Origin of the sequence: Burkholderia sp. BCC1985, from assembly GCF_905339915.1 — a bacterium.
Classification (GTDB): domain Bacteria; phylum Pseudomonadota; class Gammaproteobacteria; order Burkholderiales; family Burkholderiaceae; genus Burkholderia.
In genome coordinates, this window is the sequence record NZ_CAJPGY010000056.1 from 1 (window position 1) to 43,485 (window position 43,485).

The following is a 43,485-nucleotide window of genomic DNA, read 5'->3' on the forward strand; positions in this document are numbered from 1 at the left end:
GCCGAAGTGCGCTGATCGCGCCTGTTGCGCACGTTGCGCGCACGGGCCCCTGCGCGGCAATCCCGATTGCCCGCGCAGGGGCTTTTTGCTAAATAACGGCATGACCGTTCCGCACCGTCCGGCGCCGGCTGCGCCGCCGCCCGTTCCCGAGCCGCTTGCGCGTGCCCATGCGCGCTATTGGCGCTTCAACGTCGCATTGATCCTGGTGCTGATGGCGATCGGCTTCACGGTGTCGTTCGTCGTGCCGTTCTTCGCGCCCGCGCTCGCGGGCATTCGCTTCGCCGGTTTCAGCCTGCCGTTCTATGTCGGCGCGCAGGGCGCGATTCTCGTGTATCTCGTGCTGATCGTCGTCTACATCGGCTTGATGCAACGCGCGGACCGCATGCTGCGGCGCGCGTACGACGAACATGCCGCGCACGCGGGCAATGTGCACCATGCGCGCTGATCCATGCTGACGCATCGACTGATTCGCGCGTACGCGCTTTACACACTCGGCTTTCTCGGGTTCGTGCTGCTGCTGTGGCGGATCGAGCGCGCGGCCGGCTCCGGCGTGTGGATCGGCTATGTGTTCCTGTTCGTGCCGATCGCCGTGTATGCGGTGATCGGGCTGCTGTCGCGCACGTCCGACCTCGTCGAATACTACGTGGCCGGGCGGCGCGTGCCATCCGCGTTCAACGGGATGGCGACGGCGGCCGACTGGCTGTCGGCGGCGTCGTTCATCGGCCTTGCCGGCTCGCTCTACGCAACCGGCTACGATGCGCTCGCGTACGTGATGGGGTGGACCGGCGGGTTCTGCCTCGTTGCGTTCCTGCTTGCGCCGTACGTGCGCAAGCTCGCGCGCTACACGATTCCAGATTTCCTCGGCACGCGTTTTTCGAGCACCGCCGTGCGCGCGCTCGCGGCCGGCGCGGCGATCCTGTGCTCGTTCGTCTATCTGGTCGCGCAGATCCAGGGGATCGGGCTGATTGCGACGCGCTTCATCGGCGTCGATTTCGCGATCGGGATCTTCTGCGGGCTCGCGGGCATTCTCGTGTGTTCGTTTCTCGGCGGCATGCGCGCGGTCACGTGGACGCAGGTCGCGCAGTACATCATCCTGATCAGCGCGATCCTGATCCCCGTGTCGCTGATCGCGATGAAGAACGGGCTCGGGCCGGTGCCGCAGTTCAATTACGGCAAGCTGATGGAACGCGTGGCGGCGCGCGAGGCGCAGTTGCGCGACGCGGCCGAGGAGCAGCAGGTGCGCGATGCGTATCGCCGGCAGGCGGCGGCCGTGCAGGCGCAGCTCGATCGCTTGCCTGCATCGTATGCGGATGCACGCCGACAACTCGTCGACCAGCTCGCGGACCTGCGGCGCCACAACGGGCCGCTGCGCGAGATCAACCAGCGCGAGCGCGAGCTGGCGGACTTTCCGCGCGACCCGACGGCGGCGCGCGTGACCTGGACCCAGGCGCGCGACGACCTGCTGGCACGCGCCGAGCCGCCCGTGCCGATGCACGAGCCGTTTCCCGCGGCGAACGACGACGACCGCAAGCCGCGCGAGCGGAATTTCCTTGCGCTGTTGCTGTGCCTGTCGCTCGGCACCGCGAGCCTGCCGCACATCCTCACGCGCTACAACACGACGACGTCGGTCGCATCCGCGCGGCGTTCGGTCGGCTGGACGCTGTTCTTCATCGCGCTGTTCTACCTGAGCGTGCCGGTGCTCGCGGTGATGATCAAGTACGAGATTCTGACCAACCTCGTCGGGCGACCGACCGCTGAATTGCCCGCGTGGGTCACGCAGTGGCATCACTTCGAGCCGGACCTGATCAGCGTCGTCGAGGTGGTTCGCGACGGCATCGTGCACTGGTCCGAGATCCAGATGCAGCCGGACATGGTCGTGCTCGCCGCGCCGGAGATCGCGGGGCTGCCGTATGTCGTGTCGGGGTTGATTGCGGCCGGTGCGCTGGCTGCTGCGCTGTCGACCGCGGACGGGTTGCTGCTGACGATCGCGAATGCGCTGTCGCACGACGTCTATTACTGCATGGTCGCGCCGGATGCATCGAGCCAGCGGCGCGTGACGATCTCGAAGGTCTTGCTGCTCGGTGTCGCGCTGTTCGCGTCGTATGTCGCGTCGCTCAATACAGGGAAGATCCTGTTTCTGGTCGGGGCGGCGTTTTCGCTCGCGGCGTCGAGTTTCTTTCCGGTGCTCGTGCTTGGGGTGTTCTGGAAGCGGACGACGACGCGCGGTGCGATCGCCGGGATGGTGACGGGGCTCGCGGTCTGTGTGTACTACATCGTGTCGACTTATCCGTATTTCACGCAGCTGACGGGGTTTGCGGGGCAGACGTGGTTCGGGATCGAGCCGATCAGTTCAGGCGTGTTCGGCGTGCCGGCGGGGTTCGCGGTGGCGATCGCAGTCAGCCTGTTCGATCGGCAGCCGGATGAGTATACGCGGGCGTTGGTGGATTACATTCGGCATCCGTGAGGGGCGGGGGGCGGCGCGCCTGCGGAGAAGCCGCTTGATTCGCTCCGGATTCAACCGGTTTCATGTTCTCGTCTGCGACGGCGAACAAGAGCGACGCGGAAATTCGGAGATGATCGCTTCACATGGCGGGAGCAACACCTGGCTAAACGATCAGGTGAGACTCGAAATCAGGTGACAGCCACACGTCGCGCGGTGTCCATGACGTGCGATCGGGATCCCGTCGTCCGTCATCGATGAGTCGCCTTCTTCGATGATATTGGGCGAGACGTCGGGATGCTGTGGGCACGACACGCGATCACCTTTGCGCGCGACGTAGCGGCCGTCAAAGCGCATTTTCGTGGAACCTGTTTCGACTTTGCCACCGTGGTCCGTCCCGTCTCCGACGCGGATTAAATCGATCATGCTGAAATCTCAAGGGTCGGGTAATTCAATTATTGCAGCGTGCAGTATTTTTTGATGTTGGCGAGATTTTTCCTGAATTGTTGAGTTCAAATTCTTTCTGTTTGCATTCTTCGCTGCGTCCGGGGGAGGCGGAAATGTGATATTTTGCAATGAGCAGTCGACTGCTCGCCATGCTTATCAATTCAGTAAAATAGCGCCTCCCATCTCGCGTCCGGGTTGGTGTGTCTCCCCCCGATGAAAACATGTCCAGGTAGTTGTAGTCTTTTCCAGTGGTCAGGTCGGATAGAGAGTAGTAAATGCACTCCGTTCCGCAACTATGCCTTCCTATGAAATACTTCCCTGCAAAATTGATGTTGGGGGTGTCGACCAATTTTCCCTCGTCATCGCGCCAGCCATCGTCAGTTTTCTTGTAATAATCTGGTATTTTTAGTTTCCCCGTGTATATTGGGGTGCTGTAATTGGAAAATTTGCTGGAAAGAGTCTCGGGCTGCGCGGTGGTCGCCATCCCCAGGAGGATGGCTGTCATAACTATAGAGATCTTGTGTTTCATTGTCTTCACTTGATCAAGTCGTCTAGTCCGCCAATTGGAACGGCTAATTCTGTTTGCCCCGCGAGCTCTTCATCAACGAACTTCTGGAAGTGTGCTCGCACAGATTGCATTGTAACTCCCCCTTGATCATATTTGTCGCCGGGGAGACTCGCCCATTCTAGATTGCATTGATATTTGTATATTGCGCTGTCTAGATCTCCGTTCTTTACGACATCAAGCGCATGTCGTTTAAACTTGAGCAGGGCGACACAGTACCTGTCTTGAGAGACAGGAGAGAAATCTGTGATGCGCGCCATTTTTCGGTACGCCTTGCTGTCGTTACCATCCCAGTTATATCCCATAACTTGATATGCTCCTGCGGCAGAGGAGGTAACGCTTCGCCCACGGATCAATCTGGTTATCATTATGTGAGGGTGATCGTCAAAGGTGCGCCCGTAATCCTTGATAAAGGATTGCCCCCCAAATAGCCGTTCATAACTATCCAGTCCACGAGTACCTTCTCCAACGCGGATCATCCGAAGGAACGCTCTGACTCGTGCTTCTTCCAAAGTGATAGTCCCTCCAGCGTTGGCCATAAAGTTTCCAACCAAACCAATCGGATGAAAATGCCACGGATTTGGCTCCTTCGGGAACCCCTCCACACCGGTGACCTGCTCCCACCACTGCAATTTTCCGATCCGCTCGATTTCGGTCTTCCACAGCCATAACAGCTTCTTCATGAGCGGAGACAACGCCTCCCACTTGCCCAGGCCGCCGCCCCATTCGCTCTCGCCCCGTACGACGAGGTGGGAGAGGGCTTCCGCCGTCCACGGGGTTTCCTGCGCGTGCTTCAGTTCCTGGGCGGTCACTTTCCCATCGTGGTTCGCGTCGATCGCCTTTTCGAGTTTCGCGATGAGCGGGCTGCTGTTGACCGTCGTTGCGCTCGTCTCGAATTCGGTCTTGTCTTCGTCGACCAGGAACTGCTCGGCGACGTAGATGTAACGCTTGAGCATGTCGAGCGGCTTGATGCTGCTGTTGTCGATCAGCTCGAAGCCCGGCCAGTCCCACGGCCCGCACATGCGCACGAGCGGATGATCTTGTTCGCACACCCATCCGTCACGCGTGCCGCCGTCCCTGGTGCCGATCGTCACGTAATACCAGCGACGCCCTTGGTCGTCCTGCGTGATGTTCTTGTCCAGATCGACGGTGCGAAACACGGCGCGGAAATCCGCTCCCGGGCCTTTCGCACTCGAAAAGCTCAGCGGGAAGTCCTTCCAGGCGGGCACGATCGTGGTGAGGGTCGTATTGGCGAGGCTTCCGTCGACCCATACAGGCGTACCGGTGTCGTAGAAAACCGGCTTCGTGCGACGATTGCCGTGTCCAGGGGCGGCCGTCTTCGGTTGTACCTTCACCCACTTTCCCTTTGCGTCGGCGGCGACCGGTACGAGCTTGGTGCCCGGTTGCAGCTTGTGAGCGGGCTCCGGCAAATGGGTAACCAGCTGCGCTCCGGGCGAGATTTCCAGGAACGCTTTGGACGCCGGCAGATGCTTTGTGCGATCACGGCTCTTCTGGATGAACGATTCGAGCTCGGGGCCTGCGAATACTTCGAGGTGCAGCAGCGACCTGTTCGGTTTCGGCGGCAGCAGCTTCGCATCCGGGTAGCGCAGATAGTGGCCGAGCCGGCCGATCACGTCGCCGGCCTTCACCCTGTACGGTTGCTTCAGCACGACGACCACGTCTAGCGGCTTCGGGTCGACGATCGGATCGAGTTCCCCGAGGAAGACGTATCCGTACGGCGCGTGCGGCGACGCCGGCGCGCCGACGACCGCCGCGGCCGGCGTGCCCGACTTGATGGACTTGATTTTCGCCCACCCTGGTTTCACTTGTGCCCGTTCGTCAGTGTCCGATATGGTCAACTCCGACCCCCGCGGCAGAATGCCGATGATCTTGCCGTTCGGCAGATCGCGGATGCGGATACCCGTGATCGGGGGCGGGAGCGGCGTCGCATCCTTGTCGCTTTCTTCCGGTTCCGGCAGTTTCTTGAAATCGCTCTGGATGAAGTCCCCGAGCACGTCGCGATTGATCGTCTTGCGCAGTGACGATACCGGCACTTTCGGCCGCGGAGCGTTCTGCTTGTCGTTTGCCTTGTTGCCGACGACATAGTAGCGATCGCCCTCCCAATACGGCATCGGTCCGATGTTCGGCCCGGACCGGCCGACCGGTGCGACTTTCGCCTGTTCAGCCGCAGACCGGTATGTGTTCCAGTCCATCGTATGCATGTACAGGCTGAAGAACGTCAGCGTTTCGTCCGGTGCCGGCTTGCTCGCAGTCGCGTTCGTAGTCGCCGACGGAGCTGGCGGCGTGGGCGTGGTCGATGATGTCGTCGGCTGCGTTGAGGAATCCTTCGCCGCGTTCGCCTTCGGCGGTGGGGGCACAGGCGGCAACTGCAATCGATGACGGATCAACACGAACCCCGTCGAGTACAACGCGTGTCGACCGTCCTGATAGCGCTGCTCCGGATACTTGCTGTCCAGCCGGTACGCGACGACGTCACCGTCGGCGATCGCGCGGATCCCGTCGCCTTGCCTCAATCGCGCAGCCGTGTTCTGGTCGAAGTGGATGCCGCCGTGCCACATGCCGTTCGCGCCCAACGGATAGAACCCGTCCTCGGCGGCTGCCAACGCCTTCATGTAGGTCATCGGGTTGGCCGGGTCATCCTTGCCGACCGGCGTGAACGGAAAAGCCCAGTTCAGCGGTGTGTAAGGTGATGCTGCACGTGTGCTCGGGGGAGACGCCGGTCGGGCCGGTGCGGTGGGCTTCGGGGTAGGGTGGCTATTGCTCATGATTCCCGGAATCTCTCGGTTCTCGTTTTTCTTGCTGCTCGGGTGGTGGCGGGCCTGGCGTCAACCGGAGAAGAGTGAGCCGCGGCCGCCATCGGTCGACACCGGCGTTGTCTGCAACGGATCGCGAACCGTTCCGCTCGCACCGCCCGGTTTGTCCCAGCTTCCGCATTTTTCGAGGATCTGCCCGGTCGTCACGTTCTCGATCAGCCCGCCCTTGATGCGGATATACGAGCCACCCGCGCCGATCCACACTTCCTCTGCGGCCGTCAGAATCAGACGTCCGTCCGCACTTTCGATCTTTACGTCTTGCAGGCCGACCAGTGAAACGGCGCCGCTCTGCGCCTGAATGTCCACCGGCCCCTTTGCGGCGAAAATCTTGATGCCGAGGTTCTGCGCGAACAGGCTGATCTTGTCGAGCACACTGGCCAGCAACGCTTTGCCGGCCGCCAGGTTGATGTTCCTGCCTGCCACGACGTTCGCGTGCTGGTTTGCCGTGACATGCACCGATTGCTGCGTCGACGCGGCGATCCCTTCAGGACTCGATAGCAGCATCACCGGCTTCGCAAAACCATTCGCGTTGCCGGTGCCGCCGCCGGCTGTGCGGCCACCGCCGGTCGCGCCAGCGATCGTGCGCTGCGTCGCGTCGGTGAACGACTTCAGCGCGGCCTGGCCGTCGTGCAGGCTTTCGGCGCGGTTCGTTTCGCTGGCCCTCGACGCGGCTTCGAACACGGCCTCCGCGCCGGCGAGCGGCTCGGTTGCGGCCGTTACGTTCAGCGGCTGCGCGGTGGCCGGCTGCGTCGACACATACAGGCCTTGCTCGGCGCGCACCGCGCCGTACGCGCCGGATTTCAGGTCGAACCCGTTGCCAAGGAACGTGCCGCGCGTGTTGTCGCTCTGCTCGATCAGATAGCCCAAATGCAGATGAGAGCTGTAGCTCGACGAGTAAAGGTGGACGCGGTTCTGACCGCTCGAGTCATCCATGACGAACTGGTTGAAACCGTCGCCACCATATTCGCGGGAGCGGAAGCCGGACAGCAGGCCATGGGTATGCCATACCGGCATCGTTGCGCCACCATGCAATCGCGAGATGATGACCGGCCGGTCGCAATCGCCGTTCACGAAGCCCAGGAGCACCTGATCATCTTTGCGCAACGGAAAATAACCGCCACGCCTTGCGCCTGCGTCCGGCATCGCCGCCCGGATCCACGACGTCGACTTCGTATTGCGATCGTTCCGGCTGTTCGATGTCCGGACCCGCACACGGTTGCCGTCGTCCGTGACGATTTCCTCGTTGCGGTCGGTTACGACGATCGCCGTCTGCAAGTGCAGCTCCGGCTTCTGATGCTCGAACGGGCTGCGAAAGGGTGTCTTGCGGCGCTGCGCTTCGATCTCGACGTGAAAGAATCCGACGCCGCCATCGCGGTGGCTCACGGTCGTACCGGACCCGGTGGACTGGGCCTGTTCGATTTCGCTGCGCAGGCTGCGCGGGAATCGCGTGAGCGCATCCATTCCCGGCACGTTGTTCTGGATCAGCCAGTCGCTCGCGATGATCGACAACTCGCGCTCGTCCGCTGGCAGCGCATCGAAGAGAGGATGCCCGGATACCCTGAACCAGTAGCCGGGCAGCGCGTAGCGCGGACTGCCGATCGCGAAATAGCGCTTCGCACGCGAAGCCCATTCTTCGGTTCGAATGCGGGCCTGTTTTTGTCCGACATCGGATTTGGCCCAGGTCTGCGAGCCCGTATACAGATAGTCTTCGCCTTGACCGGGCAAATCATCCAGATCCGCCGCCGGCGTGCTGACCTGTTTGTCGAGGTCCGGCCGCTTGTAGTCGGCCGTTCCGAGCGTGAGTGTCGCGCTCTGGACGTCCTGCTGTTCGCTCAACTGGGTGAGCCCGTCGAAATCCTCGTCGGTACCCGCATGGCTGAACTTCATCTCCGCATTCGGCAGCGAAGGCCCGAAATACAGGTCGTCCATCATGATGACCTCGTGCGACTTGCCGTCCTGCGCGAAATCGAAGCGCGGAAACACACCGACTTCCTCCAGGCTCCGATGCACGAAATTCCAGTCGGTTTCCCACTGCACGCGGTGCGAATACGAGCGCACGGCCGTGCGCAGTTCGTGACCATAGTTGCCGGAAGCTTGCGGATGCTTGTCGAATACGTCGGTGAGAATCTGCCAGCCGCTGGCTTCCTGCCAGTCGCGCCGATCGCTGCCGAGTTTCAAAAAGCTCAACCAGGAGGAGAACTGGAGCTGGAAATACGAGACGGCCCCGTCGTTTCCGACGCGACGGGCGCGTTGCACGTAGCCGTGGATCGGCAGATAGCGGCCGCCCGTCTGGCGGATCCACAGCGTGACAGGTTGCAGCATCAGGGCGTTGAGCTTGATTTTGTCGCCCATGACGGACGATGCGTCGACGGTCACCTCGAAATTGCGGCCGAGCCGTGCGTTGATCTTGACGTACAGCGGCACGAGCCAGTCGTCGCCGAGCGGCGTGTCAAGTTTGATGACGCGATCGAACTGCGCGTAGCCGCCGCGCAGCACCTTCAGCAAGACTTCCCGGCCCATTCGGTCACCCCGGTTCATGGAAAACGCGCCCGACCATCACCGAATATCCAAACCACTTTATCGTTCGGAATAAACGGCGATATATTTGAGATGTTCTGTTTAAATGGGGTGCGCCATTGAAAATGGGAGGCGGTGTGCCCCGCGCTTGATTGCACAAAAAATCATACCGAAGTCAGTTCGAATCGGTAACTGTGGGGCAACGATCCTTTAAGATTTTCTCAACGCTGCTGCTGGCATCTTTTTGAAACGATTCGATCCCTATCGAGATGCGTCTGGCTTCAATAAGAAAACTACGACTGTACGAAACCTCGGATCAGCGTTTTCCGGCGTGTGCACTATGTTTTGCGGATTCGGTTAGTACACGTCTGCAAGCTTCATCGACTGTCAGCGATCCCGTGATAAGTGAATACTCTGATTCAACGAAGTTCACAAATCGTTACGTAAAGTTGGGCAGCGATTGAAATTCTGGCAACCCATCGTGGTTATGCGCGAGCTGTTGCTTTCGATTGGGACGAAATTGAAGGGGGCAGTGAAATTTGCAGGACCGTACGTCCATTGGTTTGATAGAGCGACGCCATTTTGTTTCGTGCAATACCTACGCGCATATACGGCGAATCTATCGGACGGCTAGATGAATAAGGAGAATGCTGTCGAACCCGATGGATACCGACAGCACGTCTCCGAAGCGACGGGCGACCGGCAACCACACGCTGTCGGTCTGGTACGCCGTGACGAAAACGTCGATGTCGGGTCGACGCTCTAACGCCTCCAGGGGGCGCGCCGGCGTGACAGGGGCACGGAACAACCGCGCGGCGACTGGCCCATTGCCATGATCGGTCGCGGAAGCAGGGAAGAGGGCGGCCAACGCGACTTGATTCCACGTCGCATGTCGCAAAAAAGCCCCGCAAAATCGATCGATCTTGCGGGGCCTTTTCATTGATTCTGGCGGAGAGAGGGGGATTCGAACCCCCGATAGGCGATTAACCTATACACGCTTTCCAGGCGTGCGACTTAAACCACTCATCCATCTCTCCGGAAGAACGAGAGTATAGCAAACTCTGGCGGCCTCCCGCCACTCCCTTCGACGATCGGCCGGAACTGGCCCCAAAACCTGCCAGCGGCGCTCGCACGGCCTGCATTCGGTGCGGGTGTGGAAGGCGGCCGGGGAGACGTGTCTGAACCGGGTCAGCAGGTCGTTGCTGCCGATGCTCGCGGGGTATGTCGCGTTGTATCGGAAGAGCGCGAACTGACGCGATCGCATATCGAGCCGTGCCGCCAGTCGCGCCGGTGCCCGCACGCACGGCGTCCCGACTCTGCTATCTTCCCGGGCATCTCACCGCTTTCCCGCCTCTCCATGACCGACCGCATCGTCGCCGCATTCGATTTCGACGGCACCATCACGACCACCGACAGTTTCCGTCATTTCGTCCGCTATGCGGTCGGCACGCCGCGTTTCGCATGGGCCGGGTTGCGCGCGCTGCCGTGGATCGTCGCGATGAAGGCGGGCCTCTTGTCGCGCGGCGATGCGAAGGCGAAGTTCGCATGGTTTGCGTTCGGGCCGATCCGCGAGGACGCGCTCGACGCGCTCGCGCGCCGCTTCGTCGATGGTTATCTGCCGAACCTCGTGCGTCCGGACATGCTGGAACGGGTGCGCGAGCATCAGGCGCGCGGGCATGAAGTCGTGCTGGTCAGCGCGTCGCCGTCGCTGTATCTGGAGAAGTGGGCGAAGACGGTCGGCATCGGCACGGTGCTCGCGACGCGCCTCGCGTTCGAGCGCGGCGCGTTCGCCGGGCGGCTGAACGGCGAGAACTGCTGGGGCCCGCAGAAGGTCGTGCGCTTGCGCGGCTGGTGGGGAAATCAGCCGCCCGCGAAGCTGTTCGCGTACGGCGACAGCCGCGGCGACAAGGAAATGGCCGAACTCGCGAACCGGGCATGGATCCGCGGGCAGGGACCGATGCCGGCGATCGGCGCTGACGGACTGACCAGCTGACCGACTAACCGACTAACCGACTGACCGACTGACCGACTGACCGACTGACCGGACCCGCGCGGCGAGCCGCGCCGCCTGCCCGCCATTACGCGTCGGCCCGCTGCGCGCCGCGCGTACCGCGAATCGGACGATACGCGCCCCAGCGATTGGCGCGCCTGAACGTGCCGACATCGTTGAACCGCACGCCGACTTCACGCAGCGCCGCATGCGCAGTGCGCGCGGTCAGCTGCCGGATGTAGAACGGATCGCGCACCACGAAGTGATGGATCGCGTGCGTGCTGCCGAAGTTGAAGCAGAACAGCTGGAACGGCAGCATCCACCACGGGTTGAGCACCTGGGTCTGCTGGATCACGTTGCGCGAATCGATGTCGCCGAAGTAATGCATGTTCGAGCTGACGAAGTTGATGCAGAAGCTGCGTACGAAGTTCGGCCCGAGCCACACGACCGCGAGGAAATCGACGACGCTCATCACGCGCTCGACGACGGCCGGCACGGTCACCGCGTAGCCGAACGCATGCAGCGCGAACAGGCCGGCGTGATACACGATGAACGCGTGCCACAGCGCGTAGTACGCGTGACCGACCGGCATGTAGGACGAAACCTGCTCGATGCGCAATTGCGCGCGCTCGGCCGCATCCTGCACCGGCTGCGCGGCCACGTACTGCTTGACCTTGCGGCGCATCGCATCCGGCCGCAGCACGACGGCGAGCATGCCGTCCGCGATCATCAGCAGCCGCTTCACGCCCCAGCGTTCGCCGTTGGTGATGCCGAATTCCTCGAGATCCGATTCGCCGCCCGATACCTTGTGGTGATGCAGGTGCATGCGCCGGCGCGTCCACGGGTTGATCGTGCCCGGCCGCGTGAGCCAGCACAGCGCCATCATCAGGTGATAGGCCCACGGCGTCTTCTTGAAGTACATCAGGTGGATCAGGTCGTGCTCGAGTTCGTGGATCAGCGACGTGACGAACGCGGCGAGCGGCAACGCGACGTACCACGCGATTGCGCCGCGCGCATACAGCCACGCGATCGCGAGCATCGCGCCCACCGACACGGCCATCACGGTCGCGCCGACGAGGTTCTGGTTGTCGAGCAGCGGAAAGCGCGCGCGGATCGCATCGCTCGCGGCGTTGACCTCGCGGCGGACATACGCGACCTTGTCGGCGTCGTGGCGAAAGACGGTTCGTGCGGGTTGGCTCATCGACCGGAATCCGTGCGGAAAGAGTGGGGCGCAATGCCGATGTGACAAGCATAGGCGCGCCCCGGAGCGCACGCGAGGGCCGCCGGTGCCAATGATGGTGTCATTTCGGGTCACGGTGGCCGGTGCACGGGCGTGCGATGCCGCATCGGGCGGCTAGAATGCCGCTGCGGTGTCATTACGGGCCAGCAGCGCTACAATCCGCCGAAACCGCTCCGGAGTCCGCCGCATGGCCCTGTCCGCCCCGGATGCCGCGCGCCAGCTGAACAAGGCGACGGTATCGTCCGCGTATGCGCTGTTCATGCTGATGCTCGCCGAGGAGCGCGGCATCGATGGCGGCCGGATTCTCGCCGGCTCGGGCGTCGAGCGCGAGCGGCTCGCGCAGCCCGACGCGCGCATCACGCCGCTGCAGCAGGCGGCGATCGTGTTCAACCTGCTCGAGGCGACGGGCGATCCGTCGATCGCGATCGAGATCGGCCTGCGCAGCAGTCTCACGAAATCCGGGCTGATCGGCTTCGGGCTGATGAGTTGCGCAACGCTCGGCGAGGCGATCGCGCTCGGCATCCGCTACCTGCCGACGCGCGTGCCGTTCTTTTCGGTGCGGCTCGCCCAGCTCGACGGGATCGTCGACATCGACGTGCTCGAGGCGTTTCCGCTCGGCCGGTTGCGCCAGTTCGCGGTGGAAAACTTCCTGGTCGAGACGGCGATCCTGTTCAACTCGCTGCTCGATCCCGCGCCGGGGCGCACGCTGCAGTCGCGTGCGGAGCTGCATTTCGAATGGCCCGAGCCGCCGTGGTTCGAGCGCTATCGCGCGCGGCTGCCGCGCTGTCATTTCGACGCGAGCGCGAACCGCATCCGCTGCGACGCCGCGCTGCTCGACGAGCCGATCGGCACCGCGAACGCGCAGACCGCGCAGATGATCGTCCAGCAATGCGAGGCCGAACTCGCGCGGCTCGGCTATGCGGAAAGCATCGTCGAGCGCGTGCGCAACCTGCTGATCTGCGGCGAGACCGGTTATCCGTCGGTGGACGAAATCGCACGCGAACTGCATGTGTCGGCGCGCACGCTCAAACGCAAGCTCGCGGAATTCGGTGCGACCTATTCGGCGCTGCTCGACGAGATCCGGCTGCGCGATGCGCTCCGGTTGCTCGAGGGCACGCGCCTGCCGGTCGACGAGATCGCGGCGCGGGTCGGCTATACCGACCGCGCGAATTTCACGCGTGCGTTCAAGCGCTGGACCGGCGTCGCGCCGAGCGAGCGGCGCTGACGGCGCGTCGGGCGGCGCGGGCCGGTGCCGGTCGTGCGCCCGGCGTCGATGAATCGATCATTGGATCCATCGGTCGATGGACCTGTCAGACGATCGCCACCCAGTTCGCCCCGCGGCCGCCCGGCACGCGGGCGTGCAACGCCAGCGTGCCGTCGTCCGGCGCGATCGCGTACACCGACACGTATTCCGACTGCTCGCCGCATGCAACGAGCCAGCGTCCCGACGGATCGATCGCGAAGCCGCGCGGCTGCGTTTCGGTGGCCGTCGCGTGTACGGGGTCGAAGGCGCCGTCCGCATCGTGGCGATAGCAGAGCAACTGGCTCGACGTGCGTTCGCTCACATACGCGAAGCGCTCGTCGGGCGTCAGGTGGAGATCGGCAGCCCACACGGCGGGCCCGGTCGGCGCGGGCGGGCGCGCGTGGCCTTGCGCGAGGCCGGCGACGGCCGGGTGGCGCGCGCTGACCCGTGCGTCGCCGAGGCGGCCGCTGTCGGCGTCGCGTGCGAAAGTCGCGAGCGTCGCCTGGAATTCGCTGACCGCGACCAGCATCCGGCCGTCGCGCGCGACGCGCAGGTGGCGCGGCCCGAAGCCGCCCGGCACGCGCGTTTCGCCGTGCTCGACCGCACGCAGGCCGCCGGCATCCTCGATCAGCGCGAACGTGAAGATCCGGTCCGAGCCGAGCGAGCTCACGTACGCGAAGCGGTTGTCCGGCGACACGACGACCGCATGTGCATTCGCGATGCCGTGCGCGACCTGCAGCGCTGCGCCGTCGCCGTCGCGCACGCGCGCGGCGTCGTAGAGGTTCAGCGAATGGCCGCCGTACGACGCGCCGAGCAGCCAGCGGCCGCTGCGGTCGAGCGACAGGTAGGCGAGGCTCGCGTCGATCGCGGTCGCGCCGATGCGGGCGAGCGCGCCGGTGGCCGCCGCGACGCGGAACGCGACGATCGTCGGCTGCTCGCCGCGCGTCGCGACGTACAGCCGCGCGCGATCGGGCTGCACGGCGACCGGCATCGCGACGTCGCCGGCCGGGTAGCGGGCGAGCGGCGCGAGCGTGCCGTCGGACGTGAGCGAGAACGTGGCGAGGTCGCCGTCGACGGCATTCGGGACGACGACGGTCAGGCGGTCAGTGTTCGGCATGGCGGAGCATTGCGGTGTACGTGAAGGACTCGTCGGCCGGCAGGCCGCGCGGCGGATCGCTGCGCCGGCGCGTGCGCGCGAACGGCGCGGCGACCGTGGCGACTAGGAACGCGATCGCGAGCGCATCCCGGCCGCCCGCGATCGAACCCGTATGTTGCTTCAGATAGCCGAAGGCCGTCGGCAGCGGTCGATATCGTTCGCGATGAACATGATCGGCACGAGCGGCAGCACGTGCCATTTCACTTTCGAGACGGCGGATGCGAGCGGAGCGCGGCCGGGCAGGGCGGGCGAGGTCAAGGGAGTCTCCGGGCGGGCGGCGAACGGGGCAGCGGCCCGCGTTCGCGTCGGGTGGGGATCTAAGTAGTATGTTGTCGTATGACATGGTACGCCTGAGATCCTGATATGACGTCACGGGTTTACCCGGGATATATCCGAATATCGGGAAATGCCGGGAGGTTGTCTCCGTGCGCAACCACATCTGATGACGGATGACGTGAGTGGGCAGGCGTGCCGCTCGGTCCTGCCCTGCGGCGCACTTCGCCCCGGCAACCTGCCGGCTTCGTACGCGGCCCGCTATGCCATCGACACGACGCTGTTCAGCAGCATCTTCACGAGCACGGCCTGCCGCGTCGCGCCCGTCTTCGCGAAGATTCCGCGCAGATGCGCACGGGCGGTGTTCTTCGTGATGCCGGTCGCGGCGGCCGCTTCGTCGAGCGTCAAGCCGTCGACGAGCAGCAGCGCGATCTCGGTTTCCATCGGCGTGAGGCGGAACAGCCGGTGCAGCATGTCGCGCGAGGTCTGCGGCGACGACGCCGGATCGCGGACGAACACCGCGACGGCCGGCCGGTGCTGGCGGTCCTCCGCGCCGTGAAAGGGCGCGAGCGGGCGCAGCAGCACGTTCAACGGCATCGCGCCGCCGGGGCGCGACAGCGTGGTGGCCTCGATGCGGCCGAGCGCGCCCGCGCGGAAATGCTCGAGCGCGGCCTGCAGCGCCTTCTGCAGCCGGCGCTCGTCGAGCGGGCACGACGCATGGAGCCGCTCCTGGCGCAGGCACAGGCCGTCCTGCTGCTCGAACAGCCGCTCGGCGATGCGGTTGTGCTTGATCACGCGGCCGTCCTCGTCGAGGATCGCGGTGCCGACGTCGAGCCGGTCGACCGTGCCCGCGTACAGCGCGCGTTCGGCGTCGAGCACGTCGAGCGCTGCGTGCAGCTCGACCGCGCGCTGCAGGTGCGGCAGCAGCGTCGCGACCTGCGCGCGTTCGGCCGCGTCGAAGTCGCGCGCATGATGCGGGCGGCTCACGAAGAACGCGCACTCGACGCCGCGCTCGCCGCGCAGATTCGCACCGAGGATGAAGCGCAGGTCGAGCGGCTGCAGGTATTGCCGGTAGAAATCGTGCGCGCACCAGCGTGTCGCGCCGAACAGCGTGTCGGCCGTGAACACCTGGCCGGGCGGGTGGTCGAGAAACGGGCACAGCGCGTAGAACTCTTCGCTGTACGACGGTTCGCCGGGCAGCAGCGGGCCGTGGGTCGATGCGTTGATGATGAGCCCGCGCCGCGTGCCGCGCGGGCTGCGCAGCACGAGCGTCGTGAAGCTCGCGTCGAGCCGCACGCGCATCGCTTCGAGAAAGCCTGCCCAAGGCGTCGTCTCGGACGGGCCCTGATAGACGAGCCCGAGCCACGCGCTGAGTTCGCGGGCCGTCCATGCCGCGTCGTCGAAGCTGTCGTGTGCGGCCGTGTCGCCGGGCGCCAGCGCGATCCGCATGCTCGTGTTCTCCTGGGTCGGGGTGAATGCTCCCGAGCCAGCATACCGACCGGCCAGCCGCCCGCGTCATCCGAACGGAGTAGACGACGCGGGCCGTGCCGGAGCGACGCAGCGTGCGTCGCGCTGGCGCCGCTTACGCGGTGCGTTTGCGCAGCAGGTACGCGACGATCCGTTCCGCCGCGGCCTCCGGCGACTCGGCCACCGTATCGATGCGCAGTTCGGGCTGCGCCGGCGGCTCGTACGGCGAGTCGATGCCCGTGAAGTGCTTCAGTTCGCCCTTGCGCGCCTTCTTGTACAGCCCCTTCGGATCGCGTTCCTCGGCGACCGCGAGCGGCGTGTCGACGAACACTTCGACGAACTCGTCGGGACGAACCAGCGCGCGCGCCATGTCGCGTTCCGCGCGGAACGGCGAGATGAACGACACGAGCGTGATGAGCCCGGCATCGAGCATCAGCCGCGCGACTTCGGCCACGCGCCGGATGTTTTCCACGCGATCGGCCTCGGTGAAGCCGAGATCGCGGTTCAGGCCGTGCCGCACGTTGTCGCCGTCGAGCAGGTACGTGTGCTTGCCGAGCGCATGCAGGCGCCGCTCGACGAGGTTCGCGATCGTCGACTTGCCCGCGCCCGACAGCCCGGTCAGCCATACGATGCGCGGCGTCTGCGCCTTCTGCACCGCGCGCGCGTCGCGGTCGACGTCGACGGCCTGCCAGTGCACGTTGTGCGCGCGGCGCAGCGCGAAGTGCAGCATCCCGGCGCCGACAGTGTCGTTGGTGAAGCGGTCGATCACGATGAAGCCGCCGGTGTGGCGATTCAGGTCGTACGGATCGAACGCGACGGGCCGGTCGAAGCTCAGGTTGCACACGCCGATCTCGTTCAGCGCGAGCGTGCGCGCGGCGAGATGCTCGCGCGTGTTCACGTCGATCTTGTACTTCGGCGTCGCGCAGGTCGCGCCGACCGTCTGCGTGCCGAGCTTCACGAGATACGGCCGGCCCGGCAGCAGCGGTTCGTCGTGCATCCACACGAGCGTCGCCTCGAACTGGTCGGCGACTTCCGGCGGCGCGTCGGCACGCGCGATCATGTCGCCGCGGCTGATGTCGATCTCGTCGGCGAGCGTGAGCGTCACCGCTTCGCCGGCGCGCGCGACATCGGCTTCGCCGGCCGGCGTGATCACCGACGCAACGCGGCTCTCCTTGCCGGACGGCAGCACGCGCACGCGTTCGCCGACGCGCACTTCGCCCGACGCGATGCTGCCGGCATAACCGCGGAAGTTCAGGTGCGGACGGTTGACCCATTGCACGGGCAGCCGGAACGGTTCGTCGCGCGTCACGCGCTCGACGAGCGGCAGCGTGTCGAGATGCCGCATCAGCGGCGGGCCCGCGTACCACGGCATCCGAGCGCTCGATGCGATCACGTTGTCGCCGCGCAGCGCGGACATCGGAATGCTGACGATTTCGTCGAGGCCGAGTTCGGCCGCGAACGCGCGGTAGTCGGCGTCGATACGCTCGAACACGGCGCGGTCGTAGTCGACCAGGTCCATCTTGTTGATCGCGAGCACGACGCGCTTGATGCCGATCAGCGCGACGAGATGGCTGTGGCGGCGCGTTTGCGTGAGCACGCCCTTGCGCGCGTCGATCAGGATCACCGCGAGATCGGCGGTCGACGCGCCGGTGATCATGTTGCGCGTGTACTGCTCGTGGCCTGGTGTGTCGGCGACGATGAACTTGCGTCGCGCGGTCGCGAAGAAGCGATATGCGACGTCGATCGTGATGCCCTGTTCGCGCTCGGCCGACAGGCCGTCGACGAGCAGCGCGAAATCGAGTTCGCCGCCTTGCGTGCCGACCTTCTTCGAATCGGCTTCGAGCTGGGTCAGCTGGTCGTCGAACAGCATGTTCGATTCGTAGAGCAGGCGGCCGATCAGCGTGCTCTTGCCGTCGTCGACGCTGCCGCACGTGATGAAGCGCAGCAGGTCCTTCGTTTGCGCATCGTCGGCGTGGGTGTCGGGCGTCGTGTGCGCAAGTGCTTCGGGGGCGGTGAGTACGTGTGCCATCAGAAATATCCCTCCTGTTTCTTCTTTTCCATCGAACCGGCCGAATCGCTGTCGATCAGCCGTCCCTGGCGCTCGGACGTGCGCGTGTCGCGCATCTCCTGCAGGATGTCGTCGAGCGAGCTCGCGTCGCTGTCGATCGCGCCCGTCAGCGGATAGCAGCCGAGCGTGCGAAAGCGCACCTTGCGCATCTGCGGCACTTCGCCTTCGCGCAGCGGCAGGCGTTCGTCGTCGACCATGATCAGCGCGCCGTCGCGCTCGACCACCGGCCGCTCCTTTGCGTAGTAGAGCGGAACGATCGGAATGTCGTGCAGCCGGATGTATTGCCAGATGTCGAGTTCGGTCCAGTTGGAAATCGGGAATACGCGCAGGCTTTCGCCGCGGCGCTTGCGCGCGTTGTACAGCGACCAGAGTTCGGGACGCTGGCGCTTCGGATCCCAGCGGTGCTGCTCCGAGCGCAGCGACACGATGCGCTCCTTCGCGCGCGATTTCTCCTCGTCGCGGCGCGCGCCGCCGAACGCGGCGTCGAAGCCGTAGTGGTCGAGCGCCTGCTTGAGCCCCTGCGTTTTCCACACGTCGGTGTGCACGGCCGAGCCGTGCGTGAACGGATTGATGTCGTTCGCGACGCCGTCGGGGTTCACGTGCACGCGCAGGTCGAGGCCGAGGCGCGCGGCCGTCTCGTCGCGAAACGCGATCATCTCGCGGAACTTCCACGTCGTATCGACGTGCAGCAGCGGAAAGGGCGGTTTCGCCGGGTAGAACGCCTTCATCGCGAGGTGCAGCATGACCGAGCTGTCCTTGCCGATCGAATAGAGCATCACCGGGTTTTCGCTTTCCGCGACCACCTCGCGCATGATGTGGATGCTTTCGGCCTCCAGTCGCTCCAAGTGGGTCAACATCGTTCGTCTCCTTGTTGCATGCCGGCGCCGCGCGACATGTGCGGCGTTTCGTGCATGACGCCAACGGTATCGAGCGAGGGCGGTGCCGTTCTTCGTCCGGGTGGACTAACACGCGGCGCGGCGGGCAGCGGATCTTTCCTTAGTCCACCCGGACGAAGTGGCGCGCGAGGCGCTCGCTTAAGGTGAGCGCTCGACCATCGGCGGAGACGACACATGACGGACGACACACGCGCCACGCAGTTGCTTTCGGGCCAGACCTGGGCCGATTTCTGCGACACCCTGAAACGCAGCGGCGAGCAGATCCTGCGCGCCGAGGCGCCGGACGATCCGCTCACGCGCGCGGAAGGATTCCGCTACCTGAGCCGGCTGATGCGCATCGCGCTCGAAATGCACGTCGAGTTCGCGGACGGCGCGTGGCCCGGCTTCTTCTCGCCGTCGCACGAGACCGCGAAGATCGGCGCCGACAATCCGGACAACCTGTACCAGTACGCGCGCCTCGACGGCCGCTGCGAATATCGCGTGACGGGGCGGCGCGGCACGGTCGCATACCTGAGCTTCGGCACGCAGAAGGGCGGTTACGAGACGGACGGCAAGATGCTGCAGACCGGGTTTCTCGACGCGAAGCAGCTCGAGCTCGCGCCGGACGGCAGCTTCGAGATCGTGCTGAGCGAAACGCCGCGCGCGGGCAACTGGGTGCGCATGGAGCCCGGCACGAACGCGCTGCTCGTGCGCCAGACTTTCCTCGACCGGCGCGCGGAGACGCCCGCGCAACTGAAGATCGAACGCATCGGCGCGCACGATCGCCCGGCGCCGCTCGATCCGCTCGTGCTGCAGGGCGGCCTCACGCGTGCCGCGCAGTTCGTCGAGCAGACGGCGAAGCTGTTCGCCGACTGGGCCGCGAGCTACGGCTCGCACGTGAACGCGCTACCGCCTGCGGACCAGGCGCTGTGCCAGTCGGTCGGCGGCGATCCGAACATCTACTACTACCACTCGTGCTGGTCGCTCGCCGACGACGAGGCGCTCGTGATCGACATCGACACGGTGCCCGACTGCGATTTCTGGAACGTGCAGCTCAACAACTACTGGATGGAGTCGCTCGACTACCGGCACTTCGACATCTGCGTGAACAAGCACAGCGCGCGGCTGAATGCGGATGGCGGCGTGACGGTGGTGGTCGCCGCGTCGCGGCCGGGCGGCGCGAACTGGCTCGACACGGCCGGGCATCGCACCGGCACGATCTGCTGGCGCTGGGTCGGCGCCGCGCAGCCGGTGCATCCGCGCACGCGCGTCGTCAAGCTCGCCGCGCTGAAGGAGGCCGCATGAACGCGCCGCTCGATCCCATTCGCACCCAGCTCGACGCCGACGCGCTGATCGCCGAGGCCGTGTCGCGCACGGGCGGCCTCACCGCGTTCGGCGACGGCCCGTATCGCGAGGCGCTCGACGTGATGTGCGCGTCGCTGAGCGACGAAGCGAAGCTGTCGGCGCGCGGCGTGGCGATGATGCGCGAGAAACTCGTCGGCCAGCTCGTGAACCGGCTCGTTATCGAGGATTACTTCGGCCGTCATCCGGAGATCGCCGACATCGAGATCGATGATCCGCTCGTGATCGTCGGGCTGCCGCGCACCGGCACGACGCTGCTGCAGCGGCTGCTCGCGATCGATCCGCGCTTTTATTCGGCCGCGTGGTGGGAAACGCGCTATCCGGCGCCGCTCGCCGGCGAGACGCGCGATGCGCCGACCGTGCGCATCGCGCGCGCGCAGGCCGAGGTCGCGACGATGATCGACTGCATTCCGCAGATCCTCGCGATCCATCCGCTCGACGCGATGCTCGCCGACGAGGAGTTCATGCTGATGGAGCATTCGTTCGTGTGCGCGATGGATTCGTACGCGAACGTGCCGGGCTATACGGCGTGGCTCGCGAAGCAGGACCTGACGCCGGTCTACACGTACCTGAAGCGGATGCTGAAGTTCCTGCAGTGGCAGAAGGCGCAACGCGGCGTTGCGCCGGCCGCGCGCTGGCTGCTGAAGACGCCGCAGCATCTGCATGCGCTCGACGTGCTGTGCCGCGTGTTTCCGCGGGCACATGTCGTGCTCACGCATCGCGACCCGGCGCAGACGATTCCGTCGATGGCGAGCATGGCGCACACGCTGTGGCAGATGTATGCGGACGACCCGGATCCGCGCACGGTCGGCGCGCAGTGGAACGCGGGGATGGCGCGCGCGATCGGCGCGGCGATGGCGGCGCGCGACGCGCTGCCGGCCGAGCGCTTTCTCGACGTGCGTTTCGAGGACACGGTGTCGGATCCGCTCGGCGTGGCCGAAGCCGTGTACCGCTTCGCGGGCATGTCGCTCGATGCGCCGCAGCACGCGGCGATGACGGCCTGGATGGCACGCAACGGCCGCGACAAGCGCGCCGCGCACGACTACTCGATCGCGCGCTTCGGCTTCACGGATGCGCAGTTGGCGCATGACTTCGCCGCGTATCGCGCGCGGCACCTGCGGGCGGCCGGCTGACGGCGCGCCCGCGAGACGAACGACAACCAGGAGACAACCCATGTTGCTGAAGGACAAGATCGTCGTGATTTCAGGGATCGGGCCGGGGCTCGGTGTGAAGCTCGCCGTCGAGGCGGCACGCGAGGGTGCGCGCGGCGTGGTCGTCGCGGCACGCACGATGGACAAGCTCGACGACGCGGAAGCACGGATCGGCGCACTCGGCGTCGCATGCGACGTGCTGAAGGTGCGCACCGACATCGCCGAGCGCGCGCAGTGCCGGCAGCTCGCGACGCAGGCGGTTGAGCGCTTCGGCCGGATCGACGCGCTCGTGAACAGCGCGTTCGCGCACGGCACGTTCCCGGAGCCGGTCGAGGAAGCCGATCTCGACGGCTGGCGCGCGGTGTTCGACACCAACGTGTTCGGCACGATGACGCTCACGCAGGAAATCGTGCCGCACATGAAGCGGCAGAAGCACGGTGCGATCGTGATGATCAACTCGCAGGCGACCCGCAAGCCGTTTGCAGGGGAAGCGGGCTACGCTGTATCGAAGGGCGCGCTCGCGGTTGCGGCAAAATACCTGGCGCGCGAGCTCGGCGTGCACGGGATCCGCGCGAACAGCATCCACATGGGCTGGATGTGGGGCGTGCCGACGCAGACGTATTTCCGGCAGGCGGCCGCCGAGTACGGCACGACGGAGGAGGCGATCATCGCACCGATCGCGTCGAACATCGCGCTCGCGAAGCTGCCGACCGACGACGACTGCGCGCGCGCGGCGCTGTTCCTCGCGTCGGATTACGCGAACGCGGTGACCGGCGCGACGCTCGACGCGAACGGCGGCGATTTCATGCCCTGAGGACGGAGCAACGGATCATGCAGGAACGACAACAGGAACAGAGGCGCCACTTCTTCGCGTTCAACGGCGATGCGGACGGCCTGTGCGCGCTGCAGCAGCTGCGGCTCGCGGAGGGCGAACGCGGCACGCTCGTGACCGGCGTGAAGCGCGACATCAGGCTGCTCGAGCGCATCGACGCGCGGGCCGGCGACCGCGTGACCGTGCTCGACGTGTCGCACGACCAGAACCGCGACGCATGCGCGCGGCTGCTGCGCGACGGCGCCGCGGTCCGCTACTTCGACCATCACTTCGCGGGCGAGCTGCCCGGCGATCCGCGTTTCGACGCGTATATCGACACGGCCGCCGACGTCTGCACGAGCGCGCTTGTGAACCGCCGTCTCGGCGGCCGGCATGTGCGCTGGGCGATCGTCGCGGCGTTCGGCGACGAACTGCCGGCGCTCGGCGACGCGCTCGCGCGCGAATACGGGATCGACGCAGCCGAACGCGGCACGCTGGCCGAACTCGGCCTCTACCTGAACTACAACGCCTACGGCGAATGCGTCGGCGACCTGCATTTCGATCCGGCCGTGCTGGCCGACGCGATGCTGCCGTGCGTCGATCCGCTCGACTTCGTGCGCGACACGCCGGTGTTCGCCGCGCTGCGCGACGGCTATCGCGACGACATGGCGCTCGCGGGCGCACTCGCGCCGCTGCGCGACGTGTCGGGCGCGACGCTGATCAGGATGCCGGATCATCCGTGGGCGCGGCGCGCGACGGGGATGCTCGCGAACGAGCGGATGCGCAATGCGCCGCATGCGGCGCTCGCGGTGCTGTCGCCACGCGCGCAGGGCGGGTTCGTGGTCAGCGTGCGCGTGCCGGACGGCCGGGCGCTCGGCGCGGACGAATTCTGCCGCGGCTTCCCGACCGGCGGCGGGCGCAAGCGCGCGGGCGGCATCAACCATCTGCCGGAAACCGAATTCGACGCGTTCGCCGCGCGCTTCGAAGCGGCGTTCCGTCTCGACTGACCCGAGGGCCTGCGACACGCGCGCCGTGCAACGATGCCACGGCGCGCGCGTCGTGCGACGTGTCGGTGTTCAGCCGGTCGCGTTCGCAAGGACGGCCGGCACGTTGTGGCCGTAGCAGCGTTCCTCGACGCGCTCGGCGATGCGCCAGCCCTGCGCGGTGCGCACGAACCGGTCGACGTACCACAGCCCGAGAAACATCACCTGCGTGCCGCCGTCCGGCAGCGCGACTTCCATCGGATTGAAACAGATCGTGCGGCCGCGCGCGGTGTCGCCGTCGAGCGTGATCGACAGGTTGCCGACCATGTGCTGGTACTGCGGGAACTGCGGCAGCACGGTGCGCAGCCACGCCTTGACGTCCGGATACGTGCCGGCGATGCCGCCCATCGCGCGATAGTCGATCGTCGCGTCGCGCATGAATACGGCATCGAGCGCGTCGAAGTCGCGCGCATCGATCGCGCTCGAGTACGCGACGATCAGCTCGCGGAGGTCGTGATGATCGGAGAGGGTCTGCAGATCGGGCATCGGTTGCGCTCCGTCACGCGCTTTTGCGCCGGCGGGCCGCATGCAGCGCTTCCGCGCGCTGCTTCACGTCGCGCGCGCACTGGTCGAACCCCTGTTTCACCCAGCCGCCGTGCTCGCGCATGATCGTTTCCGCGTTGAGGCCGAGGAACTGGTCCGTCGTGAAGTAGCGGCAGCGCTCGGCGCCGTCGGCTTCGACGTACTGGTCGCGGCGCGCGGCGTCCTTGTTGTCGTCGGTCGGGCGCTGCTCCCACGACAGCAGGCGCTCGGGCTCGTATGCGACGAGGATTTCGTTGACGGGAATCACCGTCTCCGTGCCGGGAATGCGCACCTGCATGTGCACGAAGTCGCCGATCCGGCCGGTCGTCTCGAGGCCGACGCAGAACGTGTTCCATTCGCCGTAGCGCGGGAAGTCGGTCAGCACTTCCCAGACGACGGCAGCGGGGGCGTCGATCGCGACGGTGATCGAGGTGACGAGATTGGCTGGTTTGGTCATGGCGGGTATCGAATGTGAGTGAGGGAGCGGAGGGGGCCGCGGCTGCGCCCGCACGGGCGGGTACGCGCTGCGACAGCCGGAACGGGTCGCGCCGGCGCCGGCGGGCATGGCGGACGCGCCGTGCAATGCATGGGGCTGAGCGGCGGCCGGCGCGCGTCGCACATCGCGGCGAACCCGACATCGAGCGTAGGCCGGTGCGTGCGGCGAAGAATCGTCGGAACGGACTAAGGCGTTTCACCGGGCTGGCGATCCGGTGTCGGCGTCGGTACGCGACGCGCGCGCGGTACGCCGTGCGGTTCGAACATCGACATCGCGCGAACCTGCCGCGACAATACCGGTCACTCTTCAGTTTCCTGCTCGAGGTGCCCGTGCCAGCGAAGTCGACCATTGCTCCTGCCATCGTGTGGTTCCGCGACGATCTGCGCGTGACCGACCAGCCCGCGCTGACGCGCGCGGTCGCGTCGGGCCGGCCGCTCGTATGCGTGTACGTCGACGACACGGGCGAAGGCGCGGGGCGCGCGCTCGGCGGGGCGGCGCGCTGGTGGCTGCATGGGTCGCTCGCCGGACTCGATGCGGCGCTCGCGCGTCATGGCGGACGCTTGCTGCTGTTGCGCGGCGATGCGCCGCGCGAGATCGAACGCGTCGCGCAGGACACGGGCGCGGCAGCGGTGTACTGGAACCGCCGCTATGCGCAGCCGCAGCGCGATGCCGATGCGGCGTTGAAGGCGTCGCTGAAGGCGCGCGGCCTCGAGGTCGAGAGCAGCAACGGCAGCCTGCTGAACGAACCGTGGGACGTGCTGACGGGCGCCGGCACGCCGTTCCAGGTGTTCACCGCGTACTGGCGCGCGGTGCGGCGCGATCGCACGGTGGCGGCGCCGCTGCCGGAGCCCGAGCGGATCGCGTTTCATCCGTGGCCGGCCGGCGTGCGCGAACGCGCGCTGCCGCTCGACGCGCTCGGGTTGCGTCCGCACGCGCCGGACTGGGCGGGCGGCCTGCGCGACGCGTGGCCGGCACCCGACGAAGCCGGCGCGCAGGCGCGGCTCGATGCGTTTTCCGTCGAGTCGCTGACCGGCTATGCCGATACGCGCGACCGGCCCGACCGGTCGGCGACGAGCCGGCTGTCGCCGTGCCTGCGCTTCGGCAACCTGTCGCCGCGACAGGTGTGGCATGCGGTGCAGGGTGCGGCACAGGCGGGCGGTGCGGCCTGCGCGGCCGGCGCCGAGAAGTTCCTGAGCGAACTCGGCTGGCGCGAATTCAGCCATGTGCTGCTGTATTACTTTCCGGCGCTCGCGACCGACAACTTCCGGGCGCAGTTCGACGCGATGCCGTGGCGCGACGATCCTGCCGCGCTGCGCGCGTGGCAGCGCGGGCTGACCGGCTACCCGCTCGTCGATGCGGGGATGCGCGAGCTGTGGACGACCGGCTGGATGCACAACCGCGTGCGGATGGTCGTCGCATCGTTTCTCGTCAAGCATCTGCTGATCGACTGGCGGGCCGGCGAGCGCTGGTTCCACGACACGCTCGTCGACGCGGATGCCGCGAACAACCCGGCGAACTGGCAATGGGTGGCCGGCTGCGGCGCCGACGCCGCGCCGTATTTCCGCATCTTCAATCCGGTGACGCAGGGCCGGAAGTTCGACCCGCAAGGGGCGTACGTGCGCCGCTGGGTGCCGGAACTCGCGGGCCTCGACGCGGCGACGATCCACGCGCCGTGGGAGGCATCCCCGATGGAGCTTGCGGCGGCCGGCGTGCGGCTCGACGTCGACTATCCGGCGCCGATCGTCGATCACGACGGCGCGCGCCGTCGCGCGCTCGATGCGCTGGCCTCGTTGCCGAAGCGTCGCCAGGCGTGACCGGCCGTCGCTGCGCGCGGCACGGTTCGCCGCGTCAGTCGCAGAACGCCGCGTGCTCGAGCAGCGCGAGCGCGACGCCCGAATCGAAGTAGGCCGCGCCGCACCACGCGACGAACGCGAGCGCGCCGGCGGCCAGCGCCGCACGCATCACGCCCATGCGGCTTTGCCCGGCACCGGCCGCGCGATGCGCGCGTCGTCGATCGGCAGGTGCAGCAGCGCGGCCAGCACGCCGAGCGCGATCGAGCCGATCCACAGCGGCAGGTACGAATGCGTCGCGTCGTACACGAGCGCGCCGAGCCAGACGCCGAAGAAACTGCCGAGCTGGTGCCCGAAGAACACGAAGCCGAACAGCGTCGCGATGTAACGCACGCCGAACACCTGCGAGATCACGCCGTTGGTCAGCGGCACCGTGCCGAGCCACGTGAAGCCCATCACGGCCGCGAACACGTAGACGCTCGCGGGCGACAACGGCGCTGCAACGAACGCGACCATCGCCAGCGCGCGGACGAGGTACAGCACGGACAGCACGTACTTGCGCCGCAGCAGGCTGCCGAGATGGCCGCATGCGTAGGTGCCGGCCACGTTGGTCAGCGCGATCAGCGCGAGCGCGACGCTCGCGTGGCGCGCCGGCAGGCCGTGATCGAGCAGGTAGGCGGGCAGGTGGGTCGCGATGAACGCGAGCTGGAACCCGCACGCGAAGAATCCCGCGTTCAGCAGCCAGAAGCCGCGATGCGCGAACGCTTCGCGTACCGCCGCGCCGATCGACTGGTCGGGGCCGTCCGCGCGGCTCGCGGCCTGCGCGGGCCGGTCGCGCACCAGCACGGCGAGCGGCGCGAGCAGCGCGGCGACGAGAGCGAGCGCGACGAAGGCATGCTGCCAGCCGATGCCGCCGATCAGCACCTGCGCGACCGGCACCATGCAGAACTGGCCGAGCCCGCCGATCGCGCCGGCGATGCCGAGCGCCCAGCCGCGCCGGTCGGGCGGAAACAGGCGGCTCAGCGCGCCGTAGATCGACGCGAAGGCCGACCCCGACAGCGCGACGCCGATCACGAGCCCCGCGCCGGCCGTGAACACGCCGGCCGACGCGGCGAACGCCATCGTGACGAGCCCGGCCGCGTACAGCAGCATGCCGGCGACGATCACGCGCACCGACCCGAAGCGGTCGGCGATCATGCCGGTGAACGGTTGCGCGATGCCCCAGATCAGGTTCTGCAGTGCGAGCGCGAGGCCGAACGCTTCGCGCGACCAGCCGTGGTCGAGCGTGACGGGGGCGAGGAACAGTCCCTGCACGTGACGGATGCCGAGCGCGGCGCCCATGATCAGGCCGCCCGCGAGCACCGGCAGCCAGCGGCGCCGGGCGTCTTGTTCGATCGGGGTCATGCGTGTCTCCGGATGGATGCGTGCGGCGCGGCGGCCGCGTTCGATCCGATTAGACGATCCGGTGCCGGGGCGCTCAAGCGATCATTCGGTCGCGTTCGCATGCGTGCGGGGAATGCGATGCGGTTCGGATGCGATGCGGTTCGGATGCGATGTCGGCGACGCGGGCTGTACACGCCGGATGCGTGAAGCCGCTGCGCCGCATGCAGCCGGCGTGACAGGCGGCCGATAGCCGGGGCGGGGCGTCAGTGCAGCGCCCGTGGCGGCGTTCATGTACGTGCGCAAGGCCGCGCCGGCGTCGGCTCGATGCGGGATTTCGCTCGCGGCTCGCGACTACCGCTGCGCCACGTCGTACGCGCGCATCGCCGCGTCGCATTCGGCCGCTTCCGCGACAATCCAGTCGCGCACGTCAGCGACTTCGCGGCGCGGTGCCGGATCGTGCCGGAACAGCCAGTAGCCGTACGCATCCGACAACGCCTGCGAGTGCGGGCCGAGCACCGCGAGCCGGCCGTCGGCGAGCATCGGCGCGACGAGCGCGAGCCTGCCGAGCGCGACGCCCTGGCCGGCGATCGCGGCGTGGATGACCTGGTCGTACTGGTTGAAGCGCAGCACGCCCTTTGGGCGCGCGTCGCCGAGCCCGGCCGCGTGCAGGTGCGCACGCCACTGCAGCCGGGTTTGCGGCGGCCCGTCGAATTCGAGCAGCACGTGCTCGGCGATCGCCGCCGCGTCGGTGACGGGCCGGGCGGCCAGCGCGGGGTGCGCGACCGGCACGACGATCTCGTCGAACAGGTGCAGCGCGCCGGCCGGCGCGCGCTCGCGCGGGCAGTAGCGGATTCCGAGGTCGATGCCTTCCGCGCGCAAATCGAGTACCTTGTCGTTCGCGGCCACGCGCAAGTCGATGTCGGGCAGGCGCGCCTGCAGGCGCCCGAGTCTGGGCAGCAGCCACAGCGCGGTGACGCCGATGCTCGCGGTGATCGTGACGGGTTGCCGCTCGCGTGCGGCGGCGAGCGACGCGACGGTGTCCTGCAGGCTGAGCAGCGCCGCATCGGCGGCGCGGAACAGCCGCTCGCCTTCCGGCGTGAACGCGATCTTGCGATAGCCGCGCTGCAGCAGTGCGACGCCGAGATGCGCCTCGAGCGCGTGCACCTGGCGGCTGACCGCCGACTGCGTGACGCACAGGTCCTGCGCGGCGAGCGTGATGCTCATGCGGCGGCCGACGGCGACGAAGCCGCGCACGAGGTCCAGCGACGGGAGACGGACGAGCGGCGTTGACATGCGTAGGGCTCATGCGAACGGAGCAGCAAGATTGGTTGAGAACGTCCGGCGCGTCAAGTTCAATGGAGGCTGGCCGATCGGGCGGGCGCCGGGCAGGCGGCGCCGCACAGGAGACACGATGACGATTTCGAACGAAGCAGGCGGGGCCGCGTGCGCGGCGGATCAGGCAGCGGGGCGCCCGGCGGGCGCGTTGCCGCCGGAGCCCGTGACGCTGACCGCGGCCGACGGTTACGTGCTGCGCGGCTACGTGTGGCGCCACCGCGGCGGCACCGTGCGGCCGGTGACGGTCGTCAATTGCGCGACGTCGGTGCGCTGCGACTACTACTTCCGTTTCGCGGCCTGGCTGTTCGCGCAGGGGCGCGACGTGCTCGTGTACGACTATCGCGGGATCGGCGGCTCGCGCCCCGCGCGGCTCGCGAAGCTGCGCGCGAACTGGCTCGACTGGGGGCGGCTCGATTGCGAGGCCGCGCTGCAATACGCGCGCGATGCATTTCCGGGCCAGCCGCTCGACGTCGTCGCGCACAGCATCGGCGGCTGCGTGCTCGGGCTCGCGGCGTCGAACGCGTACGTGCGTCACGTGGTGACGGTGGGCGCGCAGTATGCGTACTGGCGCGACTATCGGCCGGAAGAGCGGCGGCGCATGTGGTGGAAATGGCACGTCGCGATGCCGGCGCTCGCGGCCGTATTCGGCTACGTGCCCGCGAAGCGGCTCGGCTGGATGGAAGACACGCCGCGCGGCGTCGCGCTGTCGTGGGTGCGCGCGCAACCGCGCTTCGAGGACGCCTTCACGCACGGCCTGCTCGCCGAACCCGCGGCGAGCCGCGCCGCGCTGCCGGCCCGCTTCGCGCGGCTGCCGGCGTCGATGCTCGCGATCGGCCTCGACGACGACGGGTTCGGCACGGTCGACGCGATCGAACGGCTGGTCGGCTACTACACGGGCAGCGACGTCACGCACCTGCGGATCGCGCCGCGCGACATCGGCGTCGACGCGATCGGCCACTTCGCGTTCTTCCACAGCCGCTTCACCGACACGCTGTGGCCCGTCGCGCTGTCCTGGCTGCAACACGGCGCGCTGCCGGCCGATGCGCCGGGCCGCGTCCACGCGCGCCATCCGGCGCAGCGTGCGCGGCTGGCGGGAAGCGGCGTGCCGGGTGCCGTCGCGCACGGGTGAACGCGCGCGCAACCCGGCCATCGCGTCGATGAGACGGTTGCACCGGCTGCCGCTGCTGCCGCTGCCGACGATCTCGGTCGCGATGCGTCGGTCTCCGTCCCGTACGATCGATTAACATCGAACGTTTCGTTCGCCTGGCTGCCGCGTGCCGATGTCCATTCCACCCGATTCCGAGATTGCCGACGACCTGTCCCGCGCGTGGCGCGTGCACCTGCTCGATGTGCCGCCGGCCGCGTCGCGTGCCGGCGTGCAGGTCGCGCGCGTCGATTTCGACTGGCGCGTGCCGCTCGCATCGCCGGCCTACGCGGCGCTGAGCGACGCGGAGCGGGCGCGTGCCGGGCGCTATCTGCGGCACGAGGATGCGGTGCGCAGTGCCGCGACGCGCGCCGCGCTGCGCGACGTGCTCGGTGCGGCGCTCGGCGTCGCGCCGAAGGACGTCGCGATCGTCGTCGACGCATCGGGACGGCCGTCGCTGGATCCCGCGCATCGCGCGTCGCTCGATTTCAACGTGTCGCACGCGGGCGATCACGCGCTCATCGCGTGGGCGGCGACGGGGCGCGTCGGCGTCGATATCGAAAGCTGCAACCGCACGACCGACTGGCGTGCGCTGACGCGCGAAGTGTGCGCGGCCGCCGAGGCTGCGTATCTCGACGGCCTGCCGCTCGCCGCCCGCGCGGACGCGTTCATGCGCGTGTGGGCCGCGAAGGAGGCGCTGCTGAAGGCGCTCGGCACCGGCATCGTCGGCGGGCTGCGCGCGTTCGCGGTCGTGCCGCCGCGCGATGCGGCGACGCCCGCGACGACGATCGTCGAGCCGGCCGCGCCCGCCGCCGGCGTGGCCGCGTTCGACGCGGGCTGGCTCGACGCGGCGCCCGGTTACGCGGCGTGCGTCGCGTGGGCGCGCTGACCCCGTTTCAGCGCGCGACGCTCATTCGAGCGGTACGTCGTTGGGCGCCGCGTAGCGCGCCTTGATCACGTCGCTCATCGGGAACTCGAACGCGAGCCCCTTCGGCGGCACCGGCTTCATGAACCACTTGTCGTACAGCGCGTTGATCTCGCCGCTCTTCATCAGCTGCACGAGCACGCCGTCGACGAGCGCCTTGAACTGCGGATCGTCCTTGCGCAGCATGAACCCGTACGCTTCCGACGATTGCGGCGTGCCGACGATCGCCCAGTCGGCCGGCTTCGCCGCGAGCTGGCGCACGCCGGCGAGCAGCACGTCGTCCATCATGTACGCGGCCGCGCGGCCCGATTCGAGCGTGAGGCGTCCTTCGCCGTAGTCCTTCGCGCTGATGATCTGCATGTTCATCTTCTTTTCCTCGTTCATCTTGCGCAGCAGGCGTTCGGACGTCGTGCCCTGGTTCGTCACGACCGTCTTGCCGGCGAGATCGGGGAAGTCGCGGATGCCCGAGTTCGTGCGCGTGAGCAGGCGCGTCGTCGCGACGAAGAAGGTGGTCGAGAACGCGACCTGCGCGTGACGCGCGGCGAGGTTGGTGGTCACCCCGCATTCGAGATCGACGGTGCCGTTCTGCACGAGCGGGATGCGGTTCTGCGACGTGACCGGGATGAAGCGCGCCTGCAGGTCGGGCTTGCCGGTGCGCGCCTTCACGGCGGCGATTACGCGGTCGCACAGGTCCTGCGAGAAGCCGATCACCTTGCCGCTCGCGTCGACATAGGAGAACGGCACCGACGTCTCGCGATGGCCGATCGAGATCAGGCCGCTTTGCCGCACCTTCTCGAGCGTGCCGGACAGCGGTTCCGCGGCGAGCGATGCGCCGCACGCGAGCGCGCACGCGGCGACGAGCAGGCTGCGGCCGAGGAGGGTGGTCAACCGGGGCGGGATGGTCATGGCGGATCTCCGTGGGCGGATCGTAGGGATGCGTCGATTCGTATGTTGCCAAAGACAAAATAATTGCAACATATGTTAATTGCGAGGCCTGTCTGGCCGCTCCGGCGCGCCGCGCCGGACATCAGGGAAACTCCCGAGTCGGAATTATGAAAAACAGGTTGTCTAGACAAGTCGCGGTGGCTACACTGCAATCCATCCCGAACTTGTCTAGACAGGATTGCTCACATGATTACGTTGACCCCCGGCCACCTGACCCTTCCGCAACTGCGCAAGATCGCTCGCGAATCCGTGCAGCTCAAGCTCGACCCGGCGAGCTTCGCGAAGATCGACGCGGGCGCGAAGGCCGTTGCCGACATCGCGGCGAAGGGCGAGCCCGCATACGGCATCAACACGGGTTTCGGCCGCCTGGCCAGCACGCACATCCCGCACGACCAGCTCGAGCTGCTGCAGAAGAACCTGGTGCTGTCGCATGCGGTCGGTGTGGGCGAGCCGATGGCGCGCTCGTCGGTGCGTCTCCTGATGGCACTGAAGCTGTCGAGCCTCGGCCGCGGCCACTCGGGCATCCGTCGCGAAGTGATGGACGCGCTGATCACGCTGTTCAACGCCGACGTGCTGCCGCTGATCCCGGTGAAGGGCTCGGTCGGCGCATCGGGCGACCTGGCACCCCTCGCGCACATGTCGGCCGTGCTGCTGGGCGTCGGTGAAGTGTTCATCCGCGGCGAGCGCGCCAGCGCGCTGGACGGTCTGCGCGTCGCGGGCCTCGCGCCGCTGACGCTGCAGGCGAAGGAAGGCCTGGCGCTGCTGAACGGCACGCAGGCGTCGACCGCGCTGGCGCTCGACAACATGTTCGCGATCGAAGACCTGTACCGCACCGCGCTGGTCGCGGGCGCGCTGTCGGTCGACGCGGCAGCCGGCTCGGTGAAGCCGTTCGACGCCCGCATCCACGAACTGCGCGGCCATCAAGGCCAGATCGACGCGGCCGCGTCGTACCGCGACCTGCTCGAAGGCTCGCCGATCAACCAGTCGCACCGCGATTGCGACAAGGTGCAGGATCCGTACAGCCTGCGCTGCCAGCCGCAGGTGATGGGCGCGTGCCTGGACCAGATGCGTCACGCAGCCGACGTGCTGCTGGTCGAAGCGAACGCCGTGTCGGACAACCCGCTGATCTTCCCGGATACCGGCGAAGTGCTGTCGGGCGGCAACTTCCACGCCGAACCCGTCGCATTCGCGGCCGACAACCTCGCGCTGGCCGCAGCGGAAATCGGCGCGCTGGCCGAGCGCCGCATCGCGCTGCTGATCGACGCGACGCTGTCGGGCCTGCCCCCGTTCCTCGTGAAGGACGGCGGCGTGAACTCGGGCTTCATGATCGCCCACGTGACGGCGGCCGCGCTGGCATCGGAAAACAAGACGCTCGCGCACCCGGCGTCGGTCGACTCGCTGCCGACCTCGGCGAATCAGGAAGACCACGTGTCGATGGCGACGTTCGCCGCGCGCAAGCTCGCCGACATCGCGGACAACACGAAGCACATCCTCGCGATCGAACTGCTGGCCGCCGCCCAGGGCGTCGACCTGCGCGCGCCGTACCACACGAGCCCGAAGCTCGCGCCGGTGATGGAAACGATCCGCGGCAAGGTTGCGCACTACGAGCTCGACCACTACTTCGCACCGGACATCGCGGTGATCGCGAAGCTCGTCGGCGAGCGCGCGTTCGCGAAGGTCGCGCCGTTCTCGTTCGCATCGGAACAGTAAGCCCATGAGCGCGCCGGTCTACCAGGAGATCAAGGATTTCATCCTGGGCCGCATTCACGCCGGCGAGTGGGCGGAGGGCGACCAGGTGCCCTCCGAGAACGAACTGGCCCGCGAGTTCAAGGTCGCGCGCATGACCGTCAACCGCGCGTTGCGCGAGTTGACGGCCGAGCAGGTGCTGACGCGCATGAAGGGCGCCGGCACCTACGTCGCGCGGCCGAAGTACGAGTCGACGCTCGTCGCGATCCGCAGCATCTCGGAAGAGGTCGACGCGCGCGGGCATGCGTACCGCGCCAGCGTACTCGGCCTCGAGACGATCCGCGCCGACGAGGCGCTCGCCGACGAGATGCAGATGGCCGTGCGCGCGAAGCTGTTTTATTCGCAGGTGTTGCACTTCGAGAATGACGAACCCGTCCAGCTCGAAGAACGGTGGGTGAATCCGGCGGTCGCGCCGGATTATGCCGAGCAGGATTTTACGAACACGACGCCGAACCTGTACCTGATGCGCGCGGCCCCGCTGCAGCGCGTCGAGTACCGGATCGAAGCGGCGGCTCCGGCGCCCGAGCGGCGCGAGCAGCTGCGGATGGACGACGTCGAGCCGTGTCTGGTTTTACATCGGCGCACCTGGTCGCAGGGCGTCGTCGCCTCGGTGGCGAATCTGTGGCACCCCGGCAGCCGTTATCGCTTCACCGGGCATTTCTGATTCCTATTTGATATTCATTTTCCTTCGGGAGCAGTCGTCATGAACCATCCGAAACACATCGATCCCCGTCTCGATCCGACCCGCACGATCCGCGCGCCGCGCGGCAGCGAGAAGGTCTGCAAGACCTGGCTGGCCGAAGCGGCCTACCGGATGATCCAGAACAACCTGGATCCGGAAGTCGCCGAGCATCCGCACGCGCTCGTCGTGTACGGCGGCATCGGCCGCGCGGCGCGCAACTGGGAATGCTACGACCAGATCCTCGCGTCGCTGAAGGATCTCGAAGAGAACGAGACGCTGCTGATCCAGTCGGGCAAGCCGGTCGGTGTGTTCCGCACGCACAAGGATGCGCCGCGCGTGCTGCTCGCGAACTCGAACCTGGTGCCGCACTGGGCGACCTGGGATCACTTCCACGAGCTCGACCGCAAGGGCCTGATGATGTACGGCCAGATGACGGCCGGCAGCTGGATCTACATCGGCAGCCAGGGCATCGTGCAGGGCACCTATGAAACCTTCTTCTCGGTCGCGAACCAGCACTTCAACGGCGATCCGTCGGGCCGCTGGATCCTGACGGGCGGCCTCGGCGGCATGGGCGGCGCGCAGCCGCTCGCCGCGACGATGGCCGGCTTCTCGATGATCGCGGTCGAATGCGACGAGACGCGCATCGACTTCCGCCTGAAGACGCGCTACGTCGACAAGAAGGCGACGACGCTCGACGAAGCGCTCGGCATGATCGACGAAGCGAAGCGCACCGGCAAGCCGGTGTCGGTCGGCCTGCTCGGCAACGCGGCCGACGTGTTCGCGGAACTCGTGACGCGCGGTATCACGCCGGACTGCGTGACCGACCAGACGAGCGCGCACGACCCGATCAACGGCTACCTGCCGCAAGGCTGGACCGTCGCGCAATGGCGCGAAGCGCAGAAGGTCGATCCGCAGAGCATCGTGAAGGTCGCGAAGCAGTCGATGGCCGTGCAGGTGCGCGCGATGCTGACGCTGCAGGAGCGCGGCGCCGCCACGCTCGACTACGGCAACAACATCCGCCAGATGGCGCTGGAAATGGGCGTCGAGAACGCATTCGACTTCCCGGGCTTCGTGCCGGCCTATATCCGCCCGCTGTTCTGCGAAGGCAAGGGCCCGTTCCGCTGGGTCGCGCTGTCCGGCGATCCGGAAGACATCTACAAGACCGACCAGAAGGTGAAGGAGCTGATCCCCGACGATCCGCACCTGCACAACTGGCTCGACATGGCGCGTGAGCGCATCGCGTTCCAGGGCCTGCCGGCGCGGATCTGCTGGGTCGGCGTGAAGGATCGCTATCGCCTCGGCCAGGCGTTCAACGAGATGGTGAAGAACGGCGAACTGAAGGCCCCGATCGTGATCGGCCGCGACCACCTCGACACCGGTTCGGTCGCGAGCCCGAACCGCGAGACGGAATCGATGAAGGACGGTTCGGACGCCGTGAGCGACTGGCCGCTGCTGAACGCCCTGCTGAACACCGCAGGCGGCGCATCGTGGGTGTCGCTGCATCATGGCGGCGGCGTCGGCATGGGCTTCTCGCAGCACTCGGGCGTCGTGATCGTCGCCGACGGTACCGCCGAAGCGCACGAGCGTCTCGGCCGCGTGCTGCTGAACGATCCGGCGACGGGCGTGATGCGCCATGCGGATGCCGGCTACGAACTCGCGCAGCAGACGGCCCGCGAAGCCGGCCTGAAGCTGCCGATGCTCGGCCGCTGAGCATGACGGCGCTCGACCAGGCGCCGGTGAACGCGACGATGATCCGCGCGGCGGATCTCGTCGCGTCGCCGTGGAAGAACGGCGGCGGCGTGACGCGCGAGATCGGTGCGTTTCCTCCTGGCGCCGCGCTCGATGCGTTCGCATGGCGCGTGAGCGTCGCGGACGTCGGCGCGGCCGGGCCGTTCTCGCGTTTCGAAGGCATCGACCGCACGCTCGTGCTGCTGTCCGGCGCGGGCATGACGCTCGCGGAAGAAGGGGGCGCGCGCCACGTGCTCGACGCGCCGCTCGCGCGTGCGGACTTCGCTGGCGAAACGGCGATCGATGCGACGCTGCACGACGGCGCGACACGCGACTTCAACCTGATGACGCGCCGTTCGGCCGCGCGCGGGACGCTCGACGTGTGGCCCGAAGGCACGCACCGCGTCGAGCGCGCCGATACCGTGCTGCTGTTCTGCGCGACGGGCGCGGTCGGCGTCGAGATCGACGGCGCGCACTACGCACTGCAGGAAATGGACACGCTGCGGCTCGACGGGCCGCAGCGTGCGTTTGACGTCGTCGTGAGCGGAGGCGGCGCGCTGCTCGCCGTGTCGCTCGCCGTCGGCGAACGAGACTGAACGCATGAAACCGACTGTCTGGCATCACCTGAGGCTGTGTCCGCACGGCCATCCCGACGAAACGATCGACGACGCGGCGATCGCCGTCGATGAAACCGGCACGATCGTGTGGCTCGGCGCGTTGTCCGCGCTGCCGCACGGTTATGCGCACTGGCAGCGGGAAGACCTGCACGGCGCGTGGGTGACGCCGGGCCTCGTCGACTGCCATACGCACCTCGTGTACGGCGGCACGCGGGCCGACGAGTTCGCGCAGCGCCTCGCCGGCGTCAGCTACGAGGAGATCGCGCGGCAGGGCGGCGGGATCGTGTCGACGGTGCGCGCGACGCGCGCAGCCGACGAGACGACGCTGTTCGTGCAGGCCGCCGCGCGCCTGCAGCCGCTGCTCGCCGACGGCGTGACGGCGATCGAGATCAAGTCGGGCTACGGGCTCGACCTCGCGAGCGAGCGCAAGATGCTGCGCGTCGCGCGCCAGCTCGGCGAGCGCTTCCCGGTCACGGTCTACACCACGTTCCTCGGCGCGCACGCGCTGCCGCCGGAATATACGGGCCGTGCGGATGAATACATCGACGAAGTGTGCGGCCGGATGCTGCCGGCGCTCGCCGACGAAGGCCTCATCGACGCGGTCGACGTGTTCTGCGAGCGCATCGGCTTTTCGCTCGCGCAGACCGAGCGCGTGTTCGAGGCCGCGACGCGGCGCGGGCTGCCGGTGAAGCTGCACGCGGAGCAGTTGTCGAACGCGGGCGGCACCGCGCTTGCCGCGCGTTATCGCGCGCTGTCCGCCGACCACCTCGAATTTCTCGACGAAGCTGGCATCGAGGCGATGAAGGCGGCCGGCACGGTCGCCGTGCTGCTGCCCGGCGCGTATTACTTCATTCGCGAAACGCAATTGCCGCCGATCGAGCTGCTGCGCAAGCATGGCGTGCCGATCGCGCTCGCGACCGATCACAACCCCGGCACCTCGCCGCTCGAATCGCTGCTGCTGACGCTGAACATGGGCTGCACCCTGTTCCGCATGACGGTGCCCGAGGTGCTGCAGGGCGTGACGCGCCATGCGGCGGCGGCGCTCGGCCGCGCGGATCGTCACGGTGCGCTCGAGATCGGCCGCCAGGCCGATTTCGCGGCCTGGTCGGTCGGCTCGCTGTCGGAGCTCGCGTACTGGATCGGCCGGCCGCTGTGCGAGCAGGTCGTGCGCGGCGGCGCGACGGTGTTTCGCCGGATGAACGGCTAATTTTAGCGGAGGGCCGGAGGCGGCGCTGAAGCGCCGGTCCGGTCGATCGCCACGGAGCGGAAGCGGGCGCCGACGCGCCGCCTCCTGCCAACCGGGGCTTGGGACCGGACCGACGCTTCAGTGCGCCGAATCCGGCCAACAAGGACTCACGATGACCGACTCTATGTTGTTCGCGGACCATGCCCGGCTGCCCGATGGCTGGCGCCGCAACGTGCTGCTGCGCTGGGACGCGGCCGGCACGCTGACAGACGTGACGCCCGACACCGACGCGCCGGCCGGCGTCGCGCGCGCGGCCGGGCCCGTGCTGCCCGGCATGCCGAACCTGCATTCGCACGCGTTCCAGCGCGCGATGGCGGGGCTCACCGAATATCGCGCGAATCCCGCCGACAGCTTCTGGAGCTGGCGCGACCTGATGTACCGCTTCGCGCTGAAGATCACGCCCGACGCGCTCGCGGCGATCGCGCGCTGGCTGTACGTCGAGATGCTGAAGTGCGGCTACACGTCGGTGTGCGAATTCCACTACGTGCATCACGCGCAGGATGGCTCGCGCTATCCGCAGATCGCGGAACTCGGTGCGCGCGTGGTCGATGCCGCGCGCTCGGCCGGCATCGGCATCACGATGCTGCCCGTGTCGTACCAGTTCGCCGGCTTCGGCAACAAGCCGCCGCGCGACGACCAGCGCCGCTTCATCAATACGCCGGACGGCCTGCTCGAGCTGCTCGACGCGATGCGCCGCGTCGCGCCCGAGCACGGCGGCCTGCGCTACGGCGTCGCCCCGCACTCGCTGCGCGCGGTGTCCGAGAACGGCTTGCGCGTGCTGCTCGAAGGCCTGCCCGACGACGCGCCGGTGCATATCCATATCGCCGAACAGACGGCCGAAGTCGACGATTGCGTGCGCGCGTACGGCGCGCGTCCCGTGCAATGGCTGCTCGATCGTTTCGACGTCGATGCGCGCTGGTGCCTCGTGCACGCGACGCACGTCGATGCGGCCGAAACGGCCGCGCTCGCGAAGCGTCGCGCGGTGGCCGGCCTGTGCCTGACCACCGAGGCGAACCTCGGCGACGGCGTATTCCCGGCGCTCGACTATCTCGCGCAGGGCGGCGTGATCGGCGTCGGCTCGGACAGCCATGCGTCGGTCGACTGGCGCTCGGAACTGCGCCTGCTCGAATACGGGCAGCGGCTCGTGCATCGCGCGCGCAACGTGCTCGCGAGCGACACGCAGGCGCATGTCGCCGACCGGCTGTTCGACGCGTCGCTCGCGGGCGGCGCGCAGGCGAGCGGACGGCGCATCGGCGCGCTGCGTGAAGGCTGCCGCGCCGACTGGTTCGTGCTCGATCCCGATCATCCGGCGATCGCGGAGCACGACAGCGCGTCCTGGCTGTCGGGCACGGTGTTCGCCGAGCACGGCGACACGCCGGTGCTCGACGTCTATACCGGCGGCGAGCGCGTCGTGAGCGGCCGCCGCCATCGCGACGAAGCCGCAGCTTATGCCGACTACCGCGCCGCGCTGGCGCAACTGCTGCGCTGAATGCGCGGCATCCGGCGCACGCCGCGCGCGTGCGCCGGCCGACTTTTACGGTGAGGCGACATGACTGAACAACCGGCTGTATTCACGCTGAAGCAGGGCACGCTGCCGCTGCTGATCTCGATTCCGCACGCAGGCACCCACATCCCCGACGACATCGCCGCGACGATGACGCCCGATGCGCGCTTCGTCGACGATTGCGACTGGCACCTCGAGCGCCTGTACGGCTTCGCGGCGACGCTCGGCGCGTCGATCCTCGTGCCGTCGCACGCGCGTTACGTCGTCGACCTGAACCGTCCGCCCGACAACGAGAACCTGTATCCGGGGCAGGACACGACGGGGCTCGTGCCGGTCGATACGTTCGACAAGGCGCCGCTGTATCCGGCGGGCGCGCTGCCCGGCAACGACGAGATCATGCGCCGTCGCGACCGCTACTGGCGCCCGTATCACGACGCGCTGCAAGGCGAGATCGCGCGCCTGAAGCGCGAGCACGGCCGCGTGCTCGTGTGGGAAGCGCATTCGATCCGCTCGCACGTGCCGCGCTTCTTCGAGGGCCGCCTGCCGGACTTCAACTTCGGCACGTCGAGCGGCGCGAGCGCCGCGCCGGGCCTTGCCGAGGCGCTGGCCGCATGCGTGAGCGCGCACGGCGGTTATACGGCCGTCGCGAACGGGCGTTTCAAGGGCGGTTACATCACGCGCCACTACGGCGTGCCCGCGACCGGCGTCGAAGCCGTGCAGCTGGAGCTGTCGCAGATCACCTACATGGAAGAGACGCGTCCGTATGCGTACGACGAAGCGCGCGCCGCGCGGATCGTGCCGCTGCTGCAGACGCTCGTCGAAACCGCGCTCGCGCATCGCTGATCCGTCGGCGCGCGCTGCGTGCGGCGGCGCGGTGCGATGTCGCGCCACGGCCTGCCGGCGGGCAAGGCGCACATTGGTGCATCGCACAAAACGGCATCGACCCGAGCGGTCGATGCCGTTTTTTTTCGTCTGATCGATGTCGGGATCGGTACCTGAAAATTTGACGCAATTTTTAGGTGATATAAGCTGAATGTCAGGAAGTCGTCACGCGCGCCCCGGCCGCGACGGCGTCGATCAGCGCCGCACCGCGCCGGAATCCGTTGCGAGACACCTTGCCGACGTGTCGTCGCGCGGCATTGCCGCCCCCGCTTCATCGCGACACGTGTCCTGCCTTCATCAGTCAGTCGAGTACGATCGTGAAAGCCGCCAGCCCTTCGATACGCCGGACCCGAAGTCCGTCGGCGGGCGCGCCGCCTCAGGCCGGGCCGATCCGGCATGCTGAGCGCGGCACGCGCGCCGCCCCCATACGCGAGCCCCGCTTCTTCGCTGTGCCCCATCGCGGCCTGCGCCGCTTCAATGTCGTCACCGCACACGTGTTCAGCGCGGTGCAGTGCGACGGCAGCGCTTCATTGTTGCCCTAGCGTCCTTTTCCGCTTTCGCATCGGATCGCACCGCCCGTTGCCGCATCGTCCGAGCGGCACGATCGCGCGTGGAAGCGTGCAGCGCCATCGCGGGCCGCCATCGTCCTGCGCGTCCGCACGCGTCGCGCATTTATCGCGGAGGCGATCATGCGACCGCGCCCGCTCGTAGCCGTCACCGCCGATCGCGTCATGCGCGGCGCCCATCCGAACCACACGGCCGGGGAGAAGTATCTCGTCGCGCTGGTCGACGGTGCCGGCGCGCTGGCGTTGGTGCTGCCCGCGCTGGGTGCGCGGCAACCGGTCGACGCGATCGTCGCGGCGATCGACGGGCTGCTGCTGACCGGCAGTTATTCGAACGTCGAGCCGCATCACTACGGCGGCCCGGCGAGCGCGCCCGATACCCTGCACGATCCCGCGCGCGATGCGACCGCGCTGCCGCTGATCCGCGCGGCGATCGATGCGGGCGTGCCGGTGCTCGCGATCTGCCGCGGCATGCAGGAGCTGAACGTCGCGTATGGCGGCACCTTGCATCAGCGACTGCATGCGAGCGCGGGCTTCCACGATCATCGCGAGCGCGACGGCGATCCGCTCGAGCGGCAGTACGGCGCCGCGCACCGCGTGCAGCTCGCGCCGGGCGGGTTGCTGCAACGGATCGCGCACGGCGCGCACGACGCGATGGTCAATTCGTTGCACGACCAGGGCATCGCGCGGCTCGGCGCGGGCCTCGCGGTCGAGGCGAGCGCGCCCGACGGGCTGATCGAGGCCGTGAGCGTGCGCGGCGCGCGCGCGTTCGCGCTCGGCGTGCAGTGGCATCCCGAATGGCGCCACGCGGAGCAACCGCTGTCGCGCGACATCTTCGCGGCATTCGGCGCGGCGTGCCGCGCGCGCATGACACACCGCATTCATGCGGCCGGCGGCACCATGCCGTCGCCGGCTGCATCCGACATCGACTGAACGAGGCCGATCATGCAACCCGAACTGAGTGAATTCCTGCGCCAGCACCGCATTACCGAAGTCGAGGCGATCATTCCCGACATGGCCGGCATCGCGCGCGGCAAGATCATTCCGCGCAACAAATTCGAATCCGGTGAATCGATGCGCCTGCCGCAGGCCGTGATGGTGCAGACCGTCACCGGCGACTATCCGGAGGACGGCTCGCTGACCGGCGTGACCGATCCCGACATGGTGTGCGTGCCCGATCCGTCGACGATCTGCCTGATTCCGTGGGCCGTCGACCCGACCGCGCAGGTGATCCACGATTGCGTGCATTTCGACGGCTCGCCGGTCGAGATTTCGCCGCGCTACGTGCTGCGCCGCGTGCTCGACCTGTACAAGGAAAAGGGCTGGAAGCCCGTGGTCGCGCCTGAACTCGAGTTCTATCTGGTCGACATGAACGCCGACCCCGACCTGCCGCTGCGTCCGCCGGTCGGGCGCACGGGGCGGGCGGAAACCGGCCGTCAGTCGTATTCGATCGAGGCGGTCAACGAGTTCGATCCGCTGTTCGAGGACATCTACGAATACTGCGAGATGCAGGGGCTCGACATCGAGACGCTGATCCATGAGGTCGGCGCTGCGCAGATGGAGATCAACTTCGTGCACGGCGACGCGCTGTCGCTCGCCGACCAGGTGTTCCTGTTCAAGCGCACGGTGCGCGAGGCGGCGCTGCGCCACAATATGTATGCGACGTTCATGGCCAAGCCGATGGAAAACGAGCCGGGCTCCGCGATGCATATCCACCAGAGCCTCGCCGACGTGCACACCGGCCGCAACCTGTTCGCCGACGACGGCGGCGTCGTGTCGCCGATGTTCCAAAGCTATCTTGCGGGCCTGCAGAAATATACGCCCGCGCTGATGCCGATCTTCGCACCGTACATCAACTCGTATCGCCGCCTGTCGCGCTTCATGGCCGCGCCGATCAACGTGCAGTGGGGCTACGACAACCGTACGGTCGGCTTTCGCATCCCGCAGTCGACGCCGGTCGCGCGGCGCATCGAGAACCGGATTCCGGGCGTCGACTGCAATCCGTACCTCGCGTTCGCGGCGACGCTCGCCGCCGGTTATCTCGGTCTCACGCAGCAGCTCGCGCCGACCGAGCCGATCGCGTCCGACGGCTACGACCTGCCGTACCAGCTGCCACGCAACCTCGAGGAGGGCATCTCGCTGATGGCCGCGTGCACGCCGCTCGCCGGCATTCTCGGTGACAAGTTCGTGAAGGCGTACCTGGCGCTGAAGGAAACCGAATACGAAGCGTTCTTCCGCGTGATCAGTTCGTGGGAACGCCGCCATCTGCTGCTGCACGTGTGAGCGTGCGCACGACCGCATCAAGGAACGACGGAGGAAACATGACGTACCGTAACGAACCCGCGTGGATCCAGCCCGCCGCGCCGGCCACCGCACCGCGCACGACGCAGGCACGCTCGACCGCCGAATACCGCGCGCTCGACGCCGCGCATCACATCCATCCGTTCTCGGACATGGGTGCGCTCAATCGCGCGGGCAGCCGCGTGATCGTGAAG

At 67.4% G+C, this 43,485-nt stretch carries 34 protein-coding genes, 1 tRNA gene and 3 pseudogenes; 21 read left to right on the forward strand and 17 right to left on the reverse strand.

What is annotated here, in order from left to right:
• The first annotated feature begins 100 nt into the window (after positions 1–100).
• Together U4Z31_RS33105 and U4Z31_RS33110 are read left to right on the forward strand one after the other, a co-directional pair.
• Positions 101–445, forward strand: a complete 345-nt coding sequence (locus U4Z31_RS33105; protein WP_044847628.1) for a DUF4212 domain-containing protein — start codon at positions 101–103, stop codon at positions 443–445.
• 3 nt (positions 446–448) lie between these two features.
• Complete coding sequence (locus U4Z31_RS33110; RefSeq protein WP_044847629.1) at positions 449–2,464, forward strand: sodium:solute symporter family protein; 2,016 nt, start codon at positions 449–451, stop codon at positions 2,462–2,464.
• A gap of 150 nt (positions 2,465–2,614) precedes the next feature.
• Here U4Z31_RS33110 and U4Z31_RS33115 read toward each other — a convergent pair whose 3' ends face one another.
• The 5 genes from U4Z31_RS33115 to U4Z31_RS33135 form a co-directional block, all read right to left on the reverse strand.
• Positions 2,615–2,866 (reverse strand): PAAR domain-containing protein, encoded by a 252-nt coding sequence (locus U4Z31_RS33115; RefSeq protein ID WP_321812589.1) that lies wholly within the window; start codon positions 2,864–2,866, stop codon positions 2,615–2,617.
• Positions 2,867–2,891: 25 nt separating this feature from the next.
• Positions 2,892–3,416, reverse strand: coding sequence for a hypothetical protein (locus U4Z31_RS33120; RefSeq protein WP_321812590.1), 525 nt, complete (start codon positions 3,414–3,416; stop codon positions 2,892–2,894).
• Between the two features lie 5 nt (positions 3,417–3,421).
• On the reverse strand, positions 3,422–6,238 hold the full coding sequence (locus U4Z31_RS33125) for a glycoside hydrolase family 104 protein (RefSeq protein WP_321812591.1): 2,817 nt from the start codon (positions 6,236–6,238) through the stop codon (positions 3,422–3,424).
• 60 nt (positions 6,239–6,298) lie between these two features.
• Positions 6,299–8,806, reverse strand: a complete 2,508-nt coding sequence (locus tag U4Z31_RS33130) for a type VI secretion system Vgr family protein (protein ID WP_321812592.1) — start codon at positions 8,804–8,806, stop codon at positions 6,299–6,301.
• 943 nt (positions 8,807–9,749) lie between these two features.
• Positions 9,750–9,840: transfer RNA gene (locus tag U4Z31_RS33135), tRNA-Ser, on the reverse strand.
• Positions 9,841–10,160: 320 nt separating this feature from the next.
• Here U4Z31_RS33135 and U4Z31_RS33140 point away from each other — a divergent pair.
• Positions 10,161–10,796 (forward strand): HAD family hydrolase, encoded by a 636-nt coding sequence (locus tag U4Z31_RS33140; protein ID WP_044847632.1) that lies wholly within the window; start codon positions 10,161–10,163, stop codon positions 10,794–10,796.
• 85 nt (positions 10,797–10,881) lie between these two features.
• Here U4Z31_RS33140 and U4Z31_RS33145 read toward each other — a convergent pair whose 3' ends face one another.
• Entirely contained in the window at positions 10,882–11,994 is a 1,113-nt protein-coding gene (locus U4Z31_RS33145) for a fatty acid desaturase (protein WP_124894097.1), read from the reverse strand.
• Between the two features lie 226 nt (positions 11,995–12,220).
• Here U4Z31_RS33145 and U4Z31_RS33150 point away from each other — a divergent pair, with 226 nt between their 5' ends.
• Complete coding sequence (locus tag U4Z31_RS33150; RefSeq protein WP_321803876.1) at positions 12,221–13,258, forward strand: AraC family transcriptional regulator; 1,038 nt, start codon at positions 12,221–12,223, stop codon at positions 13,256–13,258.
• A gap of 85 nt (positions 13,259–13,343) precedes the next feature.
• Here the strand turns inward: U4Z31_RS33150 and U4Z31_RS33155 are convergent, their stop codons facing one another.
• From U4Z31_RS33155 to cysD, 5 genes and pseudogenes are all read right to left on the reverse strand, one after another.
• On the reverse strand, positions 13,344–14,393 hold the full coding sequence (locus U4Z31_RS33155; protein WP_321812593.1) for a lactonase family protein: 1,050 nt from the start codon (positions 14,391–14,393) through the stop codon (positions 13,344–13,346).
• A pseudogene (locus U4Z31_RS33160) lies at positions 14,380–14,574 on the reverse strand (MFS transporter); the annotation flags it as partial. The pseudogene U4Z31_RS33160 and the gene U4Z31_RS33155, both read right to left, overlap by 14 nt.
• Before the next feature lie 392 nt (positions 14,575–14,966).
• Positions 14,967–16,154, reverse strand: a complete 1,188-nt coding sequence (locus tag U4Z31_RS33165; RefSeq protein WP_044847637.1) for a helix-turn-helix transcriptional regulator — start codon at positions 16,152–16,154, stop codon at positions 14,967–14,969.
• A 133-nt stretch (positions 16,155–16,287) separates the two neighbouring features.
• On the reverse strand, positions 16,288–18,201 hold the full coding sequence (cysN, locus tag U4Z31_RS33170) for a sulfate adenylyltransferase subunit CysN (protein WP_321812594.1): 1,914 nt from the start codon (positions 18,199–18,201) through the stop codon (positions 16,288–16,290).
• Positions 18,201–19,121, reverse strand: a pseudogene (gene cysD / locus U4Z31_RS33175) (sulfate adenylyltransferase subunit CysD); the annotation flags it as partial. The pseudogene cysD and the gene cysN, both read right to left, overlap by 1 nt.
• A 189-nt stretch (positions 19,122–19,310) precedes the next feature.
• Between cysD and U4Z31_RS33180 the strand changes: the two are divergent.
• Genes U4Z31_RS33180 through U4Z31_RS33195 form a run of 4 tightly spaced genes read left to right on the forward strand, consistent with a single transcriptional unit; the run spans position 19,311 to position 23,446 of the window.
• On the forward strand, positions 19,311–20,420 hold the full coding sequence (locus U4Z31_RS33180; protein ID WP_321812595.1) for a DUF1214 domain-containing protein: 1,110 nt from the start codon (positions 19,311–19,313) through the stop codon (positions 20,418–20,420).
• Entirely contained in the window at positions 20,417–21,610 is a 1,194-nt protein-coding gene (locus U4Z31_RS33185; protein WP_321812596.1) for a sulfotransferase, read from the forward strand. The genes U4Z31_RS33180 and U4Z31_RS33185 overlap by 4 nt, the downstream gene beginning before the upstream one ends.
• Positions 21,611–21,650: 40 nt before the next feature.
• Positions 21,651–22,442, forward strand: a complete 792-nt coding sequence (locus U4Z31_RS33190; protein ID WP_321812597.1) for an SDR family oxidoreductase — start codon at positions 21,651–21,653, stop codon at positions 22,440–22,442.
• 17 nt (positions 22,443–22,459) lie between these two features.
• Positions 22,460–23,446, forward strand: coding sequence for an acetyltransferase (locus tag U4Z31_RS33195; protein WP_321812598.1), 987 nt, complete (start codon positions 22,460–22,462; stop codon positions 23,444–23,446).
• Between the two features lie 69 nt (positions 23,447–23,515).
• Here the strand turns inward: U4Z31_RS33195 and U4Z31_RS33200 are convergent, their stop codons facing one another.
• A complete protein-coding gene (locus U4Z31_RS33200) occupies positions 23,516–23,968 on the reverse strand; it encodes a nuclear transport factor 2 family protein (protein WP_321812599.1) in 453 nt (150 codons plus the stop codon).
• 13 nt (positions 23,969–23,981) lie between these two features.
• A complete protein-coding gene (locus tag U4Z31_RS33205) occupies positions 23,982–24,461 on the reverse strand; it encodes an SRPBCC domain-containing protein (RefSeq protein WP_124572084.1) in 480 nt (159 codons plus the stop codon).
• A 368-nt stretch (positions 24,462–24,829) separates the two neighbouring features.
• Here U4Z31_RS33205 and U4Z31_RS33210 point away from each other — a divergent pair, with 368 nt between their 5' ends.
• Complete coding sequence (locus U4Z31_RS33210; RefSeq protein ID WP_321812600.1) at positions 24,830–26,314, forward strand: deoxyribodipyrimidine photo-lyase; 1,485 nt, start codon at positions 24,830–24,832, stop codon at positions 26,312–26,314.
• Between the two features lie 34 nt (positions 26,315–26,348).
• Here the strand turns inward: U4Z31_RS33210 and U4Z31_RS33215 are convergent, their stop codons facing one another.
• The 3 genes from U4Z31_RS33215 to U4Z31_RS33225 all read right to left on the reverse strand — a co-directional run bounded on the left by U4Z31_RS33215 (position 26,349) and on the right by U4Z31_RS33225 (position 28,966).
• Positions 26,349–26,471 (reverse strand): hypothetical protein, encoded by a 123-nt coding sequence (locus U4Z31_RS33215; protein ID WP_044847646.1) that lies wholly within the window; start codon positions 26,469–26,471, stop codon positions 26,349–26,351.
• Complete coding sequence (locus U4Z31_RS33220) at positions 26,462–27,694, reverse strand: MFS transporter (protein ID WP_321812601.1); 1,233 nt, start codon at positions 27,692–27,694, stop codon at positions 26,462–26,464. Before U4Z31_RS33220 ends, U4Z31_RS33215 begins: the two co-directional genes overlap by 10 nt.
• Before the next feature lie 330 nt (positions 27,695–28,024).
• Positions 28,025–28,966 (reverse strand): LysR substrate-binding domain-containing protein, encoded by a 942-nt coding sequence (locus tag U4Z31_RS33225; RefSeq protein WP_321803855.1) that lies wholly within the window; start codon positions 28,964–28,966, stop codon positions 28,025–28,027.
• Between the two features lie 118 nt (positions 28,967–29,084).
• Here U4Z31_RS33225 and U4Z31_RS33230 point away from each other — a divergent pair, with 118 nt between their 5' ends.
• Together U4Z31_RS33230 and U4Z31_RS33235 are read left to right on the forward strand one after the other, a co-directional pair.
• Positions 29,085–30,137: an alpha/beta fold hydrolase gene (locus tag U4Z31_RS33230; protein WP_321812602.1), complete on the forward strand. Its 1,053-nt coding sequence runs from the start codon at positions 29,085–29,087 to the stop codon at positions 30,135–30,137.
• 151 nt (positions 30,138–30,288) lie between these two features.
• Positions 30,289–31,041, forward strand: a complete 753-nt coding sequence (locus U4Z31_RS33235) for a 4'-phosphopantetheinyl transferase family protein (protein ID WP_321812603.1) — start codon at positions 30,289–30,291, stop codon at positions 31,039–31,041.
• Positions 31,042–31,062: 21 nt separating this feature from the next.
• Here U4Z31_RS33235 and U4Z31_RS33240 read toward each other — a convergent pair whose 3' ends face one another.
• Positions 31,063–31,983 (reverse strand): glutamate/aspartate ABC transporter substrate-binding protein, encoded by a 921-nt coding sequence (locus tag U4Z31_RS33240; RefSeq protein WP_124489550.1) that lies wholly within the window; start codon positions 31,981–31,983, stop codon positions 31,063–31,065.
• Positions 31,984–32,208: 225 nt separating this feature from the next.
• Between U4Z31_RS33240 and hutH the strand changes: the two genes are divergently transcribed.
• From hutH to U4Z31_RS33290, 10 genes and pseudogenes are all read left to right on the forward strand, one after another.
• Positions 32,209–33,732, forward strand: a complete 1,524-nt coding sequence (gene hutH, locus U4Z31_RS33245) for a histidine ammonia-lyase (protein ID WP_044847651.1) — start codon at positions 32,209–32,211, stop codon at positions 33,730–33,732.
• A 4-nt stretch (positions 33,733–33,736) separates the two neighbouring features.
• On the forward strand, positions 33,737–34,432 hold the full coding sequence (hutC, locus tag U4Z31_RS33250) for a histidine utilization repressor (RefSeq protein WP_044847652.1): 696 nt from the start codon (positions 33,737–33,739) through the stop codon (positions 34,430–34,432).
• Positions 34,433–34,471: 39 nt separating this feature from the next.
• A complete protein-coding gene (gene hutU, locus U4Z31_RS33255; protein ID WP_044847653.1) occupies positions 34,472–36,160 on the forward strand; it encodes a urocanate hydratase in 1,689 nt (562 codons plus the stop codon).
• Between the two features lie 2 nt (positions 36,161–36,162).
• Positions 36,163–36,774, forward strand: coding sequence for a HutD family protein (locus U4Z31_RS33260; protein ID WP_321812604.1), 612 nt, complete (start codon positions 36,163–36,165; stop codon positions 36,772–36,774).
• 4 nt (positions 36,775–36,778) lie between these two features.
• Entirely contained in the window at positions 36,779–38,002 is a 1,224-nt protein-coding gene (gene hutI, locus U4Z31_RS33265) for an imidazolonepropionase (protein ID WP_321812605.1), read from the forward strand.
• A 151-nt stretch (positions 38,003–38,153) separates the two neighbouring features.
• The gene (locus U4Z31_RS33270) at positions 38,154–39,530 is read left to right on the forward strand and encodes a formimidoylglutamate deiminase (RefSeq protein ID WP_321812606.1); all 1,377 of its coding nucleotides are present in this window, start codon (positions 38,154–38,156) and stop codon (positions 39,528–39,530) included.
• A gap of 60 nt (positions 39,531–39,590) precedes the next feature.
• Positions 39,591–40,388: an N-formylglutamate deformylase gene (hutG, locus tag U4Z31_RS33275; protein ID WP_124489555.1), complete on the forward strand. Its 798-nt coding sequence runs from the start codon at positions 39,591–39,593 to the stop codon at positions 40,386–40,388.
• Positions 40,389–41,116: 728 nt separating this feature from the next.
• Complete coding sequence (locus tag U4Z31_RS33280) at positions 41,117–41,923, forward strand: gamma-glutamyl-gamma-aminobutyrate hydrolase family protein (RefSeq protein WP_321812607.1); 807 nt, start codon at positions 41,117–41,119, stop codon at positions 41,921–41,923.
• Positions 41,924–41,935: 12 nt separating this feature from the next.
• Positions 41,936–43,273 (forward strand): glutamine synthetase family protein, encoded by a 1,338-nt coding sequence (locus U4Z31_RS33285; RefSeq protein WP_321812608.1) that lies wholly within the window; start codon positions 41,936–41,938, stop codon positions 43,271–43,273.
• Positions 43,274–43,311: 38 nt separating this feature from the next.
• Positions 43,312–43,485, forward strand: a pseudogene (locus tag U4Z31_RS33290) (aspartate aminotransferase family protein); the annotation flags it as partial.

Coding starts and splice junctions, on each gene's coding strand:
- U4Z31_RS33105 (WP_044847628.1), top strand. CDS start 101: ATGACCGTTCCGCACCGTCCGGCGCCGGCTGCGCCGCCGCCCGTTCCC.
- U4Z31_RS33110 (WP_044847629.1), top strand. CDS start 449: ATGCTGACGCATCGACTGATTCGCGCGTACGCGCTTTACACACTCGGC.
- U4Z31_RS33115 (WP_321812589.1), bottom strand. CDS start 2,866: ATGATCGATTTAATCCGCGTCGGAGACGGGACGGACCACGGTGGCAAA.
- U4Z31_RS33120 (WP_321812590.1), bottom strand. CDS start 3,416: ATGAAACACAAGATCTCTATAGTTATGACAGCCATCCTCCTGGGGATG.
- U4Z31_RS33125 (WP_321812591.1), bottom strand. CDS start 6,238: ATGAGCAATAGCCACCCTACCCCGAAGCCCACCGCACCGGCCCGACCG.
- U4Z31_RS33130 (WP_321812592.1), bottom strand. CDS start 8,806: ATGGGCCGGGAAGTCTTGCTGAAGGTGCTGCGCGGCGGCTACGCGCAG.
- U4Z31_RS33140 (WP_044847632.1), top strand. CDS start 10,161: ATGACCGACCGCATCGTCGCCGCATTCGATTTCGACGGCACCATCACG.
- U4Z31_RS33145 (WP_124894097.1), bottom strand. CDS start 11,994: ATGAGCCAACCCGCACGAACCGTCTTTCGCCACGACGCCGACAAGGTC.
- U4Z31_RS33150 (WP_321803876.1), top strand. CDS start 12,221: ATGGCCCTGTCCGCCCCGGATGCCGCGCGCCAGCTGAACAAGGCGACG.
- U4Z31_RS33155 (WP_321812593.1), bottom strand. CDS start 14,393: ATGCCGAACACTGACCGCCTGACCGTCGTCGTCCCGAATGCCGTCGAC.
- U4Z31_RS33165 (WP_044847637.1), bottom strand. CDS start 16,154: ATGCGGATCGCGCTGGCGCCCGGCGACACGGCCGCACACGACAGCTTC.
- cysN (WP_321812594.1), bottom strand. CDS start 18,201: ATGGCACACGTACTCACCGCCCCCGAAGCACTTGCGCACACGACGCCC.
- U4Z31_RS33180 (WP_321812595.1), top strand. CDS start 19,311: ATGACGGACGACACACGCGCCACGCAGTTGCTTTCGGGCCAGACCTGG.
- U4Z31_RS33185 (WP_321812596.1), top strand. CDS start 20,417: ATGAACGCGCCGCTCGATCCCATTCGCACCCAGCTCGACGCCGACGCG.
- U4Z31_RS33190 (WP_321812597.1), top strand. CDS start 21,651: ATGTTGCTGAAGGACAAGATCGTCGTGATTTCAGGGATCGGGCCGGGG.
- U4Z31_RS33195 (WP_321812598.1), top strand. CDS start 22,460: ATGCAGGAACGACAACAGGAACAGAGGCGCCACTTCTTCGCGTTCAAC.
- U4Z31_RS33200 (WP_321812599.1), bottom strand. CDS start 23,968: ATGCCCGATCTGCAGACCCTCTCCGATCATCACGACCTCCGCGAGCTG.
- U4Z31_RS33205 (WP_124572084.1), bottom strand. CDS start 24,461: ATGACCAAACCAGCCAATCTCGTCACCTCGATCACCGTCGCGATCGAC.
- U4Z31_RS33215 (WP_044847646.1), bottom strand. CDS start 26,471: ATGGGCGTGATGCGTGCGGCGCTGGCCGCCGGCGCGCTCGCGTTCGTC.
- U4Z31_RS33220 (WP_321812601.1), bottom strand. CDS start 27,694: ATGACCCCGATCGAACAAGACGCCCGGCGCCGCTGGCTGCCGGTGCTC.
- U4Z31_RS33225 (WP_321803855.1), bottom strand. CDS start 28,966: ATGTCAACGCCGCTCGTCCGTCTCCCGTCGCTGGACCTCGTGCGCGGC.
- U4Z31_RS33230 (WP_321812602.1), top strand. CDS start 29,085: ATGACGATTTCGAACGAAGCAGGCGGGGCCGCGTGCGCGGCGGATCAG.
- U4Z31_RS33235 (WP_321812603.1), top strand. CDS start 30,289: ATGTCCATTCCACCCGATTCCGAGATTGCCGACGACCTGTCCCGCGCG.
- U4Z31_RS33240 (WP_124489550.1), bottom strand. CDS start 31,983: ATGACCATCCCGCCCCGGTTGACCACCCTCCTCGGCCGCAGCCTGCTC.
- hutH (WP_044847651.1), top strand. CDS start 32,209: ATGATTACGTTGACCCCCGGCCACCTGACCCTTCCGCAACTGCGCAAG.
- hutC (WP_044847652.1), top strand. CDS start 33,737: ATGAGCGCGCCGGTCTACCAGGAGATCAAGGATTTCATCCTGGGCCGC.
- hutU (WP_044847653.1), top strand. CDS start 34,472: ATGAACCATCCGAAACACATCGATCCCCGTCTCGATCCGACCCGCACG.
- U4Z31_RS33260 (WP_321812604.1), top strand. CDS start 36,163: ATGACGGCGCTCGACCAGGCGCCGGTGAACGCGACGATGATCCGCGCG.
- hutI (WP_321812605.1), top strand. CDS start 36,779: ATGAAACCGACTGTCTGGCATCACCTGAGGCTGTGTCCGCACGGCCAT.
- U4Z31_RS33270 (WP_321812606.1), top strand. CDS start 38,154: ATGACCGACTCTATGTTGTTCGCGGACCATGCCCGGCTGCCCGATGGC.
- hutG (WP_124489555.1), top strand. CDS start 39,591: ATGACTGAACAACCGGCTGTATTCACGCTGAAGCAGGGCACGCTGCCG.
- U4Z31_RS33280 (WP_321812607.1), top strand. CDS start 41,117: ATGCGACCGCGCCCGCTCGTAGCCGTCACCGCCGATCGCGTCATGCGC.
- U4Z31_RS33285 (WP_321812608.1), top strand. CDS start 41,936: ATGCAACCCGAACTGAGTGAATTCCTGCGCCAGCACCGCATTACCGAA.